Annotated in this window: 43 protein-coding genes and 2 pseudogenes (1 of these 45 only partly in view); 23 read left to right on the plus strand and 22 right to left on the minus strand. The window is 41.1% G+C overall.

Translation table 11 applies throughout. The features are described 5' to 3' along the window. Positions 1 to 105: 105 nt before the first annotated feature. From HYD28_09560 to HYD28_09595, 8 genes are all read left to right on the plus strand, one after another. The gene (locus tag HYD28_09560) at positions 106 to 1,149 is read left to right on the plus strand and encodes an alkene reductase (GenBank protein QLE09171.1); all 1,044 of its coding nucleotides are present in this window, start codon (positions 106 to 108) and stop codon (positions 1,147 to 1,149) included. Between the two features lie 210 nt (positions 1,150 to 1,359). Then, the gene (locus HYD28_09565) at positions 1,360 to 3,717 is read left to right on the plus strand and encodes a TonB-dependent receptor (GenBank protein QLE09172.1); all 2,358 of its coding nucleotides are present in this window, start codon (positions 1,360 to 1,362) and stop codon (positions 3,715 to 3,717) included. Positions 3,718 to 3,774: 57 nt separating this feature from the next. Then, positions 3,775 to 4,902 (plus strand): alkaline phosphatase family protein, encoded by a 1,128-nt coding sequence (locus HYD28_09570; protein QLE09173.1) that lies wholly within the window; start codon positions 3,775 to 3,777, stop codon positions 4,900 to 4,902. Continuing rightward, positions 4,899 to 5,960, plus strand: coding sequence for an alkaline phosphatase family protein (locus tag HYD28_09575; GenBank protein QLE09174.1), 1,062 nt, complete (start codon positions 4,899 to 4,901; stop codon positions 5,958 to 5,960). The genes HYD28_09570 and HYD28_09575 overlap by 4 nt, the downstream gene beginning before the upstream one ends. Before the next feature lie 140 nt (positions 5,961 to 6,100). Further along, complete coding sequence (gene recC / locus HYD28_09580; GenBank protein ID QLE09175.1) at positions 6,101 to 9,424, plus strand: exodeoxyribonuclease V subunit gamma; 3,324 nt, start codon at positions 6,101 to 6,103, stop codon at positions 9,422 to 9,424. After that, the gene (recB, locus tag HYD28_09585; GenBank protein ID QLE09176.1) at positions 9,411 to 12,986 is read left to right on the plus strand and encodes an exodeoxyribonuclease V subunit beta; all 3,576 of its coding nucleotides are present in this window, start codon (positions 9,411 to 9,413) and stop codon (positions 12,984 to 12,986) included. The genes recC and recB overlap by 14 nt, the downstream gene beginning before the upstream one ends. Before the next feature lie 44 nt (positions 12,987 to 13,030). Further along, entirely contained in the window at positions 13,031 to 15,085 is a 2,055-nt protein-coding gene (recD, locus tag HYD28_09590) for an exodeoxyribonuclease V subunit alpha (GenBank protein ID QLE10528.1), read from the plus strand. After that, positions 15,072 to 15,527 carry a GNAT family N-acetyltransferase gene (locus HYD28_09595; protein QLE09177.1) on the plus strand — a complete coding sequence of 152 codons (456 nt, stop codon included), beginning with the start codon at positions 15,072 to 15,074 and terminating at the stop codon, positions 15,525 to 15,527. Before recD ends, HYD28_09595 begins: the two co-directional genes overlap by 14 nt. Here the strand turns inward: HYD28_09595 and HYD28_09600 are convergent. Further along, positions 15,524 to 16,153: a trimeric intracellular cation channel family protein gene (locus tag HYD28_09600; protein ID QLE09178.1), complete on the minus strand. Its 630-nt coding sequence runs from the start codon at positions 16,151 to 16,153 to the stop codon at positions 15,524 to 15,526. The two genes, HYD28_09595 and HYD28_09600, sit on opposite strands and share 4 nt — an antisense overlap. A gap of 117 nt (positions 16,154 to 16,270) precedes the next feature. Continuing rightward, positions 16,271 to 17,561, minus strand: a pseudogene (locus tag HYD28_09605) (amidohydrolase). Between the two features lie 317 nt (positions 17,562 to 17,878). Between HYD28_09605 and HYD28_09610 the strand changes: the two are divergent. The 6 genes from HYD28_09610 to HYD28_09635 all read left to right on the plus strand — a co-directional run bounded on the left by HYD28_09610 (position 17,879) and on the right by HYD28_09635 (position 23,920). Next, positions 17,879 to 18,541 carry a Crp/Fnr family transcriptional regulator gene (locus HYD28_09610; GenBank protein ID QLE09179.1) on the plus strand — a complete coding sequence of 221 codons (663 nt, stop codon included), beginning with the start codon at positions 17,879 to 17,881 and terminating at the stop codon, positions 18,539 to 18,541. 54 nt (positions 18,542 to 18,595) lie between these two features. Continuing rightward, positions 18,596 to 19,000: a hypothetical protein gene (locus HYD28_09615; protein ID QLE09180.1), complete on the plus strand. Its 405-nt coding sequence runs from the start codon at positions 18,596 to 18,598 to the stop codon at positions 18,998 to 19,000. Between the two features lie 105 nt (positions 19,001 to 19,105). Further along, the gene (locus HYD28_09620; protein QLE09181.1) at positions 19,106 to 19,609 is read left to right on the plus strand and encodes a DUF962 domain-containing protein; all 504 of its coding nucleotides are present in this window, start codon (positions 19,106 to 19,108) and stop codon (positions 19,607 to 19,609) included. A 21-nt stretch (positions 19,610 to 19,630) separates the two neighbouring features. Continuing rightward, the gene (locus HYD28_09625; GenBank protein QLE09182.1) at positions 19,631 to 20,419 is read left to right on the plus strand and encodes an SDR family oxidoreductase; all 789 of its coding nucleotides are present in this window, start codon (positions 19,631 to 19,633) and stop codon (positions 20,417 to 20,419) included. A 184-nt stretch (positions 20,420 to 20,603) separates the two neighbouring features. Then, positions 20,604 to 21,599 (plus strand): branched-chain amino acid aminotransferase, encoded by a 996-nt coding sequence (locus HYD28_09630; protein QLE09183.1) that lies wholly within the window; start codon positions 20,604 to 20,606, stop codon positions 21,597 to 21,599. Between the two features lie 167 nt (positions 21,600 to 21,766). Continuing rightward, the gene (locus HYD28_09635; GenBank protein QLE09184.1) at positions 21,767 to 23,920 is read left to right on the plus strand and encodes a S9 family peptidase; all 2,154 of its coding nucleotides are present in this window, start codon (positions 21,767 to 21,769) and stop codon (positions 23,918 to 23,920) included. A gap of 73 nt (positions 23,921 to 23,993) precedes the next feature. Here the strand turns inward: HYD28_09635 and HYD28_09640 are convergent, their stop codons facing one another. Together HYD28_09640 and HYD28_09645 are read right to left on the minus strand one after the other, a co-directional pair. Continuing rightward, entirely contained in the window at positions 23,994 to 25,052 is a 1,059-nt protein-coding gene (locus HYD28_09640; GenBank protein ID QLE09185.1) for a DUF481 domain-containing protein, read from the minus strand. Positions 25,053 to 25,186: 134 nt separating this feature from the next. Further along, the gene (locus HYD28_09645) at positions 25,187 to 26,482 is read right to left on the minus strand and encodes a deoxyguanosinetriphosphate triphosphohydrolase family protein (protein QLE09186.1); all 1,296 of its coding nucleotides are present in this window, start codon (positions 26,480 to 26,482) and stop codon (positions 25,187 to 25,189) included. A gap of 214 nt (positions 26,483 to 26,696) precedes the next feature. Here HYD28_09645 and HYD28_09650 point away from each other — a divergent pair, with 214 nt between their 5' ends. The 6 genes from HYD28_09650 to ttcA all read left to right on the plus strand — a co-directional run bounded on the left by HYD28_09650 (position 26,697) and on the right by ttcA (position 31,543). Then, complete coding sequence (locus HYD28_09650) at positions 26,697 to 27,515, plus strand: glucosaminidase domain-containing protein (protein QLE09187.1); 819 nt, start codon at positions 26,697 to 26,699, stop codon at positions 27,513 to 27,515. Continuing rightward, on the plus strand, positions 27,508 to 28,176 hold the full coding sequence (locus HYD28_09655) for a DUF2987 domain-containing protein (GenBank protein ID QLE09188.1): 669 nt from the start codon (positions 27,508 to 27,510) through the stop codon (positions 28,174 to 28,176). The genes HYD28_09650 and HYD28_09655 overlap by 8 nt, the downstream gene beginning before the upstream one ends. A 498-nt stretch (positions 28,177 to 28,674) precedes the next feature. Then, positions 28,675 to 29,568 carry a polyphosphate kinase 2 gene (gene ppk2, locus HYD28_09660; protein QLE09189.1) on the plus strand — a complete coding sequence of 298 codons (894 nt, stop codon included), beginning with the start codon at positions 28,675 to 28,677 and terminating at the stop codon, positions 29,566 to 29,568. A gap of 11 nt (positions 29,569 to 29,579) precedes the next feature. Continuing rightward, positions 29,580 to 29,891 (plus strand): hypothetical protein, encoded by a 312-nt coding sequence (locus HYD28_09665; GenBank protein QLE09190.1) that lies wholly within the window; start codon positions 29,580 to 29,582, stop codon positions 29,889 to 29,891. 119 nt (positions 29,892 to 30,010) lie between these two features. Further along, positions 30,011 to 30,430 (plus strand): hypothetical protein, encoded by a 420-nt coding sequence (locus HYD28_09670; protein QLE09191.1) that lies wholly within the window; start codon positions 30,011 to 30,013, stop codon positions 30,428 to 30,430. A 219-nt stretch (positions 30,431 to 30,649) separates the two neighbouring features. Further along, positions 30,650 to 31,543, plus strand: a complete 894-nt coding sequence (gene ttcA / locus HYD28_09675) for a tRNA 2-thiocytidine(32) synthetase TtcA (GenBank protein ID QLE09192.1) — start codon at positions 30,650 to 30,652, stop codon at positions 31,541 to 31,543. Positions 31,544 to 31,586: 43 nt separating this feature from the next. On the opposite strand, the gene uspE is transcribed toward ttcA, so the two are convergent. From uspE to ccoN, 10 genes are all read right to left on the minus strand, one after another. Next, a complete protein-coding gene (gene uspE, locus HYD28_09680; GenBank protein ID QLE09193.1) occupies positions 31,587 to 32,510 on the minus strand; it encodes a universal stress protein UspE in 924 nt (307 codons plus the stop codon). Positions 32,511 to 32,612: 102 nt separating this feature from the next. Continuing rightward, on the minus strand, positions 32,613 to 33,347 hold the full coding sequence (locus HYD28_09685) for an FNR family transcription factor (protein ID QLE09194.1): 735 nt from the start codon (positions 33,345 to 33,347) through the stop codon (positions 32,613 to 32,615). Between the two features lie 38 nt (positions 33,348 to 33,385). Beyond that, the gene (locus HYD28_09690; protein ID QLE09195.1) at positions 33,386 to 34,057 is read right to left on the minus strand and encodes a sulfite exporter TauE/SafE family protein; all 672 of its coding nucleotides are present in this window, start codon (positions 34,055 to 34,057) and stop codon (positions 33,386 to 33,388) included. Beyond that, positions 34,050 to 34,217 carry a cbb3-type cytochrome oxidase assembly protein CcoS gene (gene ccoS, locus HYD28_09695; GenBank protein QLE09196.1) on the minus strand — a complete coding sequence of 56 codons (168 nt, stop codon included), beginning with the start codon at positions 34,215 to 34,217 and terminating at the stop codon, positions 34,050 to 34,052. The genes HYD28_09690 and ccoS overlap by 8 nt, the downstream gene beginning before the upstream one ends. Further along, positions 34,214 to 36,589, minus strand: coding sequence for a cadmium-translocating P-type ATPase (gene cadA, locus HYD28_09700; protein QLE09197.1), 2,376 nt, complete (start codon positions 36,587 to 36,589; stop codon positions 34,214 to 34,216). The genes ccoS and cadA overlap by 4 nt, the downstream gene beginning before the upstream one ends. A gap of 9 nt (positions 36,590 to 36,598) precedes the next feature. Then, positions 36,599 to 37,090, minus strand: coding sequence for a FixH family protein (locus HYD28_09705; GenBank protein QLE09198.1), 492 nt, complete (start codon positions 37,088 to 37,090; stop codon positions 36,599 to 36,601). Between the two features lie 149 nt (positions 37,091 to 37,239). Then, entirely contained in the window at positions 37,240 to 38,205 is a 966-nt protein-coding gene (gene ccoP / locus HYD28_09710) for a cytochrome-c oxidase, cbb3-type subunit III (protein ID QLE09199.1), read from the minus strand. Then, on the minus strand, positions 38,202 to 38,387 hold the full coding sequence (locus tag HYD28_09715) for a cbb3-type cytochrome c oxidase subunit 3 (protein ID QLE09200.1): 186 nt from the start codon (positions 38,385 to 38,387) through the stop codon (positions 38,202 to 38,204). The genes ccoP and HYD28_09715 overlap by 4 nt, the downstream gene beginning before the upstream one ends. Before the next feature lie 5 nt (positions 38,388 to 38,392). Then, positions 38,393 to 39,067: a cytochrome-c oxidase, cbb3-type subunit II gene (gene ccoO / locus HYD28_09720; protein QLE09201.1), complete on the minus strand. Its 675-nt coding sequence runs from the start codon at positions 39,065 to 39,067 to the stop codon at positions 38,393 to 38,395. Positions 39,068 to 39,079: 12 nt separating this feature from the next. Beyond that, positions 39,080 to 40,513, minus strand: coding sequence for a cytochrome-c oxidase, cbb3-type subunit I (ccoN, locus tag HYD28_09725; protein QLE09202.1), 1,434 nt, complete (start codon positions 40,511 to 40,513; stop codon positions 39,080 to 39,082). Positions 40,514 to 40,858: 345 nt separating this feature from the next. Between ccoN and HYD28_09730 the strand changes: the two genes are divergently transcribed. The 3 genes and pseudogenes from HYD28_09730 to HYD28_09740 all read left to right on the plus strand — a co-directional run bounded on the left by HYD28_09730 (position 40,859) and on the right by HYD28_09740 (position 45,956). Next, on the plus strand, positions 40,859 to 41,278 hold the full coding sequence (locus HYD28_09730; GenBank protein QLE09203.1) for a hypothetical protein: 420 nt from the start codon (positions 40,859 to 40,861) through the stop codon (positions 41,276 to 41,278). A 591-nt stretch (positions 41,279 to 41,869) separates the two neighbouring features. Beyond that, a pseudogene (locus HYD28_09735) lies at positions 41,870 to 44,462 on the plus strand (TonB-dependent receptor). 108 nt (positions 44,463 to 44,570) lie between these two features. Next, positions 44,571 to 45,956, plus strand: a complete 1,386-nt coding sequence (locus tag HYD28_09740) for a hypothetical protein (GenBank protein ID QLE09204.1) — start codon at positions 44,571 to 44,573, stop codon at positions 45,954 to 45,956. A 40-nt stretch (positions 45,957 to 45,996) separates the two neighbouring features. Here the strand turns inward: HYD28_09740 and HYD28_09745 are convergent, their stop codons facing one another. From HYD28_09745 to HYD28_09780, 8 genes are all read right to left on the minus strand, one after another. Then, positions 45,997 to 46,260 (minus strand): DUF3862 domain-containing protein, encoded by a 264-nt coding sequence (locus HYD28_09745; GenBank protein QLE09205.1) that lies wholly within the window; start codon positions 46,258 to 46,260, stop codon positions 45,997 to 45,999. Positions 46,261 to 46,271: 11 nt separating this feature from the next. Then, positions 46,272 to 47,105 (minus strand): peptidoglycan binding protein CsiV, encoded by an 834-nt coding sequence (locus HYD28_09750; GenBank protein QLE09206.1) that lies wholly within the window; start codon positions 47,103 to 47,105, stop codon positions 46,272 to 46,274. Continuing rightward, the gene (gene mfd, locus HYD28_09755) at positions 47,105 to 50,578 is read right to left on the minus strand and encodes a transcription-repair coupling factor (protein ID QLE09207.1); all 3,474 of its coding nucleotides are present in this window, start codon (positions 50,576 to 50,578) and stop codon (positions 47,105 to 47,107) included. Before mfd ends, HYD28_09750 begins: the two co-directional genes overlap by 1 nt. A gap of 29 nt (positions 50,579 to 50,607) precedes the next feature. After that, entirely contained in the window at positions 50,608 to 51,501 is an 894-nt protein-coding gene (locus HYD28_09760; protein QLE09208.1) for a carbon-nitrogen hydrolase, read from the minus strand. Beyond that, positions 51,494 to 52,552, minus strand: a complete 1,059-nt coding sequence (locus HYD28_09765; GenBank protein QLE09209.1) for an agmatine deiminase family protein — start codon at positions 52,550 to 52,552, stop codon at positions 51,494 to 51,496. Before HYD28_09765 ends, HYD28_09760 begins: the two co-directional genes overlap by 8 nt. An 84-nt stretch (positions 52,553 to 52,636) precedes the next feature. Then, the gene (locus HYD28_09770) at positions 52,637 to 53,230 is read right to left on the minus strand and encodes a PilZ domain-containing protein (GenBank protein ID QLE09210.1); all 594 of its coding nucleotides are present in this window, start codon (positions 53,228 to 53,230) and stop codon (positions 52,637 to 52,639) included. 104 nt (positions 53,231 to 53,334) lie between these two features. After that, positions 53,335 to 56,508 (minus strand): multidrug efflux RND transporter permease subunit, encoded by a 3,174-nt coding sequence (locus tag HYD28_09775; protein QLE09211.1) that lies wholly within the window; start codon positions 56,506 to 56,508, stop codon positions 53,335 to 53,337. Between the two features lie 14 nt (positions 56,509 to 56,522). Continuing rightward, positions 56,523 to 57,671, minus strand: partial view of an efflux RND transporter periplasmic adaptor subunit gene (locus HYD28_09780; GenBank protein ID QLE09212.1) — the 3' portion only. The gene runs 57 nt beyond the window's last position; the window shows 1,149 of its 1,206 coding nt (coding positions 58-1,206); the start codon falls outside the window, past its right edge; it ends in the stop codon at positions 56,523 to 56,525.

Raw genomic sequence — 57,671 nt, forward strand, 5'->3', positions numbered from 1 at the left:
TTACAATTGAAGTTTACGTAATCTTGAACGATTATTCAAAATAAACCTTGAAGTTAGTTTATATCGCCCTTATCTTGAATGTATGTTCAAGATAAGGATAGAACCATGAAAACCGATTTACTTTCTTCGTTTAAGTTAAATGACAGTATCGAATTACAAAACCGCGTACTAATGGCACCGCTTACTCGCTGTATGAGTGACGATAACCTAGTGCCAACCCAAGCGATGGCTGATTACTATGCGCGCCGTGCCGATGCCGGTTTAATTATTAGTGAAGCAACTATTATTCGCCCAGATGCCCAAGGTTACCCAAACACACCGGGCCTATTTACCAGTGAGCAAATTCAAGGTTGGAAAAAGGTCACGGATGCTGTGCACGCTAAAGGTGGCAAAATGTTTGCTCAACTTTGGCATGTAGGGCGAGTGGCTCACCCACATTTCTTTGGAGGTGATGTACTGGCACCATCTGCAATCGGCGTTGAAGGGTCGGTACCAAGAATGCGTGAGCTGACTTACGTTACACCAAAAGCTGCCACTATTGAAGACATCCAAGGTTTAATTGCTGATTACGCAAAAGCGGCCGAAAACGCCATTGAAGCGGGTTTTGACGGCGTAGAAATACATGGCGCAAATGGTTACTTGATTGATCAATTCTTACATTTTGCTGCAAACCAACGTGAAGACCAATATGGTCAAACACCAGAAAATATGTCACGTTTTGCCCTAGAGATCGTCGATGCAGTGATTGCAGCAATTGGTGCAGATAAAACAGCATTACGCTTATCGCCTGGTGCGTATTTTAATATGACTGAAAGCGAAGGTGATAAAGCTGTATTTGATTATTTATTATCAGCGCTGGAAACACGTAAACTTGCTTACTTACATGCTGGAATTTTTGATGACAGCATGCGCTTTGAAAGCTTAGACAATAAAACAACGTCTGAATATATGCGCGGTGCATACAAAGGTACTTTAGTCGGTGTAGGGAGCTATACCTTTGAGTCAGCTAATCAAGCTATCGATAACAACCAATTTGACTTAATTGCGATTGGTCGTCCATTTATTGCGAATCCGGATTACATCAGCAAAGTTAAAAATGGTGAGCAATTAACACCATACAGTGAAGAAATGCTGGCTGAATTGATTTAAAACACCTAATAACATTATCCAACCAAAAAGCGTCCTGTTAGTTTAATTGGGCACTTTTCTAATACTTTCTTATTTATTGATCAGTTAAGTCTTAAATCTGCCATCTAAATGCATTAATTTTTTAATTATTGTGTCAAAAATTTTGACCCTAAATGTCATACGCGCTCTGCATACTGTGCCCGCTTACAAATACGTAACCTTGGAAAAACAATGAGCACAGTAACTAAAAAAACAAAGCTAAGCCTTTTAATAGCAACGCTTTTAGCAACATCAGCAAATGCAAACACGAATAACGAAATTGAAGAAATTACGGTGGTTGCAAAGCCAACCAGTTATGCCAATAACGTCATTGAACCTGCCATGCTTGAGCAACAAAGTTCAGTATCAAGTGTGTTAGCCGTAATTGATAACCTACCGGGTATTAGCATCAACGAAGGTGATGCATTTGGTGGTGACGATTGGTCAACCACTATTACTATGCGTGGTTTTAGTATTGATGGTAATCAACAGCAATTAGGTATGACCATTGATGGTATTCCTAATGGTGGTTCTAACTATGGTGGCGGTGCAAAAGCAAACCGTTATCTAGATAGTGAAAATTTAGCAACTGTTGAGGTAGGGCAAGGTACTTCTGATATTGCCTCTGCATCACTAGAAGCGCTAGGCGGTACTTTTAATTTTGTGAGTGCACAACCGAGTACAGAGCAAAGCACCACGTTTGCTTACACTACAGGCGATCACAATGCTAGCCGCTACTTTGTTAAACATGAAACCGGCACGGTTTTCGATAACACGCAAGCCTATATCAGCTACTCGCAAACAGATACTAGCCGTTGGATTGGTGATGGCAGCAATGGCGGTAAGGACAATCAGCACATTGAAGCTAAATTTGTATCGGACTTTAGCGACCTGACAATAACAGGTCGTGTTTCGTATGATGATGTTCACGAAATTAACTATAACAGCATCAGCATTAGCGAATTTGAACAAAACCCTGATTGGGATCGTTTAACGTGGAATTGGACCGGTGTGCCTCATTTTGATCAAATGTTTGCTGAGGGCTGGGGTACATTACGCGAAAATACCCTTGCTTATGTAAAGTTTGATTACGCGTTAAGTGCCACTTCAAACTTAAGCATATCGCCTTATTACCATAAAAACTCGGGTCGTGGTGACTGGATTCCGCCTTATTTAACGTCACCTGTTAATGGTGATGGCAACCCAACATCAATTGGTGGTGAAAATGCTGGCAGCTACGGCTTTACCGACAGCGATGGCAACCCACTTGCACCTGCTGCAGGTTGTACGGCAAGTTTAGAATGGCCATGGTCTTCAGGCCCAGGCTTAAACCCGGCCTGTTACCCTGATGATGCAATTCCGGTTATGTCTTATCGTCATACACACTACAAAAAAGACCGCTTAGGTATGACTGGCGAGTACCAAGTAACTCTTGGCAATCATGACATTGAAGCCGGCTTTTGGTTTGAACAAACAGATCGTGATGAATCACGAGATTGGCATAAAGTGATTGATGCCCGTATCTATCATCATTTTGATCATACGCCATATTGGACTCAGTACAAAAACACCTTCGAAACGGATACTTTTAAATGGTATGTGCAAGACTCAATCAGTTTAGGTGATTTCACACTTAATTTAGGTGCTAAACAGTACCTTGTTGAGCTTCAGCGTTATAACCATTTTGAAGATGAATACTCAGATAAAATCGACAGTGATTCAGACGTACTCTTCAGCGGTGGTGTGTTGTATCAGCTATCAGCAAGCACAGAGCTATTTAGCAGCTACAGCGAAAACTTTGCGGCAATTAAAGATGGTGTACTTGAACGTGATTCATCGACACTGACCGAGATTGAACCTGAAACAGCTGAAAACATCGACCTAGGTGTACGTTACAGTGATGACCGTTTACGCTTAACAGCAACAGCTTATAGCATTGAGTTTGATAACCGTATTACCTTTATTGCCCCGGGCAGTGATACAGATGGTATTGATTACACCATTGGCACGAACGGTTCTTACATCAATGTAGGTGGTATTGAGTCAACGGGTGTTGAGCTATCAGCAAGTTATATGCTGACTGACAAATGGAACCTTTACACATCTTATACGTACAATAACTCTGAGTATCAATCGAACGATCCAAGTGCTTACAACAGTGATGGTGAGTTACTTGAGGAAGCATCTGCAAGCTTCAAAGCGGGTGATGAAGTCATTGACTCGGCACAAGATTTATTTGTGGTATCGGCAGACTATTACAGTGGTGATTTCCGCTTTGGTTTATCGGCTAAATACACAGGTGAGCGTTTAGGTGCATGGACTGATGAACAAACCCGTTCGCGAAACAAGGTTGATGGCTACACCTTGGTTGATTTAAACATTGGTTATAACACTAGCCTTGATTCAGGTGTGTTCAAATCACTCGACCTTGCATTTGTGGTGAATAACCTGTTTGATAAATCATACCTAGCAGGTGGCACAGGTAATGGTTCAACCTACTTTATTGGTGCACCACGTACTGCGGCTTTAACACTTACAGCGCAGTTTTAAATAATAAGCTAACGTTTTAAACAGCCCATCTTTGGTGGGCTTTTTTGCAGGTGAAATATGAAAAAATTAATTTTAGCCACAGCAGTGGTTGCAGCATCACTATTAAGCTTAAGCAGTAAAGCTGCTGACAATGTTGTGCTTGTAACTCTTGATGGGCTTCGCTGGCAAGAAGTGTTCTCTGGGGCAGATAAAAATTTAATTAATAACAGTGATTTTGTAGAAGATACAGATGAACTAAAGGCGCTTTTTTGGCGAAATGACCAAGCACAGCGAACTAAAGCGTTAATGCCATTTTTTAGTGACACATTGGCAAAGCAGGGCGTTTTGATTGGCGATAGAACTCAAGGTTCATTGATGTCGGTAAGTAACCCATGGTACTTCTCATACCCAGGTTACAGTGAAATTTTAACCGGCATTGTAGATGAAAATATCGATAGTAACGATAAAGTTTCTAACCCGAATAAAACCATTTTAGAGAGTTTAAATACTCAGCCTGAATTTAAAGGTAAAACCGCACTTTTTGGCAGCTGGGATGTGTTTCCTTACATTGTAAACCGCGAGCGAAGTGAGGTTTTTGTTAATGCAGGCTTTGAATCCTTTGATGCGGTGAAATCAGAGGAGGTTAGTTTACTAAACCAAATGCAAAGCGAAATTCCGAGTCCTTGGCACAATGTTCGCCTCGACAGCTTTACCTACCGATTTGCCAAACAATATTTATTAAATAAACAGCCGCGTTTGCTTGTTATTAGCTTGGGGGAAACCGATGACTTTGCCCATAACGGTAAATACAATGCCTATCTAAAATCAGCTAAGCAAAGTGATGCGTTTATTCGTGACCTTTGGCAAACAATACAACAAACGCCCGGCTATAAAGACAATACCACATTGATTATTACTACCGATCATGGCCGTGGCAGCCATGCTGATGATTGGCAACATCATAGTTCGAAGCGTGCTTTGGCACGTTCAGAGCAAGGTAAGCAACGTTTTCCAAACGGCATTGTTGGCTCTGAGCATATTTGGCTAGCGGCAATTGGCCCAGATATAAAAGCAACTGGCTTAATTAAGCCAAACAATGAGCTCAAACAAGCGCAAGTGGCTGCAACTGTACTGAACATTTTAGGCGTCAACAGTCAGCAAGTTAACCCGAAAATGGCAGCGCCGATTAAGGAGATCTTAAAATGAGTTTTACACTTAGCTTTTTTAGAAGCGCCTTATCAGGGTTAATGCTGGTTAGTAGTGTGAGTGCGATTGCCGCGCCAAGTAAAATTTTGTTTGGCTCGTGTGGTCATCAAGACAAGCAAATTCCTATTTTTGATGCTATTAACAAAGAGCAAGCCGATCTATTTATGTTCCTTGGCGATAATATTTATGGTGATACCGAAGATATGTCGGTGCTCGCAGATAAATATCAACGCTTAGGGCAAAAACCGGGCTTTAAAACATTACGTGCGAATACGCCAATAATTGCCATGTGGGATGACCATGATTATGGCGAAAATGACGCTGGCAGCGAATACCCAAAAAAACAGCAGTCACGAAAAATTATGCTCGACTTTTGGCAAGAGCCAGCGGATTCAGCTCGTAGAACTCGTGAAGATGGCATTTACACCTCGTACACTTACGGCGAAGGTGAGCAAACTGTAAAAGTCATCATGCCTGACTTACGTTTTAATCGCGCGCCTTTAAATCATGTATCGGCGAAGACCTATCAACTTGAACGAAAACCCGCAAAACAAGGGCCTTATAGCCCAACAACCGATAAAAATGCCTCTATGCTAGGTGAAAACCAATGGCAATGGCTCGAACAAGAGCTCAAGTCTGATGAAAAGATAAAAATCATTGCATCAAGCTTACAGCTATTGGCTGATTTTACAGGTTGGGAGTCATGGGCTAATTATCCTGCTGATCGTGAGCGCTTATTTGCGCTTATCAAAAAGCATAAAGTAAACGGTGTGATTATTGTCAGTGGTGATACCCACTGGGGTGAGCTGTCAAAGTATCAACAAAACCTTGACTACCCATTGTACGAGATGACCAGCTCAGGACTTACAGAAAAGTGGAAAGATGTTAGCCCTAATAAACACCGTGTAGGTGATTATACTCATGAGGTTAACTACGGCGATTTAACAATTGATTGGCAAAAAGCAGACCCTACCATTCGCATTGCGCTAAAAGGTATCAAGGGTGATGAGATAATGCACACCGAGTTCGCGTTATCGACGATAAGCCCATACCAGTAAATATTGCCTGCAGCGCATACCCGCATCTAATACCCGGAAACATGGATTAAGCCCTGTTTGCGGGTATTTCTCTCTATCCCATCTAATTAAAATATCTTACACTGTGTCAATTAGTTAGTTTCAAGCAAGGACAGTGTAAAGTGCTGAATATAATTCAATCAAATCGCATGGAAGCACTGCAAGCGCGGTTTCACGCTCTTCTTAAAGTTAATCCATTAACGAGCCCCTTTAAAAAAGAAATTGTGCTTGTGCAGTCACCGGGTATGTCGCAGTGGCTAAAAATAGGCTTAAGTGAACACTTAGGGATTGCTGCTCAGGTTGATTTTCCGCTACCTTCGAGTTTTATTTGGCAGCTTTATCAGCAATTGTTGCCCGATGTACCAAGTGAATCACCGTATAACAAAGCTAATCTTGCTTGGAAGCTGTTTGCGATTTTACCAAACTGCATTGATGAGCCGCTGTATTTACCACTCAAAACCTATTTAGATGGTGACACTGAAGGGCAAAAAACGTTTGCCTTGTGCGAGAAAATTGCCGACGTTTATGACCAATATTTAATGTATCGTCCTAATTGGATTGCAACTTGGGAGCAGGGCATCGATGAGCTTGATGATGTTGATGTAGGCATTGCACCATGGCAACCAGATCTTTGGCGTAAGCTGGTGGCGCATAGTAAAGAATTAGGGCAAAGCCAATATCACCGCGCAAATATGCAAGACAAACTCCTTGCAGCCCTTGAAAAAATGGACGCAAGCCTATTACCTGAGCGTATTAGTTTATTTGGTATTTCTGCAATTGCGAGTAGCCAGCTTGAAGTGTTTCAGGCCATTGCGAAAAAAACGCAGGTATTTTTGTTTTTCTTTAACCCTAGTGAACATTACTGGGGCGATACACTCGATGAAAAAACAGCAGCCAAAATTACCGCTAAATATGCTAAACGCCCGCAGTTACAAGCACTTGAAGACAGTGCGAAAAACCCTGATCACGAGTACTTTTTTATCGGTAACCCGTTACTCTCATCGTGGGGTAAATTAGGCCGAGACTATTTTGAGCAGTTACTGCAATTAGATGCGCAGTGGCTTGACGGATTCGATAACGATTTTGATGACAGTTTGTTATCACAAATTCAGTCTGAGATTTACCAATTAGCCTTTAAGGGTGAGTCACTAACGCCTGATAAAGAATGGTTCATCAATGACGAAGGCAAACTGCCAATTCAGTCAGATGATACCAGCATTGTGCTTAGCGATTGTCACACGCCACTTCGTGAAGTAGAACGACTACACGATTACTTGCTTAATTTATTTAATGAAAATAAAGAGTTAACACCGAAAGATATTATTGTAATGATGCCGGATGTTGGCACATACAGCCCGTACATTGAAGCGGTGTTTGGTGGTGCAGAGGGACGACGCTTTATTCCTTATGCGTTAGCTGATTTAGCTATAGAACAAGAAAAGCCCGTGTTGAGCTCGTTTGCAAGTTTAGCCGATTTACCTTACTCACGCTTTGGTGTGTCTGACATTCTTGATTTACTGCAAGTCACGCAAATTGCTGAGAAATTTAATCTCGAACCGCATGAATATGAGCAAATTGGTTTTTGGCTTGAACGTGTTGGCGTAAAATGGGGCTTAGATGCAGCTCACAAAGACAGTTTTGGCTTACCTACGATTGATTTAAATACTTGGCAACACGGTTTAAACCGCTTGCTATTGGGTGTTGCACAACGTGATGAACAGTTGCCTTTCTCGGGCATTTACAGTGCCGATGAAGTGGAAGGCATGGCACTAAACACGCTGAATAAACTGATTGAATTTATTGACGTACTGGCACGTTATAAAACCAAGCTACAAGCTGATGCACCACTCAATGAAAAAGCAGAAACGCTAAAAGAGTTATTAGGTGAAGTATACAGTGATGAAGGAGAGCAAAGCTGGGATTTATTAGTCCTACAAAAAGTACTTGATACGCTGATCAAGCATTATGAAAATGGCGATTATCAACAAAACGTTTCGCAGCGCATTGTTAGTTACCTTGTTAAACAAGGTATTCAAGAAAAAGGCGTAGGGCAGCGCTTTTTAGTGGGACAAGTTAACTTTTGTACCTTGATGCCAATGCGGGCTGTGCCATTTAAAGTAGTGTGTATGCTGGGTTTAAATGATGCCGATTATCCGCGAACAGTTCAGCCAATTGGTTTTGACTTAGTACCTTACTCAAAACGCCAAAAAGGGGACCGCTCTCGTAAACTCGACGACCGTTACCTGTTTTTAGAAGCGATTTTAAGTGCTCGTGAGAATCTATACATCAGTTATATTGGTCGCTCATGCTTTGATAACCAACCAAGAATGCCGTCAACCTTAGTGAGCGAACTGCTAGAATATATAGCACGTAGTTTTGAATTTGCAGATCAAGAAACAGACTTAAAGCTTCCAGAGGCGCTGATTAATTATCAGCACTTACAGCCATTCAACCCAGCCTATTATCTGACAGAGAAAAGTGATGATAAGCAAAAAGCAGACAAACCATTAGCAACACAATTACATAGCTATAATCCTGTTTGGATGCCAACTCAAAGTGTCAATCCTGAGCCTCAGCAAGCGCTTAATGTTCAGCCAGAAAGTAGCGTAGAGTTAAGTCAGTTTATTCGCAGTATTTGCCAGCCTCACGAGAGCTTTTATCAGCAAAGCTTGGGTTTACGCTTGCCGCAATTTAACGATATTGCTAAAGATGAAGAGCCGTTTAGCTTAGACGCGTTACGTCGCTACTTTTATCTAGACGAAATTCTCGAAGCCAGTATTCAAGAAATGCCCCTAAACCAAGCGCAAATTATGCAGCGTGGTGAATTACCGCAAGCACACGTTGGTGACTTAGTGTTCGAAAGTATGCAGCACCGAGTCGATGCTCTTGCAGGGCAAGTAAAAGCGCATATTCAAGGTGATGAAGCATTACCCGTTGAAGTAAATATTAAAATTGCCAACACCAGATTAGAAGGTTGGTTAAATCATATATATGGTCAAAAACAGGTGTTTTATCGCACTGCCAGTATTAAAGCAAAAGATGTTATTAGGGGCTTTGTGCATCATTTAGCGGCGCAAATAATGGGCCAGTCAGTTGAAACCCTCATTCTTGGCTTAGACAAGCAAATTAGTTTTTCACCTTTGTCTGAAGACGATGCCCGCAAGTATTTAAACGATTGGTTCTCGCTCTATGAAACGCTTTTAACTCGCCCAGTGGCGTTTTTCCCAGTCAGTGGCTACGAGTATATAAAAACAGATAAAGATATGGTCAAAGCAAACAATAAATTCGCGCCGCAATACATAGGCATGGGTGAAGGCGAAAACCCGTATATTCGTTTAACCATAAAGAGCCTAAAAGACTATGAAGAAGAGTTTATTAAATGGAGCGAGCTGCTGTTATCGCCACTAGTTGAATTAGCACAGGAGGCAGATCATGCAAACGCTTAATCCAATGAGTATGGCGCTGTGTGGGCAAAGCCTTATTGAAGCCAGTGCTGGTACGGGTAAAACTTACACCATCACTGGTTTGTATTTACGGTATTTGTTGGGCTTACAAAAAGCGACCGGTGAAGATGAACAATTAAATACGCCGCTGAGTGTTGAGCAAATACTGGTGGTGACCTTCACAGAGGCTGCAACGCAAGAAATTAAAGACCGTGTGCGGGCGCGTATAATCAATGCCAGAGATGCTCTGCTTGGCAAAAAGCCCGATGATGAGTTGATTGAGCAAGTGATTAACGAGGTGACTGATAAACACGCGGCATTTGATTTGTTAGACGCCGCGGCAAAGTCGATGGATGAAGCCGCTATATTCACTATTCATGGCTTTTGTCAGCGAATGCTGAAACAACATGCTTTTGAATCAGGTGTGGCGTTTAACTTAGAGTTTATTTTAGATGAGCGTGAGCTTATTCAAGAAACTCTCAATGACTTTTGGCGTGCCTTTGTCTACCCACAATCAAAAGAGCGCACGCAAGCAATTACCGATATTTTCCCAGTGCCTGCATCACTGTATTCACAGGTAGTGAGTTTACTCAACAAGCAAGGGGCAACAATCACCCCCGAGTATGACCTTGACGATATATGGCAAGCGCGCGACAACTTTGTGGCAAAAGTACCGGCATTTAAAAAGGCGTGCCTTGAGAGTGAGTTTATTAATGCTGTAAAAGCATCTGATTTAAGTGGCTCAAAAACCCCAGGTCGAAAAAACAGCCTTGCAGCGCTTGAAGAATACCTAAACAATGATGAGTTGTTTTTTGTATTTGGTACCAGTAAATACTCGTTTGAAGTATGGGGCTCAGAGAGTTTAAACGATCCTGCAAATTACAAGAAAAACGGCAGTTTGCTTAGTCATGCAATGGTGGCTCAGTTTGATGAAATGGCCAAACTGAGTAGCCTTATCAACAACGGATTGAATATTGCGATAGTGCAATATGCTGCTAAATGGGTGGCAAATGCATTAGTTAAACGTAAGCAAGAGCAAGGCGTGCTCACCCCTGATGACTTATTAAGTAACTTGCATCAGGCGCTTTTAAGTGAGCAAGGCAAAGCGTTAAGTGAAAAAATTGCCGCCTTGTTTCCGGTTGCCATGATAGACGAATTCCAAGATACCGACCCCGTTCAATATGGCATTTTTAGCCGCATTTATGGCATTAAAAACACCACCCTTGCCATGATAGGCGACCCTAAACAGGCTATTTATGGTTTCCGTGGTGCAGATATTTTTACTTATATAGGCGCAAAACAAGCTGTTTCAGAGGACAAACAATACACCCTAGATACCAACTACCGCTCAAGTGAAGGGGTTGTTGATAGCGTAAACCGCTTATTTGCTAAAAATGGCAATAGCTTTATTTACAACGACGCAATCCCATTTCAAAAGGTTAATGCAAAAGGAAAACAGCAAGACAAAGCGTTTTTAATAAACGGTGAAATGCCCAGTGCGTTTGAATTTTCGGTTTTTGTTGATGAATACGCAGAAGCGAACAACAAGCCAACTAGCAAAGGGGTGGCTCAACAGGCATTAGCTTTGCAGTATACGAAAAAAATCACTGAGCTACTCAAGCAAGCTGATGCAGGCGATGCGACTATTGCAGGAAAACCACTTACTGCTGCCGATATCTGTGTGTTAGTGCGAGATCGAAACGAAGCACAGCTGATGAAAGCCGCACTTGCAGAAGCTACCATTGCCAGCGTGTATTTGTCGCGTGATAGTGTGTTTAACCAAGAGCTTAGTCACCATTTACTTAACTTTTTAACAGCATTACATGGTCAGTATGATGAGTCATTACTGCGTGGTGTACTTGCCGGGCCATTGTTTTGCTTAAGCTACAACCGCATTTATGAACTTCACGAAAATGAAAGTGCATGGCAAGAGCATCTAAACTTTTTTGCTCAGCTTGCCCATATTTGGCATAAACAAGGCGCCATGGCGATGCTCGAACGTTTATTAAGCCATAATCAACTCGCAGCGCGTTGGCAAGGCTTAGGTTACAATGTTGAACGCTGGCTTACCGATTTCCGCCATTTAGGGGAAATTTTACAGCAAAAGCAAATTGAGCTTGAGGGAATCCATAGATTGCTGCGTTGGTTTGCGCAAAAAGTCAGTCAACAAGATGGTGAAGCGGTGCAAGTACGCCTAGAAAGCGATGCTAATTTGGTGAAAATTGTCACCATGCACGCCTCAAAAGGCTTAGAGTACCCGATTGTATTCATGCCTTTTGCCTGTGGTTATCGCGAAAGCAAAGAAGCCCTTTATCATAAAGACGGTAAGTTGATTTATGATCTTGCTAAAAGTGATGATGCAATGCAAAAAGCAGAGCAAGAGCGCTTGGCCGAAGATTTACGATTGCTCTATGTGGCGCTGACTCGTGCCGTGCATTTTTGCTCAGTGGGGATGTATAACATTGCGCAAGGTCGCAGTGCTCGTCCGGGCATTCAAAGTACTAGCATTGGCCACGTATTATTTGCAGGGTTAGATGTTAAATCGGGCGATGAATGGCGAGCATTGTTACAAGAATTTTGTAATGGCTCAGCGCACATGCACTATGAGGTATTTACCCAAGCAGATGAGCTTGAAAAGCTAAGATTAGGCAGTTCTGACAGAGAACCAGTCTATAAAGTAAATACTGTAAAAGCAGAGATCCAGCGTGATTGGCGCTCAACCAGCTTTAGTAGCTTAACGCTGAAAAAGCATACTGACCACATTGAACTTGGGCGCAGTGATGAAGACCACGCAAAAGATGAGTTTTTAGCCCAAAATGCAAATGCTATAACACCTTACAGCTTTCCTAAAGGCGCAAAGCCGGGTAGTTGTTTACATGAAATATTTGAGCAATTGGACTTTACCGACCCTTATGCGTTAAAGCGTCCAGTCACTGAGCAAGACGACCATGCACTTGATAAAGTGATCAAAAAATTATTTGAAAAATACCATATTGATGATAGCTGGCAGGAAATGACAGAGCAGTGGATCCTAGCAGCATTGAACTGCCCATTAAACGATAAAGGGCTTAGTTTATCAGTACTTGAACCTGATACGTGTTTGGTCGAAATGGAATTTAATTTACCGTTGTTATCGCTTTCAAGCGATAAGCTTAATCAAGTGTTGGTGCAACATTTTAAATTACCAGGACAGCTTGATTTTAGTGAGGTGCAAGGCTTACTAAAAGGCTTCATAGATTTAATATTTTGCTGGCAGGGTAAGTATTATATTCTTGATTATAAATCGAACTTTTTAGGTAATAGTGCGGCTGACTACCAACATGAGCAACTAGAGCAAGCTATGACCAGTCATCAGTATCATTTGCAGTATTTAATTTATACCGTGGCACTACACCGTTTATTAAAGCAACGTATTCAAGATTACGATAGCGACACGCATTTAGGCGGTGTTTACTACACCTTCTTACGTGGTATGAGCGAAGGGCAAGGGGTGTACTTTAATCAGCTAACGAAACAGCAAATATCTGAGCTTGATAGCTTATTCGCACAAGGAGCCATGCTATGAGTCAAATGACATTCGGCTTTGATGATCATGAACCCCACGAGCCTATGAATAAGCAATCAAACAGTAATGAACAGGCTAGTAAAAATCAACAAGCAGAACAACCAACGAAACATGTTGAAAACGATTCAGCGTTGCCTGCTATAGAAGTTAAAACTCAGCCTCTATTGAGTTATTTGCTTGAGGCAAAACGTATTCGCTTGGTTGATGTTAAGCTCGCAGAGCTTTTAACCGGTTCACAAACACTGATAGAGAAAAACGATACAGCGCACAGTGAGGTTTTTTACCTGATTTTATTGCTTGCGGCAGCGCAGCAAAGTCAGCACAGCTGTTTAGAGCTGGCTAATATAAACTGGCAAAACCCGTTTGAAATTAAACAGCAAAGCTTAGCTGATGCCAGTATCGCAGCCCCTGAGATTTTAACGCCGTTTGATATGGAATTTGGTCTTACTGAGGCCGTTAATAGACTAACGAATGCTGAGTGCGTAGGGGACGACAAGCCACTGCTATTGTTTGCTAATAAACTTTACTTTGCCCGTTTGGCAGAGTACGAAACCACACTGGCATCGCGTTTACATCATTTAGCAACGAAAGAGCTCACCCTTGATGAAGCTGCATTAAAGGCATTACTTGAGGTGTATTTTCCAAACAGTGAACATACAACCAACCCAAGCGATCCTATTAAAACATTAAACTGGCAAAAAGTAGCCTGTGCGATAGCAGCAACAAAAGGCTTTAGTGTGATCACTGGCGGCCCGGGTACCGGTAAAACCACCACGGTAACTAAGCTACTAGCCATATTACAATCTTTGTATGCCAGTGCACCGCTAACAATAAAGCTGGTTGCACCGACAGGTAAAGCGGCAGCTCGTTTAACCGAGTCGATTTTAGGGGCGAAGCAAAAGCTCAGTATGATCCCTGAGAATATCGCGCCACTTATTCCAGACAGTGCGCAAACGATTCACCGCTTACTTGGCGTTATTCCGCATACTAATAAGTTTCGCCATAACAAGCGTAACCCGCTGCATTTAGATGTTCTGATTATTGATGAAGCATCGATGGTTGATTTGTCGCTTATGGCAAAACTAATCGAAGCACTACCTAGTCATGCAAGGCTTATTTTACTTGGCGATAAAGACCAATTAGCTTCGGTTGATACGGGCAGTATTCTTAGTGACCTATGCCAAGGGTTAGAGCTTGGCAAAATGCCTGATTACAGCAGTGAAAGAGCTGCGCAGCTTAATCGCGTTTGTTTTAATAATCAGAGCGCTATACCCGCGGCGAGCAGCCATTTTGTACTTAACGATTGTATTGCGTTTTTACAGCAAAGTTATCGTTTTGATGGCAGCAGCGGTATTGGTCAATTAGCACAAGCTGTAAATACCAATAACAGTGGCTTACTGGGCTACGTTGAGCAAACGATTAATCAAGGCGGTTTTAAAGACCTTAAACTTAATTACAGTGTAATCAGTAAACCGATTGAGTATTTTGTGCAGCAAGCGGCTTTGCAATACCACGATTATTTGCATCTTATCCAGCAAGGGGCAAGTGTAGCCAGTGTGCATAAAGCATTTGCGCATTATCAGTTACTAGCTGCCGTCAGAGAGGGAGATTATGGAGTAAATAGCCTTAATCAGCGTATTGAAAAAGCACTTACTCAACAAGGCTTAATTGCGCCATATCAAAGGCACTATGTGGGTATGCCAATAATGATCAGCCAAAACGACTATCAGTTAAAACTGTTTAATGGCGACATAGGTATTTTAATGCATGATGAGCAAGGTCAGTTAAAAGCCATGTTTATTGATGAACAAGAAAACATTCGTGCCTTTTCACCAGCACGTTTACCCGCTCACGATAAAGTATATGCAATGACTATTCATAAGTCGCAAGGCTCAGAGTTTGCTTACACCGCGATGATTTTACCGCCAATTAAGCAGGCTAATCAGGGGATTAACAGACAGTTGGTTTACACGGGGATCACCCGCGCGAAAACCACATTTGAGCTGGTGGCCGATAAAAATGTATTGCTAATGGCAATGAATAAATCTGTTACTCGTGCATCAGGTTTATACGATAGGTTAAAACATGAAGCTCGTTAAAGTAACCGACGTCCAACTTAACCAGTTAATGGATTGGTTTAACACAGAGGCAGAACTGCGTATTTGGTCAGGGCCATTTTTTAACTATCCATTTGATACACAAAGCTTTAAAAAAGATTTAAACCTAGATGCGCTGAATTCCTACGCGTTGGTTAATGGCGATGGCCAGATGCTTGGGTTTGGTCAATACTATTTACGTGAAGGGCGTTGTCATTTAGGGCGGTTAGTTATCGCGCCAAGCGAGCGTGGCAAAGGTCTTGCAAAAGTGCTGATAAATTTACTGGGAGAGCAGGGTAAACAGCAGTTGCATTGCGATAGCTTGTCTTTGTTTGTGTATACACACAATACCCTTGCTAAAACGGCCTATGAGAAACTGGGTTTTATACAAACCCAGTACCCAGCTGACATGCCACTCGACGGGTGTATTTATATGACCTGCTAAGAGCGTTTAAAGCTGCTTTTACGAAACAGGTTAGGTTGCCAACCAAAATGGATGGCGCCTAATCTTAAAAATACCGTCACAGCAAATGCGCCAATAATGCACCAAATATAACTTACCTCAAGGGTGAATAAGGCAGCATAGGTTAACCCTCCCGATAAGCAAGCGGTTGAATAAAGCTCTTCACCCATAACTAGAGGCACTTCTCGGCAAATTACATCGCGCATCAAGCCACCAAAAATACCAGTGGTCATGCCCATAGTAATTGCAACAACCATATCAGCTCCTTCTATTAGTGCCTTTTCTATACCGATAATATTGAAAATTGCCATACCTACGGCATCCATTAACAACATGGTGGTGTTACTTAAATCGGGTAAATGACGAATCGATAAAATGGAGGCAAAAATGGCAATGTAAGTAGCATATAAATAATCTGGTTGGGCTATCCAAAAGACCGGCTTATTGAGCAAAATATCGCGTAATGTTCCACCTCCTATTGCTGTTACCGTGGCAACCACCACCACACCAAAACCACCGACACTTTTTTCATGACCTAGTAAGGTGCCAGAGATTGCAAAAAATGCTACACCGATAATGCTTAAAAAGTGAAAGTATTCTGATGTCATGAGGCTTCCTTACCTATTTGATAGTAAGTTAACCTTAGCAAAATGAACTTTATTGATGCTGAACAGATAAGAAAATAGGGCGGGTAATGATGTTACCCGCCGGTATGAGAGTATTGATTATTTAAGGTAATCAATCACTAATTGCGTCATTGCATTTACTCCAAGCTGTAAAGCTTTCTCGTCTGCAAAAAAGTGTGGTGAATGATTACTTGGCGCTGTAACAGCATCTTGACCTTTTGGTGTTACACCTAAGAAAAAGAACATTCCTGGTGTTTCTAAGGCGTAGTAACTAAAGTCTTCTGCACCTGTTATAAGTGGGGTTGTGATCAGGTTTTCTTTGCCAACCACACCAGCGAGTGTAGGGGCCATTTTCTTGGTAAGTTCAACATCGTTCACTGTTACTGGGTAACCATGGTCAATGTGAACATGCGCTTCTGCGCCACCAGATTCAGCCACCATCTCAGCGGTTTTAGCTAAACGTTTTTTAATGTCAGCGCGCATTTCTTGGTCAAAGGTACGAATTGTGCCAACCATTTCAACTTGATCTGGGATGATGTTGTTACGTATACCACCATTAATGGCACCAAATGAAACCACTGAAGGCGCTTTGGTTACATCAACTTGGCGTGAAGCAATGGTTTGAGTTGCCATAATAATTTGTGATGAAGCTACAATTGGGTCAACACCATTCCAAGGACGAGAAACCGTGAGTTTGGCGGCCTTTTACTGTGATTGTAAATTTATCGGCGCTGGCCATTAACGGCCCTTCACGAAAACCAATTTGTCCGGTATTAAGTGAGCTGGTTACGTGTAAACCAAATACGGCTTCTGGCTTTTCTTTAAATAAGCCTTCTTTAAGCATAAGCTCAGCACCGCCTTCTTCGCCCTCTGGAGCACCTTCTTCAGCAGGTTGGAAGACAAATAGAATATCACCTGCTAGTTGGTCTTTAATTTTAACTAAAGACTCCGCTGCCGCCATTAAAATAGCCACATGGTTATCATGACCGCAGGCATGCATTACGCCAACTGTATTACCTTTGTATTCAGCCGTTTGAGTTGACGCGAATGGTAAATCTACTTGCTCTTTAACAGGTAATGCATCCATATCAGCACGCAGCGCAATAAGCGGACCTTTTTTACCACCTTTCAGTTTGGCAACGACACCTGTATGAGCAACACCTGTTTGCACTTCAAGGCCTAAAGAGCGTAAATGCTTAGCTACGTATTTGGCAGTTTCAAACTCACGGTTACTAAGTTCTGGGTTTTGGTGTAAATGTCGGCGCCATTTAATGACTTTTTCGCTGACGCTTTTATTTGCAGATTTAAGTTCAGTATTAATATCACTAGCAAATGCAGGGGTAGAAATAGCACTGAGAAGTAGGCTGGTCGAAAGTAGTTTGTTTAACATCCCGTATCCTTTTATTATTTAGATATCCAAACAACCTCAAAATACGAGTTTCAGTTGGAAATAAAAGCGGTTTAGGCAAGGCATTGATTGCAAGTAATAGATGTTCTATTGTTAAAATCAATAACGCAGTATAAATCGCTTTTAAACCAACCCTTTGGGCGCTTCGCAGGCACTTACTCTCATCGTTGTTACTTCTTAAAAGGGAATGCCATTCTTGCAAAGTAACGCCTTGATATTAAGCACCTGTGAAACGCTGAATTCTGCATTTTGAGGTGGCTTGGATATATGCACACTACACCAATGTAAAGGATAAACACTTGAATGAACAAGACCTTTCGGTTATTAACCAAGATAAATGGTTTAAAAATCGAGCACAATTATTTAGGGACAAGCTAGTAAAAAATGCTAAATTAATCACCTTAAATGCCGGTGATGCATTGTTTTTGCGTGGTGATGAAAATAATGGTCTGTATTGTGTTATTAATGGCGTGCTTAGAGTTTCTGGCGTTAATAACCAAGGCAAAGAAGCTGTACTCAGTTTTGTAACCAGTGCAATGTGGTTTGGTGAAGTTGCTTTGTTTGATGGTGGTCAACGCACCCACGATGTGTATGCACAAACTACGGTAAGGCTTTTACACGTATCAGAACGGGCATTAACTCAGTTATTACAAGATCATCCCGCTTATTGGCATGATTTTGGGCTGTTGCTTACTAACAAAGTGCGAAATCTGTTTGATTCATTAGAAGATCACGCATTACTAACGGCAAAGCAAAAGGTGATTAAGCGCCTATACATGCTTTATCAGTCATCACTGCAAAACTGTTTGCCGCTTACTCAGCAACAACTTGCCGATATGACCTATCTAACACGGCAAACTGTTAATCAAATTTTGCAATCCCTGCAAGCTGATTCAATTATTAATCTTAAATATCAAACGATTGAAATAATTGATATCGATAAATTGCAATCTCAATGCTAGTTTGGAACTAAAATTGCTACAAAGCTGTAATCAAGCTTAAACGGAAGACAACTTGTGGCAATTACGTTTCATAATCAATATAACCCTTATCACACTTCGGCTGCTACTAAGCTGTCGCAAACGGCCCGCCCTGAGGGTGTGAAGGCCATGCATACGCCTGCACCTTCAGCACAACAACTGTTGCAAAAGCACTCACAGCCCAGCTCTTTTCTAGCACAGGCGCAAGAAGCCTTGGTTTATCAGCGACTCGGTGTTGATAAAGAGAAAATTGACGAAATAAAAGCGCAAATAGAAAAACTAGCGGAACAAATGCAGCAACAAGGTGCCGACACCAAAGCACTGCAAGAAAAAATGAATGAGCTGCAAGCGATGCTTGATGAAGAGTATCAAAAAGGACGCGAACGCATGGATATGCAGCCAGAGGCCGATAAAGGCAAGATAATTGATGCGCTGCTTTGATATGCGAGTTTAATAGAGCTAGTTAAAATGTCGGATAGTTGACATTCTTGCTAGTAAATTATCTGCTAATCTGAGTTTTGAACACAGTTTTGGCAGGAAAATATAATGAAAACATTAAAACAACAACTGACAAATTACGCCCTTTATCACCGTTCTAAACGCAATATTTACACCCACTTTATTGGCATTCCATTAATTGTGTTTGCAATTATTTGTTTATTGCAACGCGTCACGCTTATCTCTGAGCCTGTTGTCATCTCTTTAGCAACCGTGGTGATTGGGCTCACTTGTCTCTATTACTTAATGCTTAGTTTATCGATGGGGTTAATTATGGCTGTATGCTTAAGTGTGTTAAGCATTGCTGCTGAGCCTGTGGTGTCGCTTTCAACACAATTATGGCTAGCCTTAAGTATTGGCAGTTTCGTTGTTGGTTGGGTTTTTCAGTTTATTGGTCATTATTTTGAAGGTAAAAAGCCAGCCTTTGTTGACGATTTAATTGGTTTGGTAATAGGGCCTTTATTTGTATTAGCCGAGTTCTTGATTATGCTTGGCTTTTATAAAGATATTGCTGATTATATCGAACAATATGCTGGGCCTAACAAAGCATAACAACAATAATAAGGAACACATATGCAATTAAATGGTAAAACAGTTTGGGTAACTGGGGCATCTTCTGGAATTGGTGAAGCACTTTGTGAGCAACTGGCGGCAAAAGGGGCAACGCTAATATTGTCTGCCCGCAATGAAGATAAACTCAATAAGCTGAATAAACGACTCGGTGGTAATCATCACGTAGTCCCCCTTGATTTGGCAAAACCCGAAGCCTTACTTGAAGATATGCCTACGGTGATAGAGCGACTTGGCCAAGTTGATGTGCTTATCAATAACGGTGGGGTGTCGCAGCGTAGCTTATTTTTAGAAAATGAATTTACGGTTTATCGCCAACTGATGGAAGTGAATTACTTTGGTTTAATTGCCTTAACTAAGGCGGTCGTACCGCAAATGGTGAAGCAAGGTATGGGGATGGTGGTCTCAATTAGCAGTGTCGCAGGTAAAGTTGGTTCGAAGTTTAGAACTGGTTATTCGGGCTCTAAGTATGCGGTAGTTGGCTTCATGGATTGCTTAAGAGCAGAATTAGCCGATAAAAACATTAATTGCCTGACCATTTGCCCAGGTTCAATTAAAACAGCCATTGCACATAACTCATTAGATGGCCAAGGTAAGCCACAAAATAAGCCAGAGCATTCAATTGAGAACGGCATGGATGTCGCTAAAGCCGCTGCAAAAATGATTAAAGCCATTGAAGCTGAAAAAGATGAGGTTGTAATTGGTGAAGGCATAAGTGGTTTAGCACCGACCATTAAGCGCTTCTTTCCGAGCTTCTTTAATCGGCTAACGGCAAAAATGAATTACCGATAATTCGCTATTATTTATTAGTAAATGATTCTCAGTAAACAATGTGCAACATGGCTTGCACATTTTTTGTACCAAACGGTCGAATTATTATCACTATAATCTATAAAAGGCACTAGTTTGCTATGGTTAAACGGGGATAGATTAGCTTACAATGGGGTAAAAGTAGTCCAAACAAGAGAGAATAACAATGGCCGCATTTGGTACTGTATTTATGCCACAAATGATCCAAGCACGTTTTGCTGATAACTCATGGAGTGAAAGCGCGCTGGTCCCATCTGATAAAATCGAATTACATGCGGGTGCTCACGTATTACATTACTCAAGCACCTGTTTTGAAGGATTAAAAGCATTTCGTCACGAAGATGGCTCGGTCTATATCTTTCGTATGGATGCTAACATTGCTCGTATGAAACAAAGCTCTAAGTTACTAAACTTACCTGACTTTGAAGAAAGCATGCTCGAGCAAATGATCAAAGACATTGTAAAAGAGTACGCAGACGAAACACCAACACCTCCGGGTTCTATGTATATTCGCCCAACTCACATTGGTACAGAAGCAGCAATTGGTAAAGCCGCTGCACCGTCAATGAGCTCACTTCTTTATGTATTACTTTCGCCAGTGGGTGATTATTTTTCAGGTGGTGCAACGGCATTACGCGTATTACTTGAAGAAGACGGCATGCGCTGTGCTCCACACATGGGTATGGTTAAAAGTGGTGGTAACTACGCAAGTGCATTAGGCCCAATCTTAGAGGCTCGTTCAGAACATCAAGCAGACCAAATTTTGTTCTGCCCAGGTGGCGATGTTCAAGAGACTGGTGCTGCAAACTTTATTCTAATTGATGGTGATGAAATCATCACAAAAGCGCTTGATAGCACATTCTTACACGGCGTGACGCGTAATAGTATTTTAACGATTGCGAAAGATTTAGGTATGACGGTATCTGAGCGTAATTTTACCGTTTCTGAGTTGCTTGAAAGAGCTGCTAAGCCAGGAACTGAAGCAGCGTTATCGGGTACTGCTGCGGTACTTACTTCGGTTGGTACGCTTATTCATAACGACCAAGAGTTTAAAGTAGGCTCGGGTGAGCCGGGTGAGAAAGTCGCTAAATTACGTCAAGCACTGAATGATATTCAATGGGGTAAATCAGCAGATACACATGGTTGGTTAACAAAAGTATAATCCCAAGAGTGTTTACTTGTGTAAATTTATAAGAGCCACGCCAATGCGTGGCTTTTTGTTTTTACATTGGTTTACAGCGCATTTCGTGATTAACCGCAAATAACTAGACATTCTAATGTATTAATTTTACTTTCATTTCATTAACAATAACTAAAAGTAAAGTGATTATGATCAAGAAAACATTAGCATGTGCAATTGTTGTTGCATTGGCGGGTTGCGGTGAATCTACCCCTACAAAAACAGAACAAACAGTAAAAACTGCAGAGGTTAAAGCTGCTGTGAATTATCCAGAAACTAAAAAAGGCAATGTTGTCGACGAATACTTCGGTGAGAAAGTAGCCGATCCATATCGTTGGTTAGAAGACGATATGAGCGACGAAACTGCACAGTGGGTAAAAGCCGAAAATGACGTTACTTTTTCTTATCTAAAAAATATTCCTTATCGCGATGAACTTAAAACTACACTCGAAAAGTTAATGAATTATGAAAAAGTGACAGCCCCATTCAAAGAAGGTGAGTACACTTATTTTTATAAAAACGATGGCCTGCAAAATCAGTACGTGGTGTATCGTAAAAAAGGTGACTCAGAAGCTGAAGTTTTCTTAGATCCTAATACCTTCAGTGCTGATGGAACAACATCAATGTCGGGCTTAACTTTTACAGAAGACGGCACCTTAACTGCCTATCAAATTTCTGAAGGTGGTAGTGACTGGCGTAAAATCATTATTATTGATACGGCAACAAAACAGCCTATTGAAGAGGCATTAGTCGATGTTAAATTCAGCGGTATCTCTTGGTTTGGTAATGAAGGCTTCTATTACTCAAGCTACGATAAGCCAAAAGGAAGTGAGCTTTCTGCAAAAACGGATCAACATAAAGTTTATTATCACAAATTAGGCACAGCGCAAGCTGATGACCAATTAATTTATGGTGGCACAGAAGCACAGAAACATCGCTATATTGGTGCTGAGGTTACTCGTGACAATCGCTATTTAATTATTGCTGCAAGCACTTCGACATCAGGTAATAAGTTATTTATCAAAGATTTAACTAAGCCTGATAGCAAGTTAGTGACAATTTTAGATAATACAGACTCAGATACATCAATTATAGATAATGACGGTACAAAGCTTTATTTAGTGACTAACTTAAACGCACCAAATAAGCGTGTTGTTACTGTGGATGCTGCTGATCCAAGTCCTGACAACTGGCAAGATTTAATCCCTGAAACTGAGAATGTATTGAGCATTTCAAAGGGCGGTAATTACTTCTTTGCTAAGTATATGGTTGATGCTATATCGCAAGTAAAGCAATACGATAAATCAGGTAAACTTGTGCGTGATATCAGCTTACCAGGTGTGGGTACCGCGTATGGCTTTAGCGGTAAACATGATGCACCAACACTGTATTATTCATTCACTAATTACACCACTCCAGGCAACATTTACTCGTTTAATGTTGAGTCTGGCGAGTCTGATGTGTATCGCAAGTCAGGCGCTAAATTTAACAGCGAAGAATATACTTCAGAACAAGTGTTCTACACATCGAAAGATGGCACTAAAGTTCCGATGATTATTTCGTACAAGAAAGGCACCGAGCTTAATGGTAAAAATCCAACTATCTTATATGGCTACGGTGGTTTTAATGTAAGCTTAACGCCAAGTTACAGCCCGACAGTTGCTGCATGGCTTGAGCATGGTGGTGTTTATGCTGTTGCTAATATTCGTGGTGGTGGCGAATACGGTAAAGAATGGCATGTAAATGGCACACAGCTTAAGAAACAAAATGTATTTGATGACTTTATTGCGGCGGCTGAGTACTTAAACGAAAAACAATACAGCTCACCTGATTATCTGGCGGTACGTGGTGGCTCTAATGGTGGCTTGTTAGTTGGTGCGGTTATGACACAGCGCCCTGAGTTATTTAAAGTCGCGTTACCTGCTGTAGGTGTTTTAGATATGCTGCGTTACCACACCTTTACAGCGGGTGCTGGTTGGGCGTATGACTACGGCACCAGTGAACAAAGTAAAGAAATGTTCGATTACTTAAAAGGCTACTCACCTGTGCACAATGTTAAAGCGGGTGTTAGCTACCCAGCAACCTTAGTGACAACAGGGGACCATGATGACCGTGTAGTGCCTGCGCATTCATTTAAGTTTGCTGCTGAACTGCAAGAAAAAGGTGCGAAACAAAACCCATATCTTATTCGCATTGAAACAAATGCTGGGCATGGTGCAGGTACGCCAACAAGTAAGATCATCGACCAATATGCTGATATTTATGGTTTTACCCTCTATAACATGGGTATTAAATCGCTATAAGGAAGTGTTTGCTTAACGAACATTTAAAACGCCGAGCTTAAGCTCGGCGTTTATATATCCATCAAATTAACTTTTATAAATCTATTCCCAGTGCGAAAATCATTTTGTAATCTTCTTTTTCTGGTACCACACCGTTTTCATCGGCAATAGGGTCGGCTAAGTAATCCCATACTATTGACATGTCAAAATCGATATCATCTGTGATCTCAAATTCAAACGCAGCCATTGCATATTGTGAATCACCCCCGGCGTTACTATTAGCCGTCAAATAACGATAATTAAGTGAAAAATCAATTTTCTTGGTTACTTCTAATTCATAATTTGTAGATATGAACCAAGACATTGATGAGTTGCTTTCATCTTCGCCTTCAGCAACAGTGTCAAATTGCGTTTTTTGGTATGCTGGCCCTGCTGTAAAATCCCATTCTGTTTTATCTGTATCCATTACATAGTAACCAACACCTGCGCCCACAGTGTATTTATTAGCGATATTTTGGAACGGATCACGATAGTACTCAAAGAAAATAGGGCGGTAATACATTTTTTGTGTATAAAACCAGTCATAAGTGCCGTTAGCACGAATGTTGTTTTTAGTAACTTGATTATCGCTGGTAGTCCGGTAGCCCAAAATTTCAGATAAAAAACGACTAGATGCAGTACGGCGTTTGATATCAGCTTTAACAGAATACTCAGTTTGGTCAGTATTACCGCGAGCTAAATCTGCACCCATCGACAATTTTATAGTCCATGCACTAAGTTCACTTTCTACTGAAGGAGCAATAGAGACTAAATCGCGATAACGGTACTTAGCAGGTTGTTCACCCACTTTGATAAAACCACCGGATATATTAAGTGCACCGCTGAGCTCCTTCCCATCGTTAAAACGAACTGTATGGTGGCGGTCAGAGATAATCATGTAGACATCTTCACGATCGATTATTAATGTGTCGAGCACATCACTATCGAACTCGATCTCTTTATCATACATTGAGACAAGTTCACCTTTAAGCCACTCACCAGAGTTTAGTCGTATCCAATCAAATCGAGAAGCATCTTTAATTATTAAATTTCGCTCTTCAAGTAACGGATCAGGAAGTTGTTCTGCGCTATAGCAGGTAAATGTACTTACCATTATAGCGCTTAAAAGTAGGTGTTTTTTGAGCATCATTTCAATCCCTGTTAAATAGAATGCATCCTAAGAGGAGTGGTTATTTTCTAATAACCTGTTTAATTTTAGAACAGTTTTCAGCTGTATTCAAAAACTAGTCAAGAAGTTGGTAAAAACAACCTCTGATATGTTTTATAGGCATATTCATCACTCATCCCAGCCAAGTAATCACAAATTATACGCATAGCATTATCTTCTTGCTGATGAGCGTTAAGCCACATGTCTTGGGTTGTTTCAGGTAATAAACGCATGGGGTCACTAGCAAAGGCACTAAATAATTCAATTAGCAGATTTTGCCCTTTAAACTCAACTTGCTGCATTTTTGGCTCGCGAATTAACCGTTTAAAAACAAAATGCTTTAGCACGTTGAGAATTTCAGCAAATTCATCAGGTAGACTTACAGTGTACTGTAATATTTCAGATTCAAAATCAGCATTTTGTACTATTAATTTGGCATTAATTATAAAGGTGTTAACCAACTCACCAATGGCGTCCTTTCTTTCATATTCATGATGGGAAAACAGTCTAGCTGTAATCGAACTTAAGTGTGTTGTTAACCAAGCAGAGTCTAATTCTTGTAATTGTACTAAGGCATGGTTTTGCCAATCTGCAAGGGTTAAAACTTCAGTGGCTATGGCGTCTTCTAAATCGTGTACGGCATAAGCAATATCGTCAGCCAATTCCATAATTGCTGAATCTATTGATTTATAGTGAGTTTTAGCTCTAAATTCATCAACCTTATAGTGACTGCTCAGTAGTTGTTTATCATTATTCGACAGTGGGTCAATAATCCAATCGAAAATATCTTTATCATCTTGATACAGACCTTTAGCTGGTCGCCAATGGTCGGCTTTGATAAAGCTACGCTGTTCACTTTTTGGTGGAATGGTGTGCCACAAGTCATCAATAAAGGCTGGGTATTTAATAAAGCCAAGCAAGGTGCGTCTGGTTAGATTCATGCCATATCCATTAGAATAAGGCTCAAGTTTAGAAACAATTCTCAGGGTTTGGGCATTACCTTCAAAACCACCATGATCGCGCATCATGTAGTTTAATGCTATTTCACCACCATGACCGAAAGGTGGATGACCGATATCATGAGCAAGGCATAAGGTTTCAAGTAAACTACCACTCGGAAAATTCGTAAATTCAGGGTGTTGCTTTTTTAAGTGGCGTAATAATCCACTACCAATTTGTGCAACTTCTAAAGAATGAGTAAGGCGAGTTCGGTAAAAATCATTTAAGCCAATACCCATAATTTGGGTTTTAGCCTGCAGACGCCTAAATGCTGCAGCATGTATGATACGAGAGCGGTCAACTTGCCAAGCTGAGCGGTTATCGTTGGGACGATATTTTTGCTGATCAATAATGCGAGCTTGCCAAGATTGGCACATAAAAATAACCTTCCTATTTCTCGTTTGGTTGCATTTAAGTATACGCAAGCGCTTGAAAATTGCGAGTAAATTGGCGGTTCATAACGCTTCTTTAGTTATACTTTAAGAAACTATCTCAGGGCTAATTCGCCAAAAAATGTCTGCTTTGGTATACTTCGCCATTGTGTGTGCGTGAAGTTACCGCATATTAGTAAAAGTTTATTTGAGAGAATACATGCTGAATTACGTTTTTAGAGCTTTACTGGCCGCTTTTTTTGCATGGGCGTTGTTGTCGCCATTTATGGATAAAGATACTCTGGATGAGGGGGATGAACAGTCACAGACAACACCTATTGGCACTCAGCGCGTAATCAAAAAAGAAAAGCCATTACATAATGTAAAACTGCCTGATTTTGCAGCGTTTACTGATGTGAAAGAAAAGAAACATGCATTTTTTGACTTTATCCGTCCTCATGTCGAGGCTGAGAATAAAAAGATCCTACAACAACGTGCGCTCATAGAAATTGCACGCATGATGCTTGAGTATAATGAGCCGCTAAGTAGTAAACAGCAATCAGATATTAAGAAAATACTGACCAGCTACAAGTTACCAACCACTATTGATACCTTATCACTGACCCAAGCTCTGCGCCGTGTAGATATCATTCCAAAAGAACTTGCGCTTATGCAGGCGGCTAACGAATCAGCATGGGGTACGTCACGTTTTGCTCGAATTGGCTTAAACTTTTTCGGTCAGTGGTGTTATAAAAAAGGCTGTGGCATGGTACCACGTCGTCGAGCCAACGAAGCCGCTCATGAAGTGACTGCTTTTAAATCGGTACGTGCTGCTGTAAGCTCATATTTTAAAAATATTAATACTCACGCAGCGTATAAAGATTTACGATCAATTCGAGCCGATTTACGTCGCCAGCAAAAGCCAATTGATGCTACTAAGCTAACACAGGGCTTGTTGTCGTATTCTGAGCGCGGTGAAGCGTACATTGAAGAATTAAATAAAATGATAAATCAAAACAGAGCTTACTTTGATGAATAAATTCCTTCCGTGGTTAAAATTTACAACCATTGCGGTTGCACTAGGTGCAGTTGCCTCTAAGGCCGCTGCTACTGAATTTGTTGTTGCATACGATGGTTTTTATGATCGTTTGAAAGTCGTTAATAAAGGCGAATTTCAATACGCTCAAGTTAATTTTTATTTGTCTGATATTGCTACTAACGAAGTATGTACAATCAAATCAGGTAAAATAATTACAGAGAAACAAGAGTTTGACTTAACTTATACAGATAAAGCTCAATTGCTTTTACCTTTTGATAAGCAGCTAGATACAGATAAAGCCGTTATTGTTGTTCAACCAGAAAATCCAAAACATGATTGTCAATTAAGGTTGCAAATTGAAGCAACTGATCTGGCTGATTTTGAGCTTAGTAAAGCAAACTTGTATACGTTAAATGAAGAATTTGACGAGCTACTATCTGATTTGTCGGGCTTTTTCGTTAGCAAATTAATGTGGTTTTTGCTGCCTGAACAACAAGGTGTTGTACTAAAATTTAACGGCCAAGATGCTATCTCGGCAAACGGTGTTAGCTGTAAGGAGCAACGTTGCTCAATTAAGGTTTCTGATGACTGGCAAGATGATGAAACGGTATTAAGCAGTCATGCTAAGCTTATTAGCGCCACGCCTTGGATCGTTAAATAACCACTATACATCGGCTAAAATCGTTTAAATATCGACAAAAGGGATCTTATTAAGGTCCCTTTTTCAATGTTGAGAAGATAGTTCTTGTGTCTCTTTTTTTAAAAGTTTATCTCGTTACTTTGGTTTAGTATCAAAATTGAAAATTCAATATAAATTAAGCAATTTATATAACAGCTTCTCTTGTCTAGTTTATTCCCTCATTTAATATTTTTTCTAATTACTTGTATTGCAGCGCAGTTTAAGTAACAGCTTGTATTTAGATATGAAAACGGTATGAGGATATAGGTTTTATCTGATTGTTTTTTACTATAGAAAAAGGGCTTGATTTTACTTTTATAGGCTTATTTTTAATTAGCTATAAAGTGCTAACTTTATATTTTTTAATGATTTTTCAAGAAATAAAAATATAGATTTAGATCAAGTTACTTAGCAATAACTGGCTTAAAGTAAAACTATAAAGATCTCAATATAGGTACTTATAGTTTAAAAGGAGTCGTTATGCAGACAGTCAATGTCGAACCTGTATCAGTCAAAAAACAGAAATTAGCCGAAGCCAATGCGAAACAGGATGTAATTTTTGATTTAAATGTTAAAAACCCAAGCCTAAAGTGGAATGCAGACGGTAAATACCCATATAAACGCAAAATGGACCTGGTTGAATACGAGCGTCATAAACACGAACTGCAAATCGAGCTTTTAAAAATGCAAGGCTGGGTAAAAGAGACCAACCAGCAAATTGTGATTTTATTTGAAGGTCGTGATGCGGCGGGTAAAGGTGGCACTATTAAGCGCTTTATGGAGCATTTAAACCCTCGTGGGGCGCACGTAGTGGCTTTAGAAAAACCATCTGCAAGAGAGCGAGAACAGTGGTACTTTCAGCGTTACATTAATAACCTGCCAAGCAAAGGTGAAATTATACTATTTGATCGCTCTTGGTATAACCGAGCCGGTGTAGAGAAGGTAATGGGCTTTTGTGATGATCACGAATATTTAGAGTTTATGCGTCAAACACCACAACTTGAACGTATGTTGGTGAATAGCGGTATTAAGCTATTTAAATATTGGTTTTCGGTCAGTAGAGAAGAGCAATTCAGACGCTTTAAATCACGTCAAAACGACCCGCTTAAGCAATGGAAGCTGAGTCCGGTTGATATGGCATCATTGGCTAAATGGCATGATTATAGTGACGCGAAAGATGCGATGATGTTTCATACCCATACAAAAGATGCGCCTTGGACACAAATTCGCTCTGATGATAAAAAACGGGGTCGTATCAACTGTATGCGTCATTTCTTAAGTTGTTTGAACTACCCAGAAAAAGATCAGGATATAGTCAATCGGGTTGACCCGCTTATTGTCACTGAACCTACCCGCATGTCTACGCGTCAGTAAAGGAGAATACAATGAAAAATTCAGAGTCAGTATTTGAGAAGCGTCTTGCTAAGCTCGAAAAAATTCTCGAAAAGAGTAAAAAAGAAGTGGCCAAAACCACTGCAATTGCAAAAGATGCAGCACTTAAAGCACAAGCCGCTGTAGAGTGTGCCAGCGAAGCAGAGAACCTAGCCGAAAACGCTAAAAAGCGCTTGAAAGCAGCCAAAAAGCAGTTAAAAGAGGCTAAAGTGTTAAAAATAGCGCAGAAAAATGCTTCTAAAAAATCGGCAATAAAACGTGCCAAACGAATGGCAAAAAATAAGACAAAAACTAAAAACACTTAAGGTTAACAGGGGGCGCATGGCTCATGTGCCCTTTGTTTTTGTATTAAGCTTATTGCTGGACATTTTTACGATTCTCGTTATGCTAAACGTCAACTTTTCAGGGACTTAAAAGCATACTTATGAAAATTATTCCGGCATTTTTTGTTATTTTACTGCTATGTTCAGCTTGTAGCAGTTATTCACCTATCAACCAAGAAATGCAAACTAAGTTACAAGGCTCATGGCAGTCTACAAATAGCCCAGTTTGTGAAGCTAATTTTCATACTATAGCGTTTAAAAACAAAACATTAGAAATCTCTTATGACGAGCAGGGCTATATTTCTGAGACTGAAGCAAGAAAAACCTTTGTATATACTATTTTATCGACAGAGAAAAATTTAATTCGAGTGCAGCTTGAAAATGAAACTCGCTTAGATAAAAAAGGTAAACCTGTAGTTTGGCACCTAAAACCACTTAGAAATGATAAATACTGCTGGGGCAGAGATGATTGGCCTGATCTTGCTTGTACAGCTTCGCGTTATAAATGCACAGTAAAATGAAGTTAGCTTATTGAAGTCAGAAAACCCTAAAATAAGCCTGTAAATTGATGATCCTTTAATGCTATTCATAAAGAGCCTTAGTTTACGTAATATCTTCACGAGTTATGCTTTTTAATTATCCCACGCTAATCATTTCAACTGGCTCAAAAAGTCCGTATAATCCACGCCGAACTTTTTACTATGAAACATGGCTTAGTAAAGCCTGTATGAGCAGAGCAAATGAATCAAACTGATACTAGAAAAGAAACTCTTGAATTTAATAAACTTCAAAAGCGTCTAAGAAGGCATGTTGGTAATGCGATTACTGATTACAACATGATTGAAGACGGCGATGTTGTTATGGCATGTATCAGTGGTGGTAAAGATTCATTCGCAATGCTTGATATTTTGCTTAATTTACAAAAAGCTGCGCCAATTAAATTTGAAGTGATTGCCGTAAACCTTGATCAAAAGCAGCCTGGTTTTCCTGAGCATATTTTGCCTGATTACTTTGAAACGCTAAATATCCCGTATTACATCGTTGATAAAGATACTTACTCAGTAGTAAAAGAAAAAGTACCAGAGGGCAAAACAACCTGCGGTCTGTGTTCACGACTTCGTCGCGGTACACTTTACTCATTTGCAGAAAAAATTGGTGCGACCAAACTAGCACTAGGTCATCACTTGGATGACATCGTCGAAACTATGTTTTTAAATATGTTCCATGGTTCACGATTAAAAGCGATGCCACCAAAATTACGTTCAGATGATGAACGTAACGTAGTTATTCGTCCGTTATCATATTGTCGTGAAAAAGATTTAATTAAATACGCTGAGCACAAAGATTTCCCGATCATTCCATGTAACCTATGCGGTTCTCAAGAAAATCTACAGCGTCAATCAATTAAAGCGATGCTGACAGAGTGGGATAAGAAAACTCCAGGTCGCGTTGAGAGTATCTTTAAGTCTTTACAGAATGTCAGCCCAAGCCAGCTTGCTGATAGAAACTTGTTTGATTTTGAAAACTTACCACTTGATAGAGAAGGCAATCGTGAAAGCTATGACTTTAGCGAGGCGGTGGTCTCATCAACAAACATTGATGAATCACTGTTCATTGATGTAACAAATATATAAAAAAAGCCCCAAACTGGGGCTTTTTTAATACATATTCTGGTTGTTACTTAGCGAGTGGGCTCACATAGCCATCTGGTTTTAGGGCTAAGACATCGCAATCAAGACTATCAATAACGTGCTCTGCAGTATTACCAACAAGCGCAGCACTCAAGCCAGTGCGACCAACAGTACCAATCACTACTAACTCGCTGTTAAGGCGTGCAGCAACATCTGGAATGACATCTTCTGGTAAACCTTCCTCTATGTAGCATTGAGCTTGGTCAATATCAAACCCTTTAGCTAAAGAGAGCGTTGATTCAAAGTGATGTTTTTTGACTGATTCGTTATAAACGCCAGGATTAAACTCTGGGATTTCTATTGCAATATTAACCGGTGTTGCTGGGTACGCATTTACAATATTAAGCGTGGCATTGGCTAAGTCACAAATGAAGCGGGCATCATTAATAATACGCTTGTTAAGTTCAAGGTGTTGCTCATTTTCACTCACTGCGTTCACAGCCGCTAGAATATTCCCCTGAGCTGGCCATTCTTTTTCTTTAACAAGTAACACTGGAGCAGGGCACTTACGAATAAGGTGCCAGTCGGTAGGTGTGAAAATAACCGATTTCAGTGTGTCGTGTTGATGAGTGCCTTTAACAACAAGATCAAAACCATCGTTGATCACGGTGTTAATAATAGCTTCGTAAGGACGGTTATGCCAAACCACACAACTATCAATAGTGAGTTCTGGATAAAGTGCAATTTGTTCATTTAACCATTCTTGGCGGTCTTTTATCACGGCTTCTCGCATTGCTTCACGCTCATCAGCTGAAAGCATAGTTGTCATTTCATAAGAGAAGTCGTAGATACTGAGGAAAGCGGTGATGGTCGCGCCAGATTTTTTGGCTAGATCGATTGAGCGGCTTAAACTGTGTTGCTGCTCTTTAGTTGGGTCTATAACTGCTAAAATTCGTTTAATTGCGTCCATGTGCTGCTCCTTAACTGTTCCGCAAAAAGTAGTACTTTGAGTGTAACCTAAATTTAGAACAGTTAAAGGGGTAAACAGTATAAAGTTGCGTTAAATCAAACTCTATTTACATATAATTGCCGCTGTTGTAGCAAGTGCCTGCTGGTCCAAAATGGTGATAAACTTGCCCTCAACCTTAATAAAACCAGCCTTTTGAAAGCGACTTAAAAGGCGGCTAATTGTTTCAACAGTTAGGCCCAAGTAGTTACCGATTTCACCACGCGTCATAGTTAAACGGAATTCTTTACGTGAAAAACCACGCTCACCAAAGCGTTCAGCCAAGTTGTAAATAAAACTTGCAAGGCGCTCTTCAGCTGATTTTTTGTTGAGTAACAACAGCATTTCTTGGTCGTAGTTAATTTCATTACTCATTAAACGCATAATTTGTTGGCGCAATTTTGGTAATTTACCGGCTAATTCATCAAGCGTATCGAATGGAATTTCACACACCATAGATGTTTCAAGGGCTTGAGAAAAACTTTGATGTGCCATTTTGTTGATTGCATCGAAACCGACTAAATCGCCAGCTAAATGGAAACCGGTAATTTGCTCGTCACCTTGTTCAGATAGAGTGTAAGATTTAAACGAACCTGAGCGCACAGCATAAATGGCATTTAAGCTTTCACCAGATTCAAATAAATAATCACCTTTATGCAGTGGTTTTTTACGTTCGATGATTTCATCTAGACGATCCATTTCTTGACCGTTTAATGAAAATGGTAAACATAGCTGGCTGATACTGCAATTATTACAGCTAATTGTGCATAAGCCTTTTGACTTGTTTTGTGAGAAGTCCATACATCAAATCCATTCAAATAAGTTAACAACCGCTAAGATTAATGAATTAGCTTATCGGTTGCTATAATTAATAAGTATATACCGTACCATATTATTACGCTGCCTAGAATAACCCTAATCCAAACATGGTTGAAAATAGTGTTTATTTTTTGACTGACTAGACCAATACTAATCATTGCAGGAAATGTCCCTAAGGCAAAAAATAACATTACCCCAGCACCGTGAAGGGCAGAAGGGCTGGTAAGTGCCCAAGTTAGTGCCGAATAAACTAATCCACACGGCAGCCATCCCCATAAAGCGCCATACAACAGGGCCTTTGGCGTTGTATCGACAGGTAGTAAATAACGATTCAGTTTAGATAAATGCTGCCATACTAGCGTTTTTCCTAATTTTTCTAGCCACTGTAGGGTGGGCGCTAGGCGCATGATATAAATCCCAACAAGTAGCATAAAAATACCACTTAGAAACGATAAACCTACTGAGATAGAGGTATTTTGTGCAGCGAAGCGACTACTAATACCGGCTACTAGAGCACCGGCAAGCATGTAACTGAGCGCTCTGCCAAGGTTATAAGCAACAGAAAAGCGAACTGCACGATTTTTGCTAGCGGCAAGTTGTAAACTACTGGAAATACCACCACACATAGCCAGACAGTGACCACTGCCTAACAAGCCCATTACAAATGCACTAATAAACTGCGGATCAATCATTACTTTTGTTGTGCTGCTCTTTATCGTCTTCAAACAGGATACTGTGGCCCTGTTTGTTTAAATCAGAAAATTGTTCGCTTTTTACAGCCCAAAAGAACACACCAATAGCAATTAGCACAAATAAAATGGCAATTGGGATGAGGATGTAGATGATACTCATAGTTTTAATAACCTTAATGAGTTGGTAATAACCAAAATGGAGCTTGCAGACATACCAATAACGGCCATCCAAGGAGCTACAAGTCCTAGTGCTGCAAGTGGTAAAATCGAACCATTGTAAATAAGTGATAATGCCAAGTTTTGCTTAACAATACGGCGAGTCTTCTTCGAGACAGTAAGCAAATGTTCAATGGCGGTTAGATCACTATTGAGTAATACCACATCGGCACTATTTTTGGAAATATCGGCGCCAGTTTCCATCGCAATAGATAAATGGGCACTTGCAAATACCGGGCTATCATTCACACCATCACCAACCATAGCAACAATGGCACCTTTGCTAGCCAATGCTTCAACATGGGTTTGTTTGTCACGAGGGCTACATGCTGCATGTACAGTATCTAAATTTAACTGCTTAGCAATTTGCTCACCACTGTTTGAAGCATCACCAGTTAACATATGACACTTGAGCTGCTGTGAATGCAGTTTAGTAATCAATTTTTCTGCGTTGTTACGTAAGCTATCGGCTAGGTAAAAGCGCGCAACTACTTGTTTATTGATATACAAGGTTGCTTGAGCATCTGCTTTATCAGTATCGAACCAGCCACTTTTACCTATCGCATAGTGCTGATTATTAAGTTCCGCTGTAATGCCTTTACCCGGTTCGATTGTAACATTCTCAATTGGGTTCACTGTATCGTTGAAACCAGCGAACGCATTAGCAATCGGGTGCTCAGAGAAACTTTCAAGTTGCGCTGCTAGTCGCAATGCGTCAGCTTCACTATACTGGCTGTTTACTAGTTCAACTCGCTCTATAGTGAAACGACCTTGGGTAAGGGTGCCTGTTTTATCAAAGGCAATATCGGTTAGTTGCGGTAGCGTTTCTAATACATGGGCTTGTTTAATTAAAATACCACGCTTTGTCAGGCTTGCTACTGCACACGTAAGGGCGGTAGGAATCGCTAAGCTCAGTGCGCAAGGGCATGTTGCAACAAGCACCGAAATAGTAATCCAAAAAGCATGCTCAGGGTCTATTTGATACCAGCCAATCGCTGTAATTGACGCAAACACTAATAAACACGCTACAAACCACTGAGCCACCTTATCAGTTATTTCAACTAATCTTGGGCGTTTAGTTAAAGCTGTGTGTTGTAACTTTATAATTTGATTAAGTAAGGTATTTTGACCGATTTTGTTGATCTCAATACGGATCACACCATCGTGGTTAATAGTCCCTGCGTATACTTGATGGTTAATAAACTTATTAACTGGCTGATGCTCACCTGTCATCATGGCTTCATCAACAGTTGTTTGACCTTGTATAACGATACCGTCAGCAGGAATCGTTTCGCCTGCTTTAATTAATACAACATCACCAAGTCTTAGCTTTTTAGCCGCAATAATTGATTCTTGATTGTTTTCATCGATGATACGGGCTGTAAGGGGCAGTAACTTTTGCAAGTTAGCAGTAAACTCACTGGCTTTTAAGCGAGCTCTAAATTCTAAATATTTACCTAGTAATAATAAAAAGGTAAACATACAGATAGATTCAAAATAAACTTCGCCAACAGACATTAAAGTGGCATAACAACTTGCCCCATAAGCACCAAAAATTGCTAAAGATACGGGTAGGTCCATATTTAGCTGTTTTGCTTTTAAACCATTAATCGCATTAGTTAAGAATGGTAGGGCACTATAGAGAATTACCGGTGAAGCAAGCACAAGGCTTATCCAGCGGAAATACTGTTCGAAGTTTTCTTCCATGCCCGAGAACATGCCAAAATACATGGCAAAAGCGAACATCATTACTTGCATGGTCATTAGACCCGCAACACCTAAACGGCGGATATAGGCTTTAGCAGCTTGCTGTTTTTGACTGGCCTCAAGGTCTGCCTGAAACGGATAAGCTTTATAGCCGATTTCGTGTAATGAGGTAATAATTTGGCTAAGCGGAGTAACCGATTTATCCCATTGGATCATGGCACGGTTGGTCGATGTATTTACATCAACGCGTTTTATCGCTTTTAGATTGAGTAATTGTTTTTCGATTAACCACGCACAAGCAGCACAGGTTATGCCTTCAACCGTTAGTAGCACCTCGGATAAATTATTAGAGGCAGAAATAAACTCGTCTTGAATATCTTCGTTATCGTAACTTTTGATCAACTCGAGTTGCTCTGGAACAAGTTGTTCAACTTTACCAGAGCGTACGGTTCTAAATTTATAGTAATCGGTCATGCCTTGGGCGACGATATTTTCTGCAACCGTTTGGCAACCAATACAACACATAGGTTGTGCCTTACCGTCTATTTCGACAGTCGCATTAAAGCCTTTTGGCACACTTTCAAGACAATGAAAGCAATTATCGGACATTAGAGTTTACTACTTATATTCAGGGCTAATCGAAATTGTTTTATCAGTTGGTAAAATGATGTCTTCTTTGAGTTTCCAACTGTTATCTATTGGTTCAATAAACACTGTATATGCGCCGTCAACATGAGCGTCGAGTAGGGCTGTAAAATCGCCATGGGCGTTTTTCATTAAGCTCACATCAAAGTCATTTGCCTTAATGGTGCGGTGATAAAATGACATTTTTAAAGAGTGGACATTGCTTGCATCACCTTTAGTGAAGGTGAATGCAACTTTGTCGTTAGTAACATTTAAATCGCCATGTAAATAAAGCGCTTTTGCTTTATTAAATTTGCTGAGTTCAAGGTTAATTGCTTTACCTTTTTTATAGTAATCATCAACAACCATATCTGGGCCGTTACCAATTGCCATATAAATAAGACCAGCGCAGCCAATGATCGCTGCAAGAGGAAAAGAGATTAAAAACCATGGCCAAAAGTTTTTATACCAAGGAGTGGGTTTCATAGTACTTATACCTTTAAAAACGTTGTAAGCATTTTATCGGATTTAAAAGCAAAAGACTAAAAAAAAGCCTCTAGATAGAGGCTTTTTTGATCTTAATTAATCTATTGAATTAAATGATTAATTGTTTATACATTTTTTTAACCGCGTGGTTATTTATCTTGCGATAAGCTGTAAACGTAAGCAGTTAGTAGGTGTACTTTCTCTTCACCTAAAATGTCTTTCCATGCTGGCATTACACCTGCGCGGCCATTGGTTAGTGTTTCTTCAACAGCACGTTTTGAACCACCATATAACCAGATGTTATCTGTTAGATTAGGTGCACCAAATGGTAAGTTGTGTGCAACCGAACCTTTACCGTCAGCACCGTGACACGCAGCACACATTGCAAACTTAGCAGCACCTGCAGCAGCGTCTTTTTGGTTAACTGTACGGCCTGAAAGGCTAAGTACGTGAGCAGTCATTTCTTTAATGCCTTGCTCGCCAAGCGCATCACCCCATGGTGGCATCGCAGCTACACGACCATAAAGAAGTGTTTCTTTGATTTTGTCTGGTGTGCCACCATATAACCAATCGTTATCCGTTAGGTTAGGGAAGCCTTGACCACCACGTGCATCTGAACCATGACATTGTGCACAGTTTTGTGAGAACAAACGTTGACCAATCTCAAGCGCTTTTTCATCTTTAACTAGTGTTTCAATATCTTGTTTTGCAAATGACTCAAAGATTGGGCCAAAACGCTCATCAGCGGCAATAAATTCTTGGTCTAATTGAACGTTCTCACCATTAGCTAATGCTTGTTCAGTCGCTTCTTTAGACTCAGCTAGAGAAGTAATACCTTGGTTAGAACTTGTCCATTTACCTAAACCTTCCCAGTTACCTAAACCAGGGTAGGCTGCAAGATAGTATACAGACCAAATAAATGTTGCGAAGAACATGTAAGTCCACCATTTTGGAAGTGGGTTATTTAGTTCTTCAATGCCGTCAAACTCGTGACCACAGCTTTCGCCTTCTTTAACACCTGTGTAGTTTTTCAAGTTCCACAGAAGTAGGCCGAAGATGATAGCAAGACACGCTAGGGTTAATACAATAACCCATATACTCCAAAAGCTAGTCATTTCTCAGACTCCTTTTCCTCGTTAGAGATTGTGTTGTTGTGTTTTTTTTCATCTTCAAATATGGCATTAGCAGCGTCATCAAATCGGCTTTTGCTACGCTTGCTGTATGCCCATACAACAATCACAATAAACAGTACTAAAATTACCAGAGTCAAAATGCCTCTGTATGTTCCGTAATCCATAATAATTACTTCAAGTGTGTGCCAAGCTGTTGTAAGTAAGCGATTAGAGCTTGCATTTCAGTTGCGCCTTTACCATCGTTCATGGCTTCGATTTTCGCAATGTCAGCTTGTAGCTCTTCGTCACTACCATAACCTTTACCGTCGTAACGGTCGCTAGCTTTGTCAATTCCGAAACTATCACGGAATATTTGAAGCTTTTTAAGTGTATGGGTCGTATCGACTCTGTTTTCGTCTAACCAAGGAAACGCTGGCATGTTTGACTCAGGAACCACTGCACGTGGATCCATTAAGTGAGCATGGTGCCAATCGTCTGAGTAACGCTCACCAACACGAGCTAGGTCAGGACCAGTACGTTTAGAACCCCATTGGAATGGGTGATCCCATACTGACTCACCAGCTACAGAGTAGTGACCATAACGCTCAACCTCGTCACGGAAAGGGCGAATCATTTGTGAGTGACAGTTGTAACAACCTTCACGCACGTAGATGTCACGGCCTTCCATTTCTAATGCTGTAAGAGGGCGTAGGCCATCAACAGGTTTAGTCGTATCATCTTGGAACATTAGTGGAGTAATCTCAACTAGTGCACCAAAGCTGATTGCAAAGACAGTCAAGATAGCCATAAGGCCAACGTTCTTTTCGACTATTTCGTGTTTGTTTTGTGAATTATTATTGCTCATCGTGCTACTCCATTATGCCAATTGTGCGTCAGCGTCTAGTTGAAGCGAATCTTTCTTCGCAGCAATAGTACGATAAACGTTGTAAGCCATAATTAGCATACCTGTTACGATGAATACACCGCCTAGGAAACGCATTACATAGAACGGATACGAAGCTTCTAATGACTGTACAAAGCTGTACATTAACGTACCGTCTGAGTTTACTGCACGCCACATTAGACCTTGCATAACACCTGAGATCCACATTGCTACGATGTATAAAACAACACCAACAGTGTGTAACCAGAAGTGCGTGTTAACTAGTTTAACACTGTACATACGGCCTTGTGAGAATAGTGCAGGGATTAGGTGATAGATAGCACCGATAGAAATCATTGCAACCCAACCTAGTGCACCTGAGTGTACGTGACCTACAGTCCAGTCAGTGTAGTGAGAAAGCGCGTTTACTGACTTGATAGCCATCATTGGGCCTTCGAACGTAGACATACCGTAGAAAGATAGAGAAACAACTAAGAAACGTAGTACTGGGTCAGTACGTAGTTTATGCCATGCACCTGATAACGTCATGATACCGTTGATCATACCACCCCAAGATGGAACGAATAGGATAACTGACATAACCATACCTAAGCTTTGCGTCCAATCTGGAAGCGCAGTGTAATGTAGGTGGTGAGGACCTGCCCAGATGTACAAAGAAACAAGAGCCCAGAAGTGAACTACCGATAGACGGTATGAATAAACAGGGCGGCCTGCTTGTTTTGGTACGAAGTAGTACATCATACCTAAGAAACCAGCAGTTAATAAGAAACCAACAGCGTTGTGACCGTACCACCACTGAACCATTGCATCTACAGCACCTGCGTAGATAGAGTATGATTTAGTTAGTGAAACTGGAATTGCCATGCTGTTTACAATGTGTAAAACGGCAACAGTAATGATGAAACCAGCGTAGAACCAGTTCGCAACATAGATGTGCGATACTTTACGCTTGATTAACGTACCAAAGAATACAACTGCGTAAGTCACCCAAACAACGGCGATAAGAATATCGATTGGCCATTCAAGTTCTGCGTATTCTTTAGAGCTTGTGATACCTAATGGTAAGGTAATCGCTGCTAGTACGATAACAAGTTGCCAACCCCAGAAGGTGAAGGCTGCTAGTTTATCTGAGAAAAGGCGCGTTTGACATGTACGTTGTACGACGTAATAAGACGTCGCAAAAAGTGCACTTGTACCAAATGCGAAAATTACTGCGTTCGTGTGTAACGGACGTAGTCGAGAGTAAGTTAACCATGGTGTATCAAAGTTAAGTGCTGGCCAAGCTAATTGGGCAGCAATCAGAACCCCAACACTCATGCCAACGATGCCCCAAATCACTGTCATAATAGCGAATTGGCGTACAACTTTATAATTGTACTCAGTTTGTGATGCTACTGTTTGGCTCATTTTCTGGCTTCCGCTGCAATTAATGCGTTTTAGAAATGAATTACCCACTTTATTAAAAGTGGGGCCTACTATTACTTCACAAGCGTGTTACCTAAAGCCAACTTAGAGGTGCTAGCTTCAGAAAACAAACTCGAGAAACCCTTATTTTTGCGATGGAAATGATAAAATTTTTGACCTTAAAAAGATAGGTCAATTGCATAAAATTATGACATCAATCAAATTTTAGCGCTTTGTTGGTTATTTTTTGTCAGAGTTTGTATTTTTATTAGCTTATTCCATCTAGCATGGTTGTCTTTTCGCGGGTAGCTAATTAGTATCCGCTTTTATTTTATACAGGCAAATAGAGTGCGAACTAGTTTATTCACCGTGTTCCTTTTTAGTGTATTTTTAGCTGCATGTGATAGCCAAAGTATAGAAGAGGACAGCACAAGTACAAGTTGTGAGAACAATCGTCATTGTTATTACCCAAATAATGCAGAAGCTTGGCTGAGTAACCCAGACATCAGCCCGGAAACGCCTTTTGCAATTAACTTAAAGCTGCCAAACGGGGCCAAAAATCTAGCTGCAAAACTTGAAGGTGTCACTATGTATATGGGATTCATCCCACTACAGTTTAAACGCAAAGGGCAGGTTTGGGTTGCTGACACTATGGTCGGAGCGTGTTCTGAACCTGTTATGACTTGGAAAATGACGCTTACTTATAATACTGTTGATAATCAGCCTCGTACTTTGTTTTATTATTTCGATTCAATTCAAACTCGCTAACACCAACCGCTATTTTTATTACTCACAGCTTCGAATTTCGCTGAAGCTGTGAGTAACGTCATTACCTTGTCATTTATTTATACTTTAATGCTCTTCATTAAACGTATTTTTATACGTTAGTTTCAAACTGATGGAACAAAAGTAAAAAATCATCCTCTAATTCACTGTTTAACAGGCTAACTTTGTCTATTTAGTTAATTTTAGTGAATAAGTATGGTTAGCAGTCTTACCAAGCTTTTACGGTTTTTATAACGTGGTGTGATCAACTTGTAAAAATTTCATTTGTAGCACTAATTGGGCTTTAGTTACACTTGATTACAAAGTGCGTGCAATTGATTTCAATCATGTTTTTTTTGCTACTAAAGAATCTTACCTTTCTGATATAGAAGTGTTTTTTTCTGTTAACATTGATACATCATGAAACCTTATTACCTTAAATGGGTCCGTCATTTTTGTGGTGTTTTTTATTTAATCTTCCATTCAGTTTTCGTTCAGTTAACTAAGCCTAAGTTGCCCTCCGCTGACTCGTGATTCTAATAATAACGAGCGCTACCTGATTAAAGGTAAATTTCCAACAAGTAGGGTTTTCACATGAAAAAATCAATTCTTGGTTTAGCTGTTGTTTCAGCAATCCCAATGTTTTCAAGCATGCAAGTTTTAGCTGCTGATGATGCAGCAGAGTCTATTGAAAAAATTCAAGTTACAGGTTCTCGCATTAAGCGTACCGATATGGAGACGTCTAGTCCTGTAACTTTAATCGGCGCAGATGACATCAAAGCAATGGGTGCATCAAGCATCGATGGCGTTCTACAAAAAATGACTGCAGCAAGCGGTGCGATGACTAACCCTGCTGTTAACAACGGTTCAGGCGGTAACGCACGTGTTGACCTACGTGGTTTAGGCGCACAACGTACTCTAGTACTAGTTAATGGTCGTCGTATGATCAACTCTGGTACTGGTGCAGCATCTACTGTTGACTTAAACACAATCCCAGTATCAATGATTAAGCAAGTTGAAGTACTAAAAGACGGCGCATCTGCTGTATACGGTACTGACGCGGTAGCTGGTGTTGTTAACATCATCTTAAAAGACGACTTCGAAGGTCTAGACATGAACCTTAACGGTGCTATCACTGGTGAAGGCGATGCAGACGAAACGTCTTTCGATATCACAATGGGTTCAAGCTTTGACCGTGGTAACGTTGTAATTGGTTTACAATACACTGACCGTGGCGATGCTTCTCAAGCAGACCGTGATTTCTCTGATTGTCCAATCGAAGAAGATTACGATAACGGTAGCTTCTACTGTGGTGGTTCTTCTTACACGCCTTTCGGTCACGTTTGGGCTGAAAATGCAAGCTTACAAGGTCAAGCAGACGGCGAGTGGCACGACTTCACTTCAGCAGGTGATGCTTACAACTACTCAGCAACAAGCTACCTTTACACGCCAATGCGTCGTTTAAACCTAACAGGTATCGGCCACTTTGACGTAACTGATGAAACGCGTTTAGTTTCTGAGTTCACTTACTCTAAGCGTTGGTCAACTCAACAAATGGCTCCACAGCCAGTATGGTTTGACTTCACTTATGATGCAGAAACAATGGGTGATTCACTTCTTTCTCACGGTGTAGCTGACGGTGAAGACATCTCTTACGGTCGTCGTATGACTGATGTTGGTCCTCGTGGTTATGAGCAAGTTGTTGACACAGTTTCGCGCAGTAATCGGTCTTGACGGTGCATTCGACAATGGTTGGGGCTGGGATACTTCAGTAGTATTCGGTCGTAACGACTCAGTTGACCGCGCAACTAACCTACTAAACATGGGTTCAATCCAAGACGCAATCGAAGAGGGTGACTTTAATCCACTTGATCAAGCTGATTGGTCAGGTAGCAACCTTGCACAGTACAACTACACTGAAAACAATTCAGGTGGTAGCCAATTATTAGTTCTTTCTGCTGGCCTTAACGGTGAAGTAATGGAACTTCCTGCTGGTTACGTTGGTTTCGCTGCTGGTATCGAGCGTCGTGAAGAAAAAGCATGGTACGTTCCAGATTCACTAACTTCACAAGGTCTTGCAAATGACCCACGTGTTGAGCCAACTGGTGGTCGTTTTGACGTAAACGAAGCTTACGTAGAATTCGCTGTTCCACTTCTAGCTGATGCACCATTTGCACAAATGGTTGACTTAAGCGCTGCTGTTCGTGCATTCGATTACAGCACATTTGGTTCAGATGAGACTTGGAAACTTGGTCTAACTTGGCGTGTAAATGACGAACTAATGCTACGTGCTGTTCGTTCAACTGCATTCCGTGCTCCTACAGTATCTGAGCTTTACCAAGGTAAATCACCTTCATTCGAACAAGTAAACTTCCCTGGTGCACAAGACCAAGCTGAAGTAACTGTTGGTGGTAACGACCAATTAACTCCAGAGCTTGCTGATACAGTAACAGCTGGTTTCGTATACGCTCCAGAGTGGTTAGATGGTTTCTCAATGACTGTTGACTACTACGAAATTGAAATCGAAAACTCAATTTCAAGCGTAAACAACCAATACATCGTTGAAAACTGTCTTGATGCTTCTACGGGCGCATACAAGAACCAAGATACTGCACTATGTCAGTCTTCTGCAATCAACTTCAACCAAAGCACTGGTCGCATTAGCTTCAATAACCAATTACAAAACATTGGTAACGAATCTACTAAAGGTTACGACGTAAACTTCAAGTATGCATTTGAAGCTGCAGGTCTTAACTGGCGCACAGGTCTTGATGTAACTATCCTTGATGAGTACATCGTTGATTCAGGCACAAGCACAATCGATTACACAGGTCTTGTAACTTCAGGTATCGGTAGCTACGCGAAAGTTAAGTCTAACTTCACTCTTAACGCGTCTGGCGACAACTGGGATGCACAATACCAAGCACGTATGATCGACGGCTTAGACAGCTATGCATGTCTTGCTGACGATAGCGAATGTCTAGTACCAAGTGTTGGTACTGTTGTATACCACGACATCAGTGGTTCATACATCCTGAACGACACAGTGTCATTCTCTGCAGGTGTTAACAACTTATTCGATAAGCAAGCACCTTACTACTCAGGTAACAATGACTCAAACACTGACCCGTACACATACGATGTACTAGGTCGTCGTTTCTTCGCTGGTATGAACGTTAAGTTCTAATCTAGTTTGAAATGATTACTAAGGCCCAGTTTTTACTGGGCCTTTTTTATTGTCTGAAAGTATATCAACGCGTAAACTATAAGGGTACTTTTAACAAACGAGGCGATATTGCTTAAACAAGACGAGAACTTATCTTTTATTATCGAGCCTGAGCTTAAACCACGCACAGAGCAACGACTCGACCTATATTTCTCCATTCCGAATGAAATGAGTGTTAATCCACAAACACTGAGTGAAGAATCATTCTTTAATAACAATTTTAAATCGCATCTTGCGTATAACGCTAACAACATTCACTTACCCTTAGTGAGAAGTCGCTTTGTTAGTAAAAACAAAGGTGAACAGCAAGATTATCGGCAAAACTTAAACTTGTATTGTTATCAAGTTCGACTAGCACTGAATGCCGATATTAAAGACACCCTAAAACACCAAGAAGCCGAAGAGTTTTATCCTGCCGCTATCGAATTGTGCGAGCAAACCAAAGGCTTGTTGAAAAAGCTAAGGCGCTATACCCCAGATGATGAAAAGCTACTGCCGTTTTATAAAAACGCCGATAACTACTTAAGTTGGCATGTAGAGCAGTCATTTTTGAAACTACTAGATGAAGGGCCGCGCAGTAGTGATTTTGCAAAAGAGCGCAGCGAGCTTTTAGAGTTTTGTAAAGCAGAAAACAGTTACCGAGAAGAACAAGAGTATAACTCGCAATCAACACTTGAAGATGCAAATCGTATCACTAATAAAATGCGTTTATTACAACGTTTAATTGAGCATGGGGTAGTGCTTACTCGTAGCACCCGTCATTTAAACAGTTATTTAAAACGTATGGTAAAGGGTACTGTAACTGCTGTGATCATGGCATTTGTGATGTTAGTTGTATTAAATGCACGTTCAAATTTTACCGAAGTAACAGCGACGTTGATTTTGATCTTAGGTGTGATTTATGGTCTTCGTGAAATATTCAAAGAAGATATTACACGGGTGATCTGGCGAGCGATTGTTAGAGGCCGACCAAAGTGGCGCTTTCAGTTTAAAAACAGTATTACTAAAGAGAAGATCGCAAGCCAATACATTTGGCTTGAATACACAAGCTTTAAACGTATTCCGAAAGCTGTGAGAAAAATCTTTTCTAAGCGCCGGCATCAAAATAAACAGGCTGCACAGTGGCTACATTTTGCAAGTGAAACACATGTCAGTGCCAAGGCGTTTTTACCCGGATATGATACGCTTCAACAAACCATGCAATTTAGCTTGGCACCGTTTGCTCGCTACTTAAAGCGAGGCGAAGGTAAGCTCTATCATCTTGATAGCAATAAAATCTCTAAGAAAGCGGTAGAGAGGCGTTATCAATTAAATGTTGTATTAGTGTTTACCCATAGCGAAGACGAGACTTTGTATCAGCGTTACAAGATTACGTTAAATCGCAGCAAGATTGTCAATATTGAGCGGATTTACTCGCAAACTGACATTTTGAAAGAAAAGATAAATGATGAATGATGAATGATGAAAAAGGGTGGCCTTGGCCACCCACTAGGGTTTATTTAGCGTCTAAACCTGTTTTGCTGTAAAGCGATACTTTGTCTGATACTAGGGTAATTTCAATGTTTTTGTCTTTGTTACCCCAAATACAGTTAGTGTGTAGTGTTTTTTCTTCACACTTATCAGCAGAGCCTAAAATAGCTTCAACTTCAGTTTTATCCATGCCAATTTCAATTTTTTCGTAGTTTTCTAGACTTACTTTTGAACAGCCAGCTAAAGTAAGTGCCGCAGCAGCTGCTGCAATTGCCATATATTTTTTCATAATTGTATCCATTAATGGTTGTAGCGTCTTATTTGCAAGATCATACCCATACGAGGGTGATCAAAATAATGTATCTCGTTACTGATCACACGTTTAAATTGTGAAAAACGTGCTTTTTCATAATCACCGTTTTCTAGACGCTGACTAATATCAAAATCTGCATTTATAAATAGGTAGTGACGAACATAAATTTTCATTAAACCGTCTAATTCCCACTCTGGCACGTTTTGTAGCTGGTCGGGAATAAAACGTTCAGTAGGATCGATCAAACTGATAAAATCGTTATTTTCATTTTCAAGTGATCTTGTGTTTTTTGCTAAGTGTTCTCCAGCAAATAAGCGGATGCTTGGTGCACTTCTTTCACTCATTTCAGGAAAACGCCATCCTGTATGCAAAATAGGAGATAAGCCCTTTTTATCAAGCTGGTCTTTTTGATCAACAAACTGTAATTGCTCTGGTGCAATTAGATATATTTCGTCAGTATCTTCACGCGGTTCAACAACGGGTGTAACAGGCAGTTGATTATAACTAGCTAAAAAATCAACACTGTCATCACACACATTAGAATGAGGGTTGGTATTGACTAAAGAGTCGGTAAACGAATCAGAGCGAAAGCGGTTATCACCTTCAATACAAGCCTGTTTCGCTTGTGCTGTGTACGCAGGAGATAATATATCTTTGCTACGCTTAGCCTTGATTTCATCGTGTTTTAGACTGAAATCTTCTTGTAAGTAGGGAGCTGGGCGCTGTTTATAAATAAGAACTTCAATTTCAAACCAACGTGTTGCATATGATGAGCTTGTAAATAAGCAACAAAGCAATATTAAACTATTTCTAAACAACATTAATGGCTAACCTTTTTCTCAAAATCTGCAATCATTGCAGTGACCATTTTTAAGCGTTCACGAGCGTTGGCTTCGCTAATTGCAAAGCGCAGTTTGTTTGCGCCATCCATTTTATACACCTGCGGTGCACTTTGTATCAAACCAATGATGAAGCTAGGGTTAACCTTTGTATGCTGGCTAAACTCAAAATAGCCACCTTTCGGGTTTGCTTCAATCTTCTTAATGCCAAGATTACTTGCTTGTAGTTTTAATTGCTGCAAACTGAATAAGTTTTTCGTAGCATCAGGCAGTAGGCCAAAACGGTCAATCAACTCTACTTGTAATTCGTCCATGTCATTGAGATTAGCACAGCTTGCAATGCGTTTATAGATACCTAATCGCGCATTTACATCATGAATATAATCATCGGGTAATAATGCAGGTAGCTTTAAGTCAACTTCAGTTTGCTGGCCAAGTAAGTTCTCTAGGGTTGGCTCTTTGCCTTCTTTTAGCGAGTTTACAGCTTGCTCAAGCATCTCCATATACAAGCTAAAGCCAATGGTTTGCATTTGACCTGATTGATCGTCACCTAGCAGCTCACCGGCACCCCTAATTTCTAAGTCGTGAGTTGCGAGCGCAAAACCTGCACCCAGGTCTTCCAGAGACTCAATCGCTTCTAATCGTTTAACGGCATCTTTACTCAGTGATTTAGGGTTACCAGTCAGGAGGTATGCATAGGCTTGATGGTGGCTGCGGCCAACACGACCACGTAACTGATGCAGCTGCGCAAGGCCAAGCTTATCTGCTCTATCCATAATAATGGTGTTTGCAGTGGGTACATCGATACCGGTTTCGATAATAGTGGTACACACAATCACGTTATATTTTTGGTGATAAAAATCACTCATAATTTGCTCAAGCTCACGCTCGCGCATTTGGCCATGTGCTGTTGTTACGCTAGCTTCAGGAACCCATTCACTTATTTCTTCAGCAACTCGGTCGATAGTTTCAACATTATTATGTAAGAAATACACCTGACCACCGCGTTTAATTTCACGCAGAATTGCTTCGCGAATAAGTTCTGCATCTCTTTGTCTAACAAAGGTTTTAACCGCTAAACGTTTCGCAGGCGGTGTGGCTATGATTGACAGGTCACGCATACCACTCATTGCCATGTTTAATGTACGTGGAATAGGGGTCGCAGTGAGTGTTAAAATATCGACATCGGCACGTAATGCTTTGATTTTCTCTTTTTGACGCACACCAAAACGGTGCTCTTCATCAACAATCAATAAACCAAGATCTTTAAATTGAATATCTTGTTGGATCAGTTTATGAGTACCAATAACAATATCTAATTTACCCTCAGCCATTTTTTCAAGCGTGTCTTTTTGCTCTTTTGTTGAGTTGAAGCGTGATAAAACGCCAACTTCAATAGGTAAATCGGCAAAACGGTCTTTAAAGTTTTCATAATGTTGCTGAGCAAGCAGTGTCGTTGGCACAAGTACAGCAACTTGCTTGTTATCATTTACGGCAACAAAAGCAGCCCGCATGGCCACTTCTGTTTTACCAAAGCCTACGTCACCACATACTAAACGATCCATTGCCTGTTTACTTTGCATATCTCCAAGCACAGATTCAATGGCATTACGTTGATCATCGGTTTCTTCAAATGGGAAGCTGTCGCTAAACTGACGGTAAGCACTGCCATCAAGCTTAAACTTATTACCTGGTTTAGCTTGGCGTTTAGCGTAAATGTCTAATAATTCTGCGGCGACATCACGAACTTTTTCAGCGGCACGTTTCTTGGCTTTTTCCCATGCATCGGAGCCCAATTTATGGAGCGGGGCAGAGGCCTCTTCGCCACCAGAATAACGGCTAAGCATATGTAACGCAGAAACAGGTACGTATAGTTTTGCCTCGTTGGCGTAGATGATCGTAACAAACTCAGTAATTACACCGGCAGCATCAATTGTTTCAAGCCCTTGGTAGCGGCCTACACCATGATCAAGGTGAACAATTGGCTGGCCTTCACGCAGTTCAGCAAGATTACGAATAAGTGCATCTTGGCTGGCTTCGTATTTATGTTTACGACGTCTACGTTGCGATACTTTAATGCCTAATAATTCTTGTTCAGTGATAATGGTTAAACGCGGTTTACCGTCTAACACCACACTTTGTTCAAGTGGCGATACTATTAAGCCAACATCACTAGCACTATTTGTAAAATCGCTGAAAGACTCGAATTCTTTGAGCTTTAAACCACTTGGTTTTAATAGTGTCAGTAAAGATTCGCGACGTCCGTCAGATTCAACCGACAGCAGTACGCGGCCTTTTTGTTTTTTCTCACTAGCAACATAGTTAATTAAACCTTGGTAAGGCTCATGTAGCTTATGATCTATACGTACGTTTGGTAGCTCTTTACTGGCAAGGTTTGTATGGCCTGCTTTAGTGCCTAGTTTCGCTTGAGATAAACGAATACGTGCGTATTTACCAAACTCACCAAAGAGTTCATTAACGCTTTGATATAGTTTTACAGGTTCAAGTAAAGGCCTAAGTGGATCAACACGGCGGTTTTCATAGCGAACATTTACATCATGCCAAAATTGATCAGCAGCATGTTCAATATCGCCAAAATGCATAAACGTCGTATTGCTAGGTAAGTAATCGAATATAGTTGCCAATTCATCAAAGAACAGAGGCATATAATATTCTATACCGGCAGGCCATGTACCTTTGGTGACCTGCATATAAATTGAGTCTTGCTCAGAGCTTGCGCCAAATTGCTCACGATAATTGATACGAAAACGCTCAATGTCAGAGTCGTTAGTTGGAAACTCATGAGCTGGTAATAGCTCAATTTTGTCTACTTTTTCATCTGAACGCTGGCTTTCAACATCAAATAAACGAATGCTGTCGAGCTCATCATCAAAAAAGTCTAAACGGAATGGGTGAGGGCTACCCATAGGATACAAGTCAACGATAGAGCCACGGATAGCATATTCACCATGCTCCATCACTTGTTGTACATGCAAATAGCCTGCTTGTTCAAGATTTTCACGTAGAGTGTGCGTATCTAAGGTATCACCCACTTTAAAGTTAAGGGTTGACCCATAAATAAATGATGCTGGCGCTGTACGAAGCATCAAAGTTGATACAGGTACGATTAAAACACTTTGTTGTTCTTTTTTTAATGTGTTTAACGTGGCTAAGCGTGCAGAAATAATATCTTGGTGTGGTGAAAAATGATCATAAGGCAGCGTTTCCCAGTCAGGAAAGACCATGACTGGGTTTTCAGGCAATAGAAATTCTAACTCAGTTTCAAGGCGTAGGGCGCTTGGCGTATCTGGGGTGACTATCACAACCAGCTCGTTGTGTTGTTTTACACCTTCTGCGATGGCGATGCTAAGTCCGCTACCAGTAAGTTGTCCCCATTGAATTTTATCTTTCTCAGATTTTACCCAAGGCAATGCTGCCCATTGCGCAAACGCCATTTACTACTCCTTTAAACTGTTTTTACTGCTTAGTCTCGATAAATCTTAGTTAGGTCTTGATAGTGGTCGATACGACGATCACGAAGGTAAGGCCAAATTCGACGTATGTTTTCACTACGTGCTTGGTCTAATTCAACAACTAACAATTGCTCATCGCTGTTGTTAGCCTCGGCTAGAATCTCACCCTGTGGGCCCGCGATAAAAGAGTTACCCCAAAACTGAATACCTTCGCTTTGGCCGCTTGGATCACTTTCGTGGCCAACACGGTTACAGCTGATCACAGGCACGCCATTGGCAACGGCATGAGCGCGTTGTGAAATAACCCACGCGTCTTTTTGACGTGTTTGTTCGTCTTTCTCATCGCGAGGGTCCCAGCCAATCGCAGTTGGGTAAATTAAAATCTCAGCCCCCGACATTGCCATTAATCGTGCGGCTTCAGGAAACCATTGATCCCAGCACACTAATACGCCTAATTTACCAACAGACGTTTGAATAGGCTGAAAACCTAAATCACCGGGTGTGAAGTAAAATTTCTCGTAAAAGCCAGGATCATCAGGAATATGCATTTTGCGGTATTTACCGGCAATGCTGCCGTCAGTTTCAAGCACCACAGCGGTATTGTGGTAAAGACCTGTCGCACGTTTTTCGAATAATGATGACACAATCACCACATTCAACTCTTTGGCAAGTGCGCCTAAGGTATCTGTACTTGGGCCCGGAATTGTTTCTGCTAAATCAAAAACGTCTACATCTTCGGTTTGGCAAAAATATAAACTACGGTGTAGCTCTTGAAGAACAATAAGCTTAGCGCCTTGGCTTGCTGCATCGCGTATACCTGCAATCGATTTTGCCATATTGTCTTGAGCATTATCGGTGTTTGATTGCTGAACAAGAGCAACCTTTAAATGCGTTGGTTTAGTCATTGTTTGTTCCTGCTAAAAAGCCGCGCGGTAATTGCATTGTAATACAGTGTAAGCTGCCAAATTGGTGAATAATTGGCAGGCAATTAATACCAACAACAGTGTGGTCTGGGTATGCTTTGGCAACCTGACCAAGTGCAAGTTGGTCGTTTTCGTCACCATAAATTGGCACTAAAACGGTTTTATTGATGATTAAATAATTAGCGTATGTGGCTGGTAGTCGCTCACCGTCTTCATTGAATACCGCTTTTGGCCAAGGTAAGGCAATAAGCTCATAGCTTTCACCGTTAGCGGTTTTAAATGATTGCAGTTGCTTTTCCATGGCATCAAGGGCAGCAAAATGTTCATCATTTTTATCATCACACTGCACATAAACTAGGGTGTTGTTTGGTGCAAAACGTACCAGCGTATCAATATGGCTATCGGTATCATCACCAGCAAGATAACCGTGATCAACCCAAAGGAAAGAAGTAGCCCCTAGTTGGTCAACAAGCGTTTGTTCTATATCCGCTTTTGTAAGTTCTGGGTTACGATTTGGGTTTAATAAGCATTCGCTGGTTGTGAGTATCACGCCGTGTTCATTAATTTCAACGCCGCCACCTTCAAGAACCAGCTCACTTTGCTGATAAGCATTTTTAGGATTAGCGACTTGCTTTACAAGCACTTGATTAATTTGGTTATCGAGATCACTTGCAAATTTATTGCCCCAGCCATTAAAAATAAAATCCATCACTTTTAATTGGGTTGCGTCATCAATATTCGCGCAGGTCAATGGGCCATGGTCACGTGCCCAGGTATCGTTACACGGTGTCACCACAAAGTGAATGCGACTTGCATCGACATCAGCTTTTGCAAGTAAAGCTGCAATATGTGTTTTTAGGGCATTATCATGGGCCACGATAACAACATCTTGTTGTTGGCTAATTGCTTGGCAAAGCGCTACATACACAGGCTCAACAGCGGTTAAATTTGCTGCCCAATCAGTGTCTAGATGAGGCCAAGTGAGCATAACGGCATCTTGCTCAGCCCATTCAGGTAAAAGTCTAAATTTCATGAAGGTAATAAACAAACTAAGGTGGGGCTAGTTTAGCATTTTAGCCATAGATGTCAGCTTTTTGTGCGCGATAAAGCGCGATTTTTAACTATCTTGCGGATTGTTTTCTTGTTGACGTTTTTTTAGTTGGCGTGTTTGTGCGTGTAAGGCCGCTCGAACGACTAAATCTTGGTCAGCATCACGAATAGCAGTAAACAATAACGTGTATTGATATTTATCATCATCGCATTTTTCAATCGCCACTAATTCGGTGTAGCAATAAATAGCTGACGCCTCATGTTGTAAAAACAACTTAGTGCGAAATGTTTGACCTAATTCATAGACCTCAGATGAGGTAAGCTTTACACCACCACCGCCGTAACTGTCGCAATAGTTTGCGTTATCGTCTGGTTGCTCAGAGGCTAAGATATGACTCATGATTAAATCGATTTTACGAGACTGCGCCTGTAAAAACGCTGCTAATTCTTGTGCAACATCACCTAGATTACGTAGTGGTCGTAAGCTCGTTTGCTCAAGCTCATTTACTTCGTTGGCAAGTTTGAATAAAGCAGGAATATCGGCCTCGAGCTCAGCATTGGTTGTTGGCACAGCACTTGGTTCAACCGGGTACAAATTGACACGGTTGCTCTCGTTAATTTGAAAAAATTGTTCAAATTCGGCTAATTTTTGATTATTCATGCTGCACTCCACACATCTTTCCTTAATACTAGCGTTCGAAGCTGCAAATTGCTAGTAATCAAATAAGCAAAAAAAGGGCAAACTCATTGTTTGCCCTTCATTTTTTACAGATTACCCTCTTGGGTTTTGACATGTTCTTGTTGGTGATGGTGTGCTATTTCATCAGCAAGCTCTTGTCTTGAGCGTTTTTCAGTTAACTTACGTGCCGTTAACCAATAAAAGAACAGAGGTACAAAGAATACAGCTAAGAATGTGGCTGCCATCATACCGCCCATAACACCTGTACCAACACTATGACGGGCACCAGCGCCTGCACCAGAGCTAAGTACTAAAGGTACAACGCCTAAAATGAAAGCAAGTGAAGTCATGATGATTGGTCTAAAACGTAAACGTGCAGCCTCAAGTGCAGCAGTACTAGCGCTCCAGCCTTGTTGATGTTTCATTAAGGCGTATTCAACGATAAGAATCGCGTTTTTACTGGCAAGACCGAGTAGGGTGACAAGGCCAATTTGGAAATACACATCGTTTGTCATGCCAACCACCCAAACGGCTATTAGTGCACCAAAGGTACCAAATGGCAGGGCAAGCATTACAGACAGTGGTAATGACCAACGCTCGTAAAGGGCTGCTAAAATCAAAAACACCATGATCACTGCAAGTCCTAAGGCAATCCCTGTGGTACCCGAACTGCGTTTTTCTTGGAATGCAGAGCCCGTCCATTCGTAGGTCATATTTGGCGGTAAGACAGCTTCTGCAATACGTTCAACTTCAGCGATAGCTTGACCGGAACTGAAACCAGGTGCTGCATTACCCATTAGTTTAACTGCTGGTAAGTTGTTATAACGATTTAAGTTTTCAGGGCCACGGCTATACTCGATAGTGGTAAAGGCTGAAAGCGGCACCATAGTACCTTGGTTGTTTTTAACATAGATACGGCCAATGTCATCAGGTTTCATTCTAAATTCAGCATCTGCAGACATTAGGACTTGCCATGCGCGGCCAAATTTATTGAAGTCGTTGACGTAATAAGTACCTAAGTTACCTGCAAGGGCGGTGAACGCATCATCAATTTCTACACCCATGGCACGCGCTTGTTCTCGGTCAACATCAACACGAAGTTGCGGTGCATCAGGGCGCCAAAGAGTTTGCAGGCCGCTGATGATTGGGCTCTTTTGCGCTTCTGCTGTCATTAACTGCATCGCTTGTTGAAGTTTGTCTGGGTCACTATCACCTTTGTTTTGAATGTAAAATTCAAAACCACCAGTGTTACCTAAACCAAAGATAGCAGGTGGATTAAAGGCAAGTACGAGTGCTTCTTTAATACCCGCCGTTTTCATGAATAGCTCTTGCACAAGTGCTTTGGTATCAACTTCGCGTTCATCCCAATGCTTTTGTGTCACGAATAAAGTCGCAGCACTATTTTTGTAACCACCACCGATAAAATCAAAGCCTGTAAACGCAACGACGTTTTCGTTAGCTGGGTTTGATTGTACTGCTTTTACAACTTGTTGCGTTACTTCCTCGGTACGCTCAAGTGATGAACCGTCAGGTAAAAAGATTGCAGAGATGTAATAACCTTGGTCTTCATCGGGTACAAGCGAGCCTGGGGTGTTTTGCCAAAGGCCAATCGTTGCAGCAATCATACCCGTCATTAAGATTACACCTAAAAGACCGCGGCGCACCATAAAACCAACAGCCCCCACATAACGGCCAGTTATCTTGGTAAACATAGCGTTAAACCATAAGAAGAAGCGGGCTGTTTGCTTGTGTTCTTGTTTTAAAATAAGTACACAAAGAGCAGGCGTCATCGTTAGGGCGACCACGCCCGATAAACTCACAGCAATCGAAATAGTAATAGCGAACTGACGGAATAACTCACCTGTTAAGCCACCTAAAAACGCAATTGGCACAAACACAGAACACAGAACCAGAACGATAGCTACAACAGGGCCACTTACTTCACTCATAGCTTTGACAGCTGCGTCTCTGGCACCGAGTCCTTCTTCATGCATAATACGTTCAACGTTTTCAAGTACCACGATGGCATCATCAACAACAATACCAATCGACAACACCATGCCGAATAAGGTGAGTGAGTTAATTGAATATCCCAGCATATACATGCCGGCAAACGTGCCAAGTAGCGATACTGGCACTGCAAGGGTAGGTATTAGGGTAGCGCGCCAGTTTTGTAAGAATAAATACACCACTAAGAATACCAATACCATGGCTTCAAGTAGTGTTTTTACTACTTCACGAATTGATACTTCAACAAAACGGGTTGTGTCGTACGAAGTTAAATGTGCAAGTCCAGTAGGGAATTGGCTTTTCATTTCTTCGATAACACTATTTACTTCTTCAGCTACATCAAGAGCATTGGCACCCGGTTGCAAGAAGATACCTAATAGTACTGCTTCTTTACCGTTAATTGTCCCTTTGAAGTTATAATCTTTCGAACCTAGCTCAACGCGTGCTACGTCTTTTAAGCGTAAGCTACTGCCATCGGTATTTGAACGAATAATGATATTTTCAAACTGTTCAGGCTCAGACAAACGACCTTGTGCAGTCACACTGTAAACGAGCTCTTGTGGAGATTGAGTAGTTGGTGTCGCACCAATTTTACCTGCAGCATATTGCGAGTTTTGTACTCGGATTGCCCCTGCTATTTCTTCAACAGTAACCCCTAGCTGGCTCATTACATCAGGGCGTAGCCAAATACGCATCGCGTAATCTTTAGCACCAAAAATTTGCACACTGGTGGTGCCCGGAATACGTTTAACACGGTCAAGCACGTTCATGGTGACATAGTTTGAAGTCCATAAACTCGAGCGTGTACCGTCAGGAGAGTAAAAGGCATGCACTTGTAAAAAGCTAGAAGAGCCTTTTTGGACAACCACACCTTGGCGACGAGTTTCTTCAGGTAAACGCGCTTCAACCTGCTTTACACGGTTATTCACGTTTACAGCTGCTTGGTCCACATCAGTACCAATTTCGAAGGTTACTTCGATGGTGGTCGAGCCTGCACTGGTTGAAGTCGATGACATGTACATCATACCTTCAACACCAGTAATGGCATTTTCTATCGGTGTGGCAACCGTTTGCTCAAGTACACTGGCGGATGCACCCGGATAGGCTGCGGTCACTTGTACAACCGGAGGCGCAATTTCAGGATATTGCGCTACAGGTAAACTGCGCATCGCAGCAAGGCCCGCAAGCACAATAACAATAGATATAACAAACGCAAAAATGGGTCTGTCTATAAAGTAACGAGAAAACATAAGACTCCCTGTGCTTATTCTGCGTGGCTTGAGTTAGCGGCTGGCTTGCCAACATTTACTGGCATACCCGGGAAGAAAATACGCGCCATGCCATCAACAATAACTTGGTCGCCTTCTTTTAACCCACTGCGAATTAACCAAAAGTTTTGGTATTGCTCGTTTTCTGGTTTTTTGATCCATTCACCCACAGTGACAGGGGCAGGTAACGCGACATCCATACCTTGCTCGTTTTTACTTACAACATAAACGAACTTACCCGTGCCGTTATCGAGCACTGCACGTTGCGGAACGATGAAAGCGTTTTTACGTACTGCACCACTTAACTCAACGCGAACGAATTGGCCCGGGCGAAGTTGAAAATCAGGGTTAGGAATAATTGCCTGAAACTCACTGGTACCTGTGTTTGGATTAATACGCACATCAGAGAAGTTAACTTCACCGGTTTGTCCGTATAAAGAGCCGTCTTGGAGTTTAATTTGTGTTTTCCAATGGCCTTGCTCAGGTAACGTCAGTGAGCCATTTTTAACATCTTGACGCATTTGCAGTTGTTCACGCTCAGATAAGCCAAAACGAATACGAATAGGGTCAAATTGAGTCATTTGAGTCAGTAGTAAATCTGGGCCAGAAACATAAGTTCCTTCCGAGACAAACTCACGTCCCATTACACCTGCGACAGGGGCTTTCACTTGCGCATATTCAAGATTAAGTTGGGCTTCTTTTAACGCAACCTTTGCAGCGGCTAAATCAGTTTTTGCAATATCATTAGCTGAACTAGCGTTATCGTAATCGCGTTGTGAAACAGATTTTTCGGCACGTAGTTTAGCTAATCGTTTAACGTCACGATCAGCTTGAACAAGCGCTGCTTTTGCACCATCAAGTGCAGCTTGCGCACGATCAACCGCAAGTTGGTAAGGTTCAAGATCAATAGTAAACAGAGATTGGCCTTGTTCGACACGCTGACCTTCTTCAAAGTTACGTGATTCAAGGATTCCGGTAACACGGGCTCGAACTTCAACTTCTTTTGAACCAGACAGCGTTGCTGGCAGCTCAATAGTAAAAGGTGCATCGTGTGTTTCCATAGTCATAGTAGCGACAGCTGCTGGGTGCATTTGACCCTGTTGCTGCTCTGGCGCTTCAGAACAACCTTGCAGTAGCAAGGGTGC

Origin of the sequence: Pseudoalteromonas shioyasakiensis, from assembly GCA_013391845.1 — a bacterium.
Classification (GTDB): Bacteria; Pseudomonadota; Gammaproteobacteria; order Enterobacterales; family Alteromonadaceae; genus Pseudoalteromonas; species Pseudoalteromonas apostichopi.

Bases quoted from the DNA above. Each gene is read 5' to 3' on its own strand.
- HYD28_09635 (QLE09184.1), top strand. From the start codon at position 21,767: ATGATCAAGAAAACATTAGCATGTGCAATTGTTGTTGCATTGGCGGGT.
- HYD28_09570 (QLE09173.1), top strand. From the start codon at position 3,775: ATGAAAAAATTAATTTTAGCCACAGCAGTGGTTGCAGCATCACTATTA.
- recD (QLE10528.1), top strand. From the start codon at position 13,031: ATGAATAAGCAATCAAACAGTAATGAACAGGCTAGTAAAAATCAACAA.
- HYD28_09560 (QLE09171.1), top strand. From the start codon at position 106: ATGAAAACCGATTTACTTTCTTCGTTTAAGTTAAATGACAGTATCGAA.
- HYD28_09760 (QLE09208.1), bottom strand. From the start codon at position 51,501: ATGACTAAACCAACGCATTTAAAGGTTGCTCTTGTTCAGCAATCAAAC.
- HYD28_09770 (QLE09210.1), bottom strand. From the start codon at position 53,230: ATGAATAATCAAAAATTAGCCGAATTTGAACAATTTTTTCAAATTAAC.
- HYD28_09715 (QLE09200.1), bottom strand. From the start codon at position 38,387: ATGGATTACGGAACATACAGAGGCATTTTGACTCTGGTAATTTTAGTA.
- ttcA (QLE09192.1), top strand. From the start codon at position 30,650: ATGAATCAAACTGATACTAGAAAAGAAACTCTTGAATTTAATAAACTT.
- ccoS (QLE09196.1), bottom strand. From the start codon at position 34,217: ATGAGTATCATCTACATCCTCATCCCAATTGCCATTTTATTTGTGCTA.
- HYD28_09670 (QLE09191.1), top strand. From the start codon at position 30,011: ATGAAAATTATTCCGGCATTTTTTGTTATTTTACTGCTATGTTCAGCT.
- ccoN (QLE09202.1), bottom strand. From the start codon at position 40,513: ATGAGCCAAACAGTAGCATCACAAACTGAGTACAATTATAAAGTTGTA.
- HYD28_09690 (QLE09195.1), bottom strand. From the start codon at position 34,057: ATGATTGATCCGCAGTTTATTAGTGCATTTGTAATGGGCTTGTTAGGC.
- HYD28_09625 (QLE09182.1), top strand. From the start codon at position 19,631: ATGCAATTAAATGGTAAAACAGTTTGGGTAACTGGGGCATCTTCTGGA.
- ccoO (QLE09201.1), bottom strand. From the start codon at position 39,067: ATGAGCAATAATAATTCACAAAACAAACACGAAATAGTCGAAAAGAAC.
- HYD28_09655 (QLE09188.1), top strand. From the start codon at position 27,508: ATGAATAAATTCCTTCCGTGGTTAAAATTTACAACCATTGCGGTTGCA.
- HYD28_09645 (QLE09186.1), bottom strand. From the start codon at position 26,482: ATGTGCCAATCTTGGCAAGCTCGCATTATTGATCAGCAAAAATATCGT.
- ccoP (QLE09199.1), bottom strand. From the start codon at position 38,205: ATGACTAGCTTTTGGAGTATATGGGTTATTGTATTAACCCTAGCGTGT.
- HYD28_09775 (QLE09211.1), bottom strand. From the start codon at position 56,508: ATGTTTTCTCGTTACTTTATAGACAGACCCATTTTTGCGTTTGTTATA.
- HYD28_09575 (QLE09174.1), top strand. From the start codon at position 4,899: ATGAGTTTTACACTTAGCTTTTTTAGAAGCGCCTTATCAGGGTTAATG.
- HYD28_09630 (QLE09183.1), top strand. From the start codon at position 20,604: ATGGCCGCATTTGGTACTGTATTTATGCCACAAATGATCCAAGCACGT.
- HYD28_09705 (QLE09198.1), bottom strand. From the start codon at position 37,090: ATGAAACCCACTCCTTGGTATAAAAACTTTTGGCCATGGTTTTTAATC.
- HYD28_09765 (QLE09209.1), bottom strand. From the start codon at position 52,552: ATGAAATTTAGACTTTTACCTGAATGGGCTGAGCAAGATGCCGTTATG.
- mfd (QLE09207.1), bottom strand. From the start codon at position 50,578: ATGGCGTTTGCGCAATGGGCAGCATTGCCTTGGGTAAAATCTGAGAAA.
- recB (QLE09176.1), top strand. From the start codon at position 9,411: ATGCAAACGCTTAATCCAATGAGTATGGCGCTGTGTGGGCAAAGCCTT.
- HYD28_09745 (QLE09205.1), bottom strand. From the start codon at position 46,260: ATGAAAAAATATATGGCAATTGCAGCAGCTGCTGCGGCACTTACTTTA.
- HYD28_09750 (QLE09206.1), bottom strand. From the start codon at position 47,105: ATGTTGTTTAGAAATAGTTTAATATTGCTTTGTTGCTTATTTACAAGC.
- HYD28_09685 (QLE09194.1), bottom strand. From the start codon at position 33,347: ATGGACTTCTCACAAAACAAGTCAAAAGGCTTATGCACAATTAGCTGT.
- HYD28_09565 (QLE09172.1), top strand. From the start codon at position 1,360: ATGAGCACAGTAACTAAAAAAACAAAGCTAAGCCTTTTAATAGCAACG.
- uspE (QLE09193.1), bottom strand. From the start codon at position 32,510: ATGGACGCAATTAAACGAATTTTAGCAGTTATAGACCCAACTAAAGAG.
- HYD28_09640 (QLE09185.1), bottom strand. From the start codon at position 25,052: ATGGTAAGTACATTTACCTGCTATAGCGCAGAACAACTTCCTGATCCG.
- cadA (QLE09197.1), bottom strand. From the start codon at position 36,589: ATGTCCGATAATTGCTTTCATTGTCTTGAAAGTGTGCCAAAAGGCTTT.
- HYD28_09620 (QLE09181.1), top strand. From the start codon at position 19,106: ATGAAAACATTAAAACAACAACTGACAAATTACGCCCTTTATCACCGT.
- ppk2 (QLE09189.1), top strand. From the start codon at position 28,675: ATGCAGACAGTCAATGTCGAACCTGTATCAGTCAAAAAACAGAAATTA.
- HYD28_09600 (QLE09178.1), bottom strand. From the start codon at position 16,153: ATGACATCAGAATACTTTCACTTTTTAAGCATTATCGGTGTAGCATTT.
- HYD28_09665 (QLE09190.1), top strand. From the start codon at position 29,580: ATGAAAAATTCAGAGTCAGTATTTGAGAAGCGTCTTGCTAAGCTCGAA.
- HYD28_09650 (QLE09187.1), top strand. From the start codon at position 26,697: ATGCTGAATTACGTTTTTAGAGCTTTACTGGCCGCTTTTTTTGCATGG.
- HYD28_09595 (QLE09177.1), top strand. From the start codon at position 15,072: ATGAAGCTCGTTAAAGTAACCGACGTCCAACTTAACCAGTTAATGGAT.